This window comes from Enterobacter cloacae complex sp. HYC003_NIDB, assembly GCF_056673375.1.
The window spans coordinates 57,672-113,601 of sequence record NZ_CP114221.1 but is presented as its reverse complement, the minus strand read 5'-3'; the positions used below and the strand labels follow the sequence as shown (position 1 = coordinate 113,601).

At 50.9% G+C, this 55,930-nt stretch carries 64 protein-coding genes and 5 pseudogenes (2 of these 69 only partly in view); 20 read left to right on the top strand and 49 right to left on the bottom strand.

From position 1 onward, the window contains the following. Positions 1-329, bottom strand: partial view of a LysR family transcriptional regulator AmpR gene (gene ampR, locus O1722_RS24105; protein ID WP_004193231.1) — the 5' end (the start) only. The gene continues 547 nt to the left of window position 1, outside the view; 329 of the gene's 876 nt are visible here — the first part of the coding sequence; it begins with the start codon at positions 327-329; its stop codon lies off the left edge, out of view. Between the two features lie 110 nt (positions 330-439). Between ampR and O1722_RS24100 the strand changes: the two genes are divergently transcribed. The 3 genes and pseudogenes from O1722_RS24100 to O1722_RS24090 form a co-directional block, all read left to right on the top strand. After that, positions 440-1,579, top strand: a complete 1,140-nt coding sequence (locus O1722_RS24100) for an extended-spectrum class C beta-lactamase DHA-1 (protein ID WP_004236386.1) — start codon at positions 440-442, stop codon at positions 1,577-1,579. Between the two features lie 194 nt (positions 1,580-1,773). Further along, positions 1,774-2,595, top strand: a complete 822-nt coding sequence (locus tag O1722_RS24095; protein ID WP_013214003.1) for a hypothetical protein — start codon at positions 1,774-1,776, stop codon at positions 2,593-2,595. Continuing rightward, positions 2,553-2,741: pseudogene (locus O1722_RS24090) on the top strand (LacI family DNA-binding transcriptional regulator); the annotation flags it as partial. The gene O1722_RS24095 and the pseudogene O1722_RS24090, both read left to right, overlap by 43 nt. Positions 2,742-2,929: 188 nt before the next feature. Here the strand turns inward: O1722_RS24090 and pspD are convergent. From pspD to pspA, 4 genes are read right to left on the bottom strand one after another with little or no spacing between them, the layout of a single operon-like run. Next, the gene (gene pspD, locus O1722_RS24085) at positions 2,930-3,160 is read right to left on the bottom strand and encodes a phage shock protein PspD (protein ID WP_004193241.1); all 231 of its coding nucleotides are present in this window, start codon (positions 3,158-3,160) and stop codon (positions 2,930-2,932) included. Positions 3,161-3,168: 8 nt separating this feature from the next. Next, a complete protein-coding gene (gene pspC / locus O1722_RS24080) occupies positions 3,169-3,528 on the bottom strand; it encodes an envelope stress response membrane protein PspC (protein WP_004193243.1) in 360 nt (119 codons plus the stop codon). Continuing rightward, positions 3,528-3,752 carry an envelope stress response membrane protein PspB gene (gene pspB, locus O1722_RS24075; protein WP_004193245.1) on the bottom strand — a complete coding sequence of 75 codons (225 nt, stop codon included), beginning with the start codon at positions 3,750-3,752 and terminating at the stop codon, positions 3,528-3,530. Before pspB ends, pspC begins: the two co-directional genes overlap by 1 nt. A 54-nt stretch (positions 3,753-3,806) precedes the next feature. Beyond that, a complete protein-coding gene (gene pspA / locus O1722_RS24070) occupies positions 3,807-4,475 on the bottom strand; it encodes a phage shock protein PspA (RefSeq protein ID WP_003020532.1) in 669 nt (222 codons plus the stop codon). 155 nt (positions 4,476-4,630) lie between these two features. Between pspA and pspF the strand changes: the two genes are divergently transcribed. Continuing rightward, positions 4,631-5,620: a phage shock protein operon transcriptional activator gene (gene pspF, locus O1722_RS24065; protein ID WP_017900991.1), complete on the top strand. Its 990-nt coding sequence runs from the start codon at positions 4,631-4,633 to the stop codon at positions 5,618-5,620. An 82-nt stretch (positions 5,621-5,702) separates the two neighbouring features. Next, complete coding sequence (locus O1722_RS24060) at positions 5,703-6,347, top strand: quinolone resistance pentapeptide repeat protein QnrB4 (RefSeq protein WP_017900990.1); 645 nt, start codon at positions 5,703-5,705, stop codon at positions 6,345-6,347. A 95-nt stretch (positions 6,348-6,442) separates the two neighbouring features. Here the strand turns inward: O1722_RS24060 and O1722_RS24055 are convergent, their stop codons facing one another. The 4 genes from O1722_RS24055 to O1722_RS24040 all read right to left on the bottom strand — a co-directional run bounded on the left by O1722_RS24055 (position 6,443) and on the right by O1722_RS24040 (position 9,013). Continuing rightward, positions 6,443-7,351: an SDR family oxidoreductase gene (locus O1722_RS24055; protein ID WP_004193260.1), complete on the bottom strand. Its 909-nt coding sequence runs from the start codon at positions 7,349-7,351 to the stop codon at positions 6,443-6,445. A gap of 176 nt (positions 7,352-7,527) precedes the next feature. Then, positions 7,528-8,043, bottom strand: a complete 516-nt coding sequence (locus O1722_RS24050; RefSeq protein WP_017900989.1) for a 2-oxo-tetronate isomerase — start codon at positions 8,041-8,043, stop codon at positions 7,528-7,530. Between the two features lie 10 nt (positions 8,044-8,053). After that, the gene (locus O1722_RS24045) at positions 8,054-8,500 is read right to left on the bottom strand and encodes a DUF421 domain-containing protein (RefSeq protein ID WP_004193264.1); all 447 of its coding nucleotides are present in this window, start codon (positions 8,498-8,500) and stop codon (positions 8,054-8,056) included. 9 nt (positions 8,501-8,509) lie between these two features. Next, on the bottom strand, positions 8,510-9,013 hold the full coding sequence (locus O1722_RS24040; protein ID WP_004193267.1) for a hypothetical protein: 504 nt from the start codon (positions 9,011-9,013) through the stop codon (positions 8,510-8,512). Between the two features lie 131 nt (positions 9,014-9,144). Here O1722_RS24040 and O1722_RS24035 point away from each other — a divergent pair, with 131 nt between their 5' ends. The 4 genes and pseudogenes from O1722_RS24035 to O1722_RS24020 all read left to right on the top strand — a co-directional run. Further along, positions 9,145-9,537, top strand: a complete 393-nt coding sequence (locus O1722_RS24035; RefSeq protein WP_004193269.1) for a YdeI family stress tolerance OB fold protein — start codon at positions 9,145-9,147, stop codon at positions 9,535-9,537. 300 nt (positions 9,538-9,837) lie between these two features. Then, positions 9,838-11,481 (top strand): ABC transporter substrate-binding protein SapA, encoded by a 1,644-nt coding sequence (sapA, locus tag O1722_RS24030; RefSeq protein WP_004193272.1) that lies wholly within the window; start codon positions 9,838-9,840, stop codon positions 11,479-11,481. Next, positions 11,478-12,443 (top strand): peptide ABC transporter permease SapB, encoded by a 966-nt coding sequence (gene sapB / locus O1722_RS24025; protein WP_004193276.1) that lies wholly within the window; start codon positions 11,478-11,480, stop codon positions 12,441-12,443. Before sapA ends, sapB begins: the two co-directional genes overlap by 4 nt. Next, positions 12,430-12,888: pseudogene (locus O1722_RS24020) on the top strand (peptide ABC transporter permease); the annotation flags it as partial. The gene sapB and the pseudogene O1722_RS24020, both read left to right, overlap by 14 nt. A 230-nt stretch (positions 12,889-13,118) precedes the next feature. Here the strand turns inward: O1722_RS24020 and O1722_RS24015 are convergent. From O1722_RS24015 to aac(6')-IIc, 11 genes and pseudogenes are all read right to left on the bottom strand, one after another. Next, the gene (locus tag O1722_RS24015) at positions 13,119-14,660 is read right to left on the bottom strand and encodes an IS91-like element ISCR1 family transposase (protein ID WP_000050481.1); all 1,542 of its coding nucleotides are present in this window, start codon (positions 14,658-14,660) and stop codon (positions 13,119-13,121) included. Between the two features lie 404 nt (positions 14,661-15,064). Next, complete coding sequence (sul1, locus tag O1722_RS24010) at positions 15,065-15,904, bottom strand: sulfonamide-resistant dihydropteroate synthase Sul1 (RefSeq protein WP_000259031.1); 840 nt, start codon at positions 15,902-15,904, stop codon at positions 15,065-15,067. Further along, positions 15,898-16,245, bottom strand: a complete 348-nt coding sequence (locus O1722_RS24005) for a quaternary ammonium compound efflux SMR transporter QacE delta 1 (RefSeq protein ID WP_000679427.1) — start codon at positions 16,243-16,245, stop codon at positions 15,898-15,900. Before O1722_RS24005 ends, sul1 begins: the two co-directional genes overlap by 7 nt. Positions 16,246-16,427: 182 nt before the next feature. Beyond that, positions 16,428-17,468 (bottom strand): annotated as a pseudogene (gene ere(A) / locus O1722_RS24000) (EreA family erythromycin esterase); the annotation flags it as partial. A gap of 86 nt (positions 17,469-17,554) precedes the next feature. Then, on the bottom strand, positions 17,555-17,962 hold the full coding sequence (locus O1722_RS23995) for a YybH family protein (RefSeq protein WP_211989848.1): 408 nt from the start codon (positions 17,960-17,962) through the stop codon (positions 17,555-17,557). Between the two features lie 386 nt (positions 17,963-18,348). After that, positions 18,349-18,762, bottom strand: a complete 414-nt coding sequence (arr, locus tag O1722_RS23990; RefSeq protein WP_012695486.1) for an NAD(+)--rifampin ADP-ribosyltransferase — start codon at positions 18,760-18,762, stop codon at positions 18,349-18,351. Positions 18,763-18,889: 127 nt separating this feature from the next. Continuing rightward, positions 18,890-19,699: an aminoglycoside N-acetyltransferase AAC(3)-IIg gene (gene aac(3)-IIg / locus O1722_RS23985; RefSeq protein ID WP_012695485.1), complete on the bottom strand. Its 810-nt coding sequence runs from the start codon at positions 19,697-19,699 to the stop codon at positions 18,890-18,892. 241 nt (positions 19,700-19,940) lie between these two features. After that, positions 19,941-21,296 (bottom strand): IS1380-like element IS1247 family transposase, encoded by a 1,356-nt coding sequence (locus O1722_RS23980; RefSeq protein WP_006473457.1) that lies wholly within the window; start codon positions 21,294-21,296, stop codon positions 19,941-19,943. Positions 21,297-21,389: 93 nt separating this feature from the next. Beyond that, positions 21,390-21,578 (bottom strand): annotated as a pseudogene (locus tag O1722_RS23975) (EreA family erythromycin esterase); the annotation flags it as partial. Positions 21,579-21,661: 83 nt separating this feature from the next. After that, positions 21,662-21,787, bottom strand: a complete 126-nt coding sequence (locus O1722_RS23970; protein WP_022646489.1) for a hypothetical protein — start codon at positions 21,785-21,787, stop codon at positions 21,662-21,664. Next, positions 21,784-22,365 carry an aminoglycoside N-acetyltransferase AAC(6')-IIc gene (gene aac(6')-IIc, locus O1722_RS23965; RefSeq protein WP_012695484.1) on the bottom strand — a complete coding sequence of 194 codons (582 nt, stop codon included), beginning with the start codon at positions 22,363-22,365 and terminating at the stop codon, positions 21,784-21,786. The genes O1722_RS23970 and aac(6')-IIc overlap by 4 nt, the downstream gene beginning before the upstream one ends. 162 nt (positions 22,366-22,527) lie before the next feature. Between aac(6')-IIc and intI1 the strand changes: the two genes are divergently transcribed. Further along, positions 22,528-23,541: a class 1 integron integrase IntI1 gene (gene intI1 / locus O1722_RS23960; RefSeq protein ID WP_000845048.1), complete on the top strand. Its 1,014-nt coding sequence runs from the start codon at positions 22,528-22,530 to the stop codon at positions 23,539-23,541. Between the two features lie 646 nt (positions 23,542-24,187). Here intI1 and O1722_RS23955 read toward each other — a convergent pair. From O1722_RS23955 to O1722_RS23825, 27 genes are all read right to left on the bottom strand, one after another. After that, positions 24,188-24,328 (bottom strand): hypothetical protein, encoded by a 141-nt coding sequence (locus tag O1722_RS23955; protein ID WP_001044210.1) that lies wholly within the window; start codon positions 24,326-24,328, stop codon positions 24,188-24,190. Positions 24,329-24,333: 5 nt separating this feature from the next. Continuing rightward, positions 24,334-25,038: an IS6-like element IS26 family transposase gene (locus O1722_RS23950; RefSeq protein WP_001067855.1), complete on the bottom strand. Its 705-nt coding sequence runs from the start codon at positions 25,036-25,038 to the stop codon at positions 24,334-24,336. Positions 25,039-25,049: 11 nt separating this feature from the next. Beyond that, the gene (locus O1722_RS23945) at positions 25,050-25,499 is read right to left on the bottom strand and encodes an HNH endonuclease (RefSeq protein ID WP_000241453.1); all 450 of its coding nucleotides are present in this window, start codon (positions 25,497-25,499) and stop codon (positions 25,050-25,052) included. Between the two features lie 54 nt (positions 25,500-25,553). Continuing rightward, a complete protein-coding gene (locus O1722_RS23940) occupies positions 25,554-25,748 on the bottom strand; it encodes a hypothetical protein (protein ID WP_000159617.1) in 195 nt (64 codons plus the stop codon). Continuing rightward, positions 25,745-26,056 (bottom strand): hypothetical protein, encoded by a 312-nt coding sequence (locus O1722_RS23935; RefSeq protein WP_000172888.1) that lies wholly within the window; start codon positions 26,054-26,056, stop codon positions 25,745-25,747. The genes O1722_RS23940 and O1722_RS23935 overlap by 4 nt, the downstream gene beginning before the upstream one ends. Before the next feature lie 62 nt (positions 26,057-26,118). After that, the gene (locus O1722_RS23930) at positions 26,119-26,358 is read right to left on the bottom strand and encodes a hypothetical protein (RefSeq protein WP_001180999.1); all 240 of its coding nucleotides are present in this window, start codon (positions 26,356-26,358) and stop codon (positions 26,119-26,121) included. A gap of 249 nt (positions 26,359-26,607) precedes the next feature. Continuing rightward, the gene (locus O1722_RS23925) at positions 26,608-28,020 is read right to left on the bottom strand and encodes a hypothetical protein (RefSeq protein ID WP_022646499.1); all 1,413 of its coding nucleotides are present in this window, start codon (positions 28,018-28,020) and stop codon (positions 26,608-26,610) included. A 153-nt stretch (positions 28,021-28,173) separates the two neighbouring features. Then, entirely contained in the window at positions 28,174-28,503 is a 330-nt protein-coding gene (locus tag O1722_RS23920; RefSeq protein WP_000140246.1) for a hypothetical protein, read from the bottom strand. A 116-nt stretch (positions 28,504-28,619) separates the two neighbouring features. Beyond that, positions 28,620-29,588 carry an IS5-like element IS903B family transposase gene (locus O1722_RS23915; RefSeq protein ID WP_072223036.1) on the bottom strand — a complete coding sequence of 323 codons (969 nt, stop codon included), beginning with the start codon at positions 29,586-29,588 and terminating at the stop codon, positions 28,620-28,622. Between the two features lies 1 nt (position 29,589). After that, complete coding sequence (locus O1722_RS23910) at positions 29,590-29,790, bottom strand: hypothetical protein (protein ID WP_022646497.1); 201 nt, start codon at positions 29,788-29,790, stop codon at positions 29,590-29,592. Positions 29,791-29,840: 50 nt separating this feature from the next. Continuing rightward, positions 29,841-30,632, bottom strand: a complete 792-nt coding sequence (locus O1722_RS23905) for a hypothetical protein (protein WP_000774871.1) — start codon at positions 30,630-30,632, stop codon at positions 29,841-29,843. Between the two features lie 229 nt (positions 30,633-30,861). Next, positions 30,862-31,119 (bottom strand): hypothetical protein, encoded by a 258-nt coding sequence (locus O1722_RS23900; protein ID WP_001052325.1) that lies wholly within the window; start codon positions 31,117-31,119, stop codon positions 30,862-30,864. Positions 31,120-31,184: 65 nt separating this feature from the next. Then, on the bottom strand, positions 31,185-31,511 hold the full coding sequence (locus tag O1722_RS23895) for a hypothetical protein (protein ID WP_000556022.1): 327 nt from the start codon (positions 31,509-31,511) through the stop codon (positions 31,185-31,187). A gap of 242 nt (positions 31,512-31,753) precedes the next feature. Further along, the gene (locus O1722_RS23890; protein WP_000834113.1) at positions 31,754-32,074 is read right to left on the bottom strand and encodes a hypothetical protein; all 321 of its coding nucleotides are present in this window, start codon (positions 32,072-32,074) and stop codon (positions 31,754-31,756) included. Between the two features lie 294 nt (positions 32,075-32,368). Then, positions 32,369-33,619 (bottom strand): site-specific DNA-methyltransferase, encoded by a 1,251-nt coding sequence (locus O1722_RS23885; protein ID WP_000104393.1) that lies wholly within the window; start codon positions 33,617-33,619, stop codon positions 32,369-32,371. Between the two features lie 170 nt (positions 33,620-33,789). Then, a complete protein-coding gene (locus O1722_RS23880; protein WP_000833775.1) occupies positions 33,790-34,398 on the bottom strand; it encodes a polyamine aminopropyltransferase in 609 nt (202 codons plus the stop codon). 155 nt (positions 34,399-34,553) lie between these two features. Continuing rightward, positions 34,554-34,811, bottom strand: coding sequence for a hypothetical protein (locus O1722_RS23875; protein WP_001290639.1), 258 nt, complete (start codon positions 34,809-34,811; stop codon positions 34,554-34,556). 64 nt (positions 34,812-34,875) lie between these two features. Then, on the bottom strand, positions 34,876-35,304 hold the full coding sequence (locus tag O1722_RS23870) for a hypothetical protein (protein ID WP_000069824.1): 429 nt from the start codon (positions 35,302-35,304) through the stop codon (positions 34,876-34,878). A gap of 91 nt (positions 35,305-35,395) precedes the next feature. Next, complete coding sequence (locus O1722_RS23865; RefSeq protein ID WP_000645320.1) at positions 35,396-35,773, bottom strand: hypothetical protein; 378 nt, start codon at positions 35,771-35,773, stop codon at positions 35,396-35,398. Positions 35,774-36,178: 405 nt separating this feature from the next. Beyond that, positions 36,179-37,324: a hypothetical protein gene (locus tag O1722_RS23860; RefSeq protein WP_000339750.1), complete on the bottom strand. Its 1,146-nt coding sequence runs from the start codon at positions 37,322-37,324 to the stop codon at positions 36,179-36,181. Between the two features lie 44 nt (positions 37,325-37,368). After that, the gene (locus tag O1722_RS23855) at positions 37,369-37,665 is read right to left on the bottom strand and encodes a type II toxin-antitoxin system RelE/ParE family toxin (RefSeq protein ID WP_000581857.1); all 297 of its coding nucleotides are present in this window, start codon (positions 37,663-37,665) and stop codon (positions 37,369-37,371) included. Positions 37,666-37,714: 49 nt separating this feature from the next. Continuing rightward, positions 37,715-38,185, bottom strand: a complete 471-nt coding sequence (locus O1722_RS23850; protein ID WP_000170639.1) for a hypothetical protein — start codon at positions 38,183-38,185, stop codon at positions 37,715-37,717. 433 nt (positions 38,186-38,618) lie between these two features. Next, the gene (locus O1722_RS23845) at positions 38,619-41,009 is read right to left on the bottom strand and encodes an Ig-like domain-containing protein (RefSeq protein ID WP_000694552.1); all 2,391 of its coding nucleotides are present in this window, start codon (positions 41,007-41,009) and stop codon (positions 38,619-38,621) included. Between the two features lie 401 nt (positions 41,010-41,410). Beyond that, on the bottom strand, positions 41,411-41,662 hold the full coding sequence (locus tag O1722_RS23840; RefSeq protein ID WP_000115760.1) for a hypothetical protein: 252 nt from the start codon (positions 41,660-41,662) through the stop codon (positions 41,411-41,413). A 32-nt stretch (positions 41,663-41,694) separates the two neighbouring features. Next, positions 41,695-41,898, bottom strand: a complete 204-nt coding sequence (locus O1722_RS23835) for a hypothetical protein (RefSeq protein ID WP_012477421.1) — start codon at positions 41,896-41,898, stop codon at positions 41,695-41,697. A gap of 221 nt (positions 41,899-42,119) precedes the next feature. Then, positions 42,120-42,551 carry a hypothetical protein gene (locus O1722_RS23830; RefSeq protein ID WP_001251242.1) on the bottom strand — a complete coding sequence of 144 codons (432 nt, stop codon included), beginning with the start codon at positions 42,549-42,551 and terminating at the stop codon, positions 42,120-42,122. A 103-nt stretch (positions 42,552-42,654) separates the two neighbouring features. Beyond that, positions 42,655-43,170: a hypothetical protein gene (locus O1722_RS23825; RefSeq protein ID WP_012695482.1), complete on the bottom strand. Its 516-nt coding sequence runs from the start codon at positions 43,168-43,170 to the stop codon at positions 42,655-42,657. 331 nt (positions 43,171-43,501) lie between these two features. On the opposite strand from O1722_RS23825, the gene O1722_RS23820 reads away from it, so the two are divergent. The 10 genes and pseudogenes from O1722_RS23820 to O1722_RS23775 form a co-directional block, all read left to right on the top strand. After that, positions 43,502-44,266 (top strand): hypothetical protein, encoded by a 765-nt coding sequence (locus tag O1722_RS23820; protein WP_000277498.1) that lies wholly within the window; start codon positions 43,502-43,504, stop codon positions 44,264-44,266. Positions 44,267-44,346: 80 nt separating this feature from the next. Then, positions 44,347-45,108, top strand: coding sequence for a methyltransferase (locus O1722_RS23815; protein ID WP_001447802.1), 762 nt, complete (start codon positions 44,347-44,349; stop codon positions 45,106-45,108). 93 nt (positions 45,109-45,201) lie between these two features. Then, a complete protein-coding gene (locus O1722_RS23810) occupies positions 45,202-45,465 on the top strand; it encodes a hypothetical protein (RefSeq protein WP_000149862.1) in 264 nt (87 codons plus the stop codon). 43 nt (positions 45,466-45,508) lie between these two features. Continuing rightward, positions 45,509-46,096 carry a hypothetical protein gene (locus tag O1722_RS23805; protein WP_000491820.1) on the top strand — a complete coding sequence of 196 codons (588 nt, stop codon included), beginning with the start codon at positions 45,509-45,511 and terminating at the stop codon, positions 46,094-46,096. 464 nt (positions 46,097-46,560) lie between these two features. After that, on the top strand, positions 46,561-48,981 hold the full coding sequence (locus tag O1722_RS23800) for an Ig-like domain-containing protein (RefSeq protein WP_000681217.1): 2,421 nt from the start codon (positions 46,561-46,563) through the stop codon (positions 48,979-48,981). Between the two features lie 543 nt (positions 48,982-49,524). Beyond that, positions 49,525-50,229 carry an IS6-like element IS26 family transposase gene (locus tag O1722_RS23795; RefSeq protein WP_001067855.1) on the top strand — a complete coding sequence of 235 codons (705 nt, stop codon included), beginning with the start codon at positions 49,525-49,527 and terminating at the stop codon, positions 50,227-50,229. 5 nt (positions 50,230-50,234) lie between these two features. Continuing rightward, positions 50,235-50,375, top strand: coding sequence for a hypothetical protein (locus tag O1722_RS23790; RefSeq protein WP_001044210.1), 141 nt, complete (start codon positions 50,235-50,237; stop codon positions 50,373-50,375). 485 nt (positions 50,376-50,860) lie between these two features. Continuing rightward, positions 50,861-51,598, top strand: a complete 738-nt coding sequence (locus O1722_RS23785; protein ID WP_001446887.1) for a recombinase family protein — start codon at positions 50,861-50,863, stop codon at positions 51,596-51,598. Further along, positions 51,595-51,819, top strand: coding sequence for a hypothetical protein (locus tag O1722_RS23780; RefSeq protein ID WP_000743213.1), 225 nt, complete (start codon positions 51,595-51,597; stop codon positions 51,817-51,819). The genes O1722_RS23785 and O1722_RS23780 overlap by 4 nt, the downstream gene beginning before the upstream one ends. Positions 51,820-51,939: 120 nt before the next feature. Continuing rightward, positions 51,940-52,044: pseudogene (locus O1722_RS23775) on the top strand (Arm DNA-binding domain-containing protein); the annotation flags it as partial. A 253-nt stretch (positions 52,045-52,297) separates the two neighbouring features. Here the strand turns inward: O1722_RS23775 and O1722_RS23770 are convergent. Together O1722_RS23770 and O1722_RS23765 are read right to left on the bottom strand one after the other, a co-directional pair. After that, a complete protein-coding gene (locus tag O1722_RS23770) occupies positions 52,298-53,302 on the bottom strand; it encodes an IS110-like element IS5075 family transposase (protein ID WP_000427619.1) in 1,005 nt (334 codons plus the stop codon). Positions 53,303-53,380: 78 nt separating this feature from the next. Then, positions 53,381-55,930, bottom strand: the 3' portion of a protein-coding gene (locus O1722_RS23765; RefSeq protein WP_042863651.1) for a Tn3 family transposase. The gene runs 417 nt beyond the window's last position; only the last 2,550 of its 2,967 coding nucleotides appear in the window; its start codon lies off the right edge, out of view — the gene reads right to left on this strand; it ends in the stop codon at positions 53,381-53,383.

The following is a 55,930-nucleotide window of genomic DNA, read 5'->3' as shown; positions in this document are numbered from 1 at the left end:
AGCAGCCAGCCTGCGGCAAATGTTCCCACCGCACCGACTTTCACCCGCTCACGGAACTGCCCGTGAGAAAAACACTCCAGAGTATCCGCAATCCGGTCAAACGCCTCATTGAGCACCGGCAGTAATCCCTCACCTTCATGGGTCAGCACCAGCCCGCGCGAGACGCGGGTAAACAGCACACAGCCGAGTTGTTCTTCCAGCGCCCTGACCTGCTGGCTGACGGCGGCATGGGTGACATTCAGCTCAATCGCCGCGCGGGTAAAACTGAGATGACGGGCGGCGGCCTCAAAGGCGCGCAGCGGGTTAAGGGGGAGATAACGTCTGACCATAATCCACCTGTAAGTTTTTCTTTAGGCTCTTGTTATAAATAACCGTTTGTTCTGTCCGGTGAATCTGACGATACTTGCCGCCGTTACTCACACACGGAAGGTTAATTCTGATGAAAAAATCGTTATCTGCAACACTGATTTCCGCTCTGCTGGCGTTTTCCGCCCCGGGGTTTTCTGCCGCTGATAATGTCGCGGCGGTGGTGGACAGCACCATTAAACCGCTGATGGCACAGCAGGATATTCCCGGGATGGCGGTTGCCGTCTCCGTAAAGGGTAAGCCCTATTATTTCAATTATGGTTTTGCCGATATTCAGGCAAAACAGCCGGTCACTGAAAATACACTATTTGAGCTCGGATCTGTAAGTAAAACTTTCACAGGTGTGCTGGGTGCGGTTTCTGTGGCGAAAAAAGAGATGGCGCTGAATGATCCGGCGGCAAAATACCAGCCGGAGCTGGCTCTGCCGCAGTGGAAGGGGATCACATTGCTGGATCTGGCTACCTATACCGCAGGCGGACTGCCGTTACAGGTGCCGGATGCGGTAAAAAGCCGTGCGGATCTGCTGAATTTCTATCAGCAGTGGCAGCCGTCCCGGAAACCGGGCGATATGCGTCTGTATGCAAACAGCAGTATCGGCCTGTTTGGTGCTCTGACCGCAAACGCGGCGGGGATGCCGTATGAGCAGTTGCTGACTGCACGGATCCTGGCACCGCTGGGGTTATCTCACACCTTTATTACTGTGCCGGAAAGTGCGCAAAGCCAGTATGCGTACGGTTATAAAAACAAAAAACCGGTCCGCGTGTCGCCGGGACAGCTTGATGCGGAATCTTACGGCGTGAAATCCGCCTCAAAAGATATGCTGCGCTGGGCGGAAATGAATATGGAGCCGTCACGGGCCGGTAATGCGGATCTGGAAATGGCAATGTATCTCGCCCAGACCCGCTACTATAAAACCGCCGCGATTAACCAGGGGCTGGGCTGGGAAATGTATGACTGGCCGCAGCAGAAAGATATGATCATTAACGGTGTGACCAACGAGGTCGCATTGCAGCCGCATCCGGTAACAGACAACCAGGTTCAGCCGTATAACCGTGCTTCCTGGGTGCATAAAACGGGCGCAACAACTGGTTTCGGCGCCTATGTCGCCTTTATTCCGGAAAAACAGGTGGCGATTGTGATTCTGGCGAATAAAAACTACCCGAATACCGAAAGAGTCAAAGCTGCACAGGCTATTTTGAGTGCACTGGAATAATTTTTTTCCTGAACAGGCCCCTGCGGATACGCCGGGGCCGTAATTTAAGATTATTCCTTATGCAATAATTTGCTTTATGGGCTGTTTTATGGAGGATGAGAGTATCGGGCACTGACAGCTTCCGGCTGAACCGGATTTCACTGTGTGCTGCGGCAAACTGATGTCAGTCTCAACACACAGAGGAAAATGTTGTCATGGACGTTCTGCGTTTTATCCTCCGCTTACCTTTTATTTTGCTGCGTCTGGCGGCTCGCAGTCTTGTTTATCTCTTTACTCTGCTGGGTTTTCTGCTGCGCCCGTTCACCGGACGGATCCGCTGGGCGGTGCCGGGCTGGGTGACCTTTGCCGGTAATCAGCTTGCCCGGCTGGAGCGGGGGGGCAACCGCTATCCGAAAACCATATCTGCCTTATTATTACTGACTGCTGCGGTGGCAGCGGGCAGTTATTACACCTGGCACTGGTATCAGAACAAACCGAAGCCGGTGGATGTTGCGCCGCTGGTGGTGCAGGATATTTCCGCGTCTGTGCAGCGCCCTTCGGCGGTTAATTATAACCGTGATGATAATTCAGCGCAGATTGTGGTGGTGACATTCTCCCGCTCTGCCGCACCGGTAACGCTGATCGGTAAACCGGTCACCGCCGGTATTACCCTGACCCCCGCAATGGAAGGTGAGTGGCAGTGGCGTAATGACCGTAAGCTGGTATTCACGGCGAAAAAAACCTTCCCGATGGGGAAAACCTACACCGTCGATATGGATGCCAAAACACTGCTGGCTCCGCAGGTGGCGTTAACAGAGAAACAAAAAACCTTTACCACCCCTGAGTTTTATTATCGCGGCGGCCGGGCGGAGTTCTATCAGGATCCGCAAGATCCGATGAAAAAACACGCCATTATCGGCCTGACCTTCAATGCCCCCGCTGATGTCAAAAATCTGGAATCGCGTCTGTCTATGACCCGTGACGGCAAGCCGGTGCCGTATACCGTCACTGTAATGAACTGTTGTCATTTATGCTGACGCCCGTGCCGGGAGGCATTGATGTCCCAACCCAGCAGCTCGGCGAACAAAGCTGTAATTTATTATTTAGCCTGATTGCCGGTGAGAAAGGTTTACAAAATATCACCGTGGGTACACAAATATCGTTAGCCGACTCACTGGTATAAAAACTGGGGCATAACAATGCCCCAGTGCATTTTAGAATGCGTAATTCACACCGATACCTGCATAATGGAGTCTGTCGCTTTCACCTTCATTTCTATTGGTAGCGATCCCATGACACAAGAGACTACTCTGCCGCAAATTAACTGGGGGAATGTTGACTAAATGTTGCTTGCTTTTGTTGTTTCGGATATCAGGGTTGATTACCTGAATAGCGTTTCGACAATTTTGTCGCTGCCCGGCTCAACAAAGGTTCCAATACTAACGCCAGCAACATTTTTAGCGGACGTCGGGCCACGGACTTCACCGCCCACCCTGCTACCCCAGCCGGGCCATAGCGCAGCGCAGTCAGTAGCACCAGCTTACCTGCTATTTTAATGCCCGGCTTAACCCTTTGCCCGGCACGTTGCCAGCGATTATTCATTTCTAACCTCACAATTGGCGGAAGCGGCTGCGTAATGTAAAAGTATCAGACGTTACATAACGCTCCATCTCACGCAAACGCTTTTCACTTGCAGCCAGTTCACGATCGACAGCATCCAATAGCTCACCGCTTGATGGCTGCTGTTCTCCGGAAACCACGTTGTCTGGCATCGGATCCAACACAAACGTCAGTACGATGTAGGCGACAAAGGTGAAAAAGGCCAGACCAAAAAAGATGGACAGCACCACCAGGATCCGCACCAGTTTCACAGGAACATCGAGATAATGCGCAATACCCGCGCAAACCCCTTTCACCATGCCCTGCTGCGGTATACGCCACAGTTTTTTATTCAGATTAACGCCCCCCATTAGCGGTCCCTCCAGTTTGGATGTTCAGCATCAAGGATGTCTTCCAGCGCTTGAATGCGCTCACGCATCCGCTGTGCGTCCTGGTTAAGTTCTACCAGACGCTGTTGTTCACTTTGCGCCAGCTCGCCGCGACTGGAACGATTGCTGTAATGCAGCCAGAGCCAAATCGGTAAGACGAACAGCACAAAGATGGTTAACGGGATGGCCAGAAATAGCGCGCTCATGAGTACTCCTTACAGGTGATGAGCGGCGGCGCGTTCGGGCACCGCCAGATATTATTATTGCTTGTCTTGCTGCATTTTGGCTTTCAATTGCGCCAACTGCTCGCTGATTTCATCATCTGCTTTCAGGTCAGCAAATTGCTGATCCAAAGACTTCTGCTTACCGAAGTTATGGCTTTCAGCTTCAGCTTCCATTTGATCGATACGACGCTCAAAAGATTCAAAGCGAGCCATCGCTTCATCCAGTTTGCCGCTGTCCAGTTGACGACGAACATCACGGGAAGAACTCGCCGCCTGATGGCGCAACATCAATGCCTGCTGACGAGCACGGGTTTCACTGAGTTTGTTTTCCAGTTCACCGATCTCTTTTTTCATACGCGCCAGCGTATCGTCAACCAGCGTCACCTCATGCTCCAGGGAGGCAATCAGGTCAGTCAGTTTCTGCTTTTCGATTAACGCAGAACGCGCCAAATCTTCTTTTTCTTTACGCAGCGCCAGCTCTGCTTTTTCCTGCCACTCTGCCTGTTGGGCGCTGGCCTGTTCAATACGACGCGATAACTGTTTCTTTTCTGCCAGCGCGCGTGCGGAGTTGGAGCGCACCTCAACCAGCGTGTCTTCCATTTCCTGGATCATCAACCGCACCAGCTTCTGCGGATCTTCAGCCTTTTCCAGCAACGCATTAATGTTGGCGTTCACGATGTCGGCAAAACGAGAAAAAATACCCATAATGTAATCCTCACTTACTGTTCTGATATCGGGCAATGCCCTGCTGCTGTTCTAATGCACTTCGCATGCCAACTTTTTAATTCATTGAAATATTTGAAAATAACTAATTTTACCTGTCGGGATAAATAGGGTAAATTGGTGAATAACACTAACAAATGGTGAATTTCATCATGGCAGGATACAAAGATAATCTGCTGGGCGAAGCGAACAGCTTTATTGAAGTGCTGGAGCAGGTTTCTCGTCTCGCGCCGCTGGATAAACCTGTGCTGGTCATTGGGGAACGAGGAACAGGGAAAGAGCTTATCGCCAACCGCCTGCACTACCTCTCAACCCGTTGGCAAGGCCCGTTTATTTCACTTAACTGCGCCGCGCTCAACGAAAATTTACTTGATTCCGAACTCTTTGGGCACGAAGCGGGCGCCTTTACCGGCGCGCAGAAACGTCACCCAGGTCGGTTCGAGCGCGCCGATGGCGGCACACTGTTTCTTGATGAACTGGCAACCGCCCCGATGCTGGTACAGGAAAAACTGCTGCGCGTTATTGAGTACGGAGAGCTGGAACGCGTAGGCGGTAGCCAACCTCTGCAGGTCAATGTAAGACTGGTTTGCGCAACCAACGCCGACCTGCCACGCATGGTGAGTGAAGGCACGTTCCGCGCCGACCTGCTGGATCGTCTGGCCTTTGACGTGGTGCAACTTCCCCCGTTACGCGAACGTCAAAGCGATATCATGTTAATGGCTGAACATTTTGCCATTCAGATGTGCCGTGAGATCGGGTTACCGTTGTTTCCTGGGTTCACCGATGAGGCCAAAGAAACGCTCCTCCACTACCGTTGGCCGGGCAATATTCGTGAACTGAAAAACGTCGTGGAGCGTTCGGTATACCGACACGGGACCAGCGATTACCCACTGAATGAGATTGTGATTGACCCGTTCAGGCGTCACGCCGCACCGCCGCTGGCGCAAGAAACCAGACATACATCAGTAACCCTACCGCTGGATCTGCGTGAATTCCAACAGCAGCAGGAGAAGGAATTTTTGCAAACCAGCTTACAGCAGGCGAAATTTAATCAGAAAAAAGCCGCTGAATTATTAGGTCTGACCTACCATCAACTCCGCGCATTACTGAAGAAACACCAAATTTAGCGTGCAGGGGCAGACGTTGGACGCGAGAGTTAAAACAGTTTACCATGTTGCAATCACTGTATAAAAAAACAGGTTAATCATGATGACTCTGGCGTTAGTTGGCGAAAAAATTGACAGAAACAGGTTCACCGGTGAAAAAGTTGAAAATAGCACATTTTTCAACTGTGATTTTTCGGGTGCCGACCTTAGCGGCACTGAATTTATTGGCTGCCAGTTTTATGATCGAGAAAGTCAGAAAGGATGTAATTTTAGTCGCGCTAACCTGAAAGATGCCATTTTCAAAAGTTGTGATCTCTCCATGGCTGATTTCAGGAATATCAATGCGCTGGGAATCGAAATTCGCCACTGCCGGGCACAAGGGTCAGATTTTCGCGGCGCAAGTTTTATGAATATGATCACCACCCGCACCTGGTTTTGTAGCGCCTATATCACCAATACCAACTTAAGCTACGCCAACTTTTCAAAAGTCGTACTGGAAAAGTGCGAGCTGTGGGAAAACCGCTGGATGGGTACTCAGGTGCTGGGCGCAACGTTCAGTGGATCAGACCTCTCTGGCGGCGAGTTTTCATCCTTCGACTGGCGAGCAGCAAACGTTACGCACTGTGATTTGACCAATTCGGAACTGGGCGATTTAGATATCCGCGGGGTTGATTTGCAAGGCGTCAAACTGGACAGCTACCAGGCATCGTTGCTCCTGGAACGTCTTGGTATCGCTGTCATGGGTTAATGTTCAGGGAGCGGTATATGCCGCCCCCTGCCCTTATACAATATTGTCCGGGCTGGCTTTCCCCCTCAGACGTTTCGACTTCGGGGGCATAAACGTCAGAGGGTTCCGGTCCCCCCGTCAGAACACCATACCTGACCGGATGTATAGCTGTTCTCTTCAGCCGCTAAAGTGACATACAGCGGAGCAATTTCTACCGGTTGGCCAGGGCGACCAAGCGGCGCATTTGCACCAAATTTCTCAATTTTTTCCTGTGGTTGGCCGCCGCAGCACTGCAATACCGTCCAGTACGGCCCAGGCGCGACAGCATTTACACGGATCCCTTTAGGGGCCAGTTGCTTCGCCAGCGATTTAGTAAATGCCACTATCGCCGCCTTGGTCTGAGCATAATCAAGCAGGATCTCACTCGGCTCATAAGCCTGTACCGATGAGGTGTTAATAATCACGCTGTCTCGGGAGAAATGGGGAATAGCCGCCTTGGTGATCCAAAACATGGCGTAGACATTGGTCTTGAATGTCGCATCAAATTCTTCTGTGGTGAGGTCTTCGATCGATTCACAAAATTGCTGACGGCCTGCGTTATTCACCAGGATATCCAACCCTCCCAGCGCGTCTACCGCCTGTTTTACCAGATGGTTACAAAAAGTTTCGTCACGAATATCGCCGGGAATCGCCGCAACTTTTCTCCCAGCTTTTTTTATCAACTCAACAACCTCACGAGCATCGTCCTCTTCTTCAGGTAAATAATTAATCGCGACATCGGCGCCTTCGCGGGCATAGGCAATGGCAACAGCACGCCCAATACCTGAATCACCACCGGTAATTAATACCTTGCGACCATTTAACCTGCCGCTTCCCTGATAGCTTTGTTCGCCATGATCGGGGCGCGGTTGCATTTTTCCGGCGAGCCCCGGAAAAGGTTGTTTTTGATGTGGAAAAGGCGGCTGCGGAAAACGCTCTGAATTAGTTTTATTGGTGGTCTGTTTTCCTTTATTTAGGTCAGTCATTCAATCACCTCTCGTGAGTCATCATTCATCGCAAAGACTAATAAGCGTAGAACAAAATGAATGACATGGTCTTTATAATTTACCTACCACTTAATTTTCTCCTAATATTAACCTGGCTCTCACGACGATAACTTCACATAGCATTGAAATATTTCCTAGGATAAGTCCTGGTTTATTTATTTGTTCTTCCAGGCTGACACTTCTTCAATCAATACCGCCAGGCTAAAACGTACCGCCTTTTCAATGACGTCCTGGCAATCCCCGGAAAAACACTCACGTTTTGTTATTATCTGTCCGCGGAAATTCCACGCAAACCACACGGTTCCTGCGGGAGTACCATCCTCCCCACCCTCCGGCCCTGCATATCCGCTGATGGCTATACTGATATCGGTTTCGGCTTGCTGACGTATTCCTACAGACATCTCACTGACCGTTTGCTCACTAACGGCGCTATATTTCTTCAGCGTACTGGCCCGCACGTCGAGCATTTTCTGCTTGGCGCGATCGCTAAAGGTTATAACGCCGATATCATAAAATTCTGCGGTATCCGCCTGTGCGCAAAGCGCCGCGGCCAGCTTTCCTCCTGTACAGGATTCTGCGGTGGTCAACGTTAAATCGCTATCAATGAGCGTGTTTGCAAGCCGTTTTGTCAGTTCATTGACTGTTTTTGCGTCATTGTACTCCGTATTCATTACCGCCTCGCTAATTCTCTTCAGGAATGACAGAAATATGTCCGTTGCGTTCCAGAATGGCATACTTGATTTTACTTGATTCGGTAATCCCCTGATTTTGTCGCGCAGCGACTAATATATCTTCAAGAGAGACATCCACTTTCTTCATTTTATCTAATAAAGGGATCCCGTGATCAAGCAGGATAACCGGGGAACCATCCAGCACGGATTCGGCCCCACCCACCTTTTTTTTAATGAAACCGAACAGAATATCAATAGTAACCAGAGTGACAATCGTGATCATGGCGCCGGTTATCGAAAAATCATTACCCAACAAGGCTTGTTGAGTTGCTTCACTGATAATCAGTAATAAAATCAGATCGAAGCTGGTCATTTGTAATAATGCCCGGCGACCTGCTATTTTGAAAACCACCAGCAAAATAAGGTAAATGGCGGATGCCCGGAAGACCATCTCCATACTCACCTCCTAGGGATAAATAAATTGTCTGAAGCGGATTTCAGGTTCGCCATTTAGCTGGAGAAAACTCTTTACGCTTCCTGGCTTCACGGGCGTAACCCGCAGCCAGATAGTAAAGTTCTGCATTGCTTCAGAATCATTGTAGACGAGGTAAAGATCGTTCCCCTTGCTGTACATGCTGTCTGGCTGCGGCCAAATATTTTCCATTTCATAAAATTTGTTGAAATCGCCGCCAATGCGCAACGTCTTGTTCACAGAATCATACTTTTGTGCAGAGATTTTAAATTTAAATTCCGTTTGCAAGCGCCCAAACCTTTCGTACTGTAACCCTGTTGTCTTTAAGGTGTTTTTTCTCGTCACCTCACTTAAATATCCGCCGGAAAACGCTCCCACCGAAGCAAGAAAAACAATGCAGAGCAAACAGATAAAACCAATCTTGTGAAAGCCAGATTCAAAATTCAGAAAACGCAGGCTCTCTTTTACTCCTTGAAAATGGGTTTTCTCTCTGTTCATCTCCCCGCCTCGCTTATATAACACCAAGCCGTTGTTTTATTGAAAAATTACAATTTGAGACTTATCCCACTCGCCAGATTAATAAATAGCTACCAAACTTAATAAGTCAAATCAATTTCAATGGAGGCTCTATGAAAATATCGTTCGCCCCCTTACTGTTCTGTTTTTTATTGCCATCAGCGTTTGCCGATGATAATGGCGGATTGAAAAAAGATACCGCCCCGCCACCTGCCCATGCACTGGATGAAGGCTATCGCGGCACTGAAAATGCAAGAATCATGACCGTCGAACAAGCTAAAACCATGCATGACGGTGCGACCATCTCTTTACGAGGTAATCTCATTGAGGATCAGGGAGGAGATAAGTTTATCTTCCGTGACAAAACCGGCAGTATCAATACGCTAATCCCGCTTGCGGTCTTTGATGGCCGAACGATAAAACCCGATCAAATGATCAGCATTAACGGTAGCCTTGACGCTAAAATGCAACCGCCGGTGGTGCGCGTTAATAAAATCCAGAAGTAATACCTCAGCCGGGAAGAAATTCACTCTTCCCGCCTCCCACACAACAGATTCATTTTCCCCGTCAGACACCTCACATAATCTCTCTGGCAGCAAATCCAGCGTTTAAGCGAGTCAGAGGGGCCATGAAAATGCTAAGATAGCTACAAGAGTATATGCAAAGTGGATAGCGGGTATGAATTTTGACCAGTACGCGATGTCGAATTCGCGGTTATCAACCCCACTGCCCCAAAAACAAACGGTAATGGCAAATGTCATTAAGTATTAGTAAGATAGCTTCTTTATATATAACCCTTTAAAATTATGCGCCTGGTTTTATCATCTCTGATCGTGATGGCTGGATTTCTGAGTGGTCAGGCTGCAGCTGCGCCTGAGCAGGCCTCGTACGCTGATATTCGTGACAGTGGCTTTGTCTATTGCGTTAGCGGGCAGGTCAATACGTTCAATCCACAAAAAGCAAGCAGCGGTCTCATCGTAGACACATTAGCGGCCCAATTGTATGACCGACTGCTTGATGTCGATCCCTACACCTATCGCCTGGTGCCAGAACTGGCTGAAAGCTGGGAAGTATTAGATAACGGCGCAACCTACCGCTTCCATTTACGACGCGATGTTCCGTTTCAAAAGACTGCCTGGTTCACGCCCACCCGCAAACTAAATGCGGACGATGTGGTATTTACCTTCGAGCGCATCTTTGATCGCCAGCATCCGTGGCATAATGTCAATGGTAGCAGTTTTCCTTATTTTGATAGCCTGCAGTTCGCCGATAACGTCCAAAGCGTGCGTAAACTGGACAACAACACCGTTGAATTTCGCTTAAATCAACCCGACGCCTCCTTCTTGTGGCACCTTGCCACACATTATGCCTCTGTGATGTCGGCCGAATATGCCGCCAAATTAGCAAAACAGGATCGCCAGGAATTACTCGACAGACAACCCGTCGGCACAGGCCCGTACCAACTTTCAGAAAATCGTGCAGGCCAATATATTCGCCTACAACGGCATGAAAAATTCTGGCGTGGTACCCCCTTGATGCCGCAGGTCGTGGTGGATCTCGGCTCTGGCGGGACCGGACGCTTATCGAAATTACTGACCGGCGAGTGCGACGTCCTGGCATGGCCTGCCGCCAGCCAGCTCAGCATACTGCGTGATGACCCGCGGCTGCGCCTGACGCTGCGTCCGGGGATGAATATCGCCTATCTGGCGTTCAACACGGATAAACCGCCGTTGAACAACCCTGCCGTACGACATGCGCTAGCGCTGGCCATTAACAACCAACGGTTAATGCAATCTATTTACTACGGTACGGCGGAAACCGCGGCATCTATTTTGCCTCGCGCCTCGTGGGCTTATGACAACGAAGCTAAAATTACCGAGTACAACCCGGCAAAATCGCGCGAGCAGTTAAAAGCGCTGGGGCTGGAAAACCTGACGTTACAACTCTGGGTACCTACCAGCTCTCAGGCCTGGAACCCCAGTCCGCTGAAAACCGCAGAGCTGATTCAGGCTGATATGGCTCAGGTGGGTGTGAAAGTGAAGATCATCCCGGTAGAGGGCCGTTTTCAGGAGGCGCGATTAATGGATATGAACCATGATCTGACGTTGTCCGGTTGGGCAACTGACAGTAACGATCCTGACAGCTTTTTCCGACCGATGCTTAGCTGTGCCGCCATTAACTCGCAGACCAATTTTGCCCACTGGTGCAATCCCGAGTTTGACAGCATTTTGCGCAAAGCCCTCTCTTCGCAACAACTCTCCTCGCGAATTGATGCCTACGACGAAGCGCAAAATATTCTTGCGCGCGAGTTGCCGATCCTGCCTCTGGCCTCTTCGCTCCGTTTGCAGGCTTACCGCTATGACATCAAAGGGCTGGTGCTCAGTCCGTTCGGCAACGCTTCTTTTGCCGGGGTTTCCAGGGAAAAGGCTGACGAGGTGAAAAAACCATGATTATCTTCACCCTACGCCGATTTTTATTATTGCTGGTCACTTTGTTCTTCCTGACCTTTATTGGCTTCAGTCTGAGTTATTTCACCCCCCATGCGCCGTTACAGGGCGCATCGCTGTGGAACGCTTGGGTATTCTGGTTCAATGGCCTGATTCACTGGGATTTTGGTGTGTCCAGTATTAACGGCCAGTTGATCTCAGAACAACTGAAAGAGGTGTTCCCGGCAACAATGGAACTGTGCATTCTGGCATTTGGTTTTGCACTAATGGTCGGGATCCCCATCGGCATGTTGGCGGGCATAACGCGTAATAAATGGCAGGATCGTTGCATCAGCGCATTGGCTCTGATGGGCTTCTCTATTCCGGTTTTTTGGCTGGCGCTGCTGCTGACGTTGCTATTCTCACTAACCCTCGGCTGGTTACCCGTATCAGGGCGTTTTGATCTGCTTTATGAAGTAAAACCCGTAACCGGGTTTGCCATTATTGACGCCTGGATCTCCGACTCGCCCTGGCGCGATGAAATGCTGGTCAGTGCCATCCGCCATATGGTGCTTCCGGTGTTAACGCTCTCCGTGGCACCGACGACGGAAGTTATTCGTCTGATGCGTATCAGCACTATTGAGGTCTTTGATCAAAACTATGTCAAAGCGGCGGCGACTCGTGGTCTGTCACGGTTAACGATTTTACGCCGTCACGTACTGCACAACGCTCTCCCACCGGTTATCCCGCGCCTGGGGTTACAGTTTTCCACCATGCTGACGCTGGCGATGATCACCGAGATGGTCTTTAGCTGGCCAGGTCTTGGCCGTTGGCTGATTAACGCGATTCGCCAGCAGGATTACGCGGCGATTTCGGCGGGTGTGATGGTGATTGGCTCACTGGTTATCATTGTTAACGTGATCTCTGATATTTTGGGTGCTATGGCTAACCCTCTGAAACATAAGGAATGGTATGCCTTACGATAGCGTCTACAGCGAAAAGCGCCCGCCTGGTACGCTGCGCACCGCATGGCGCAATTTTTACGGCGATGCAACCGCAATGATCGGCCTGTATGGCTGTGCTGGACTGGCAATTCTGTGTATTTTTGGTGGTTGGTTCGCGCCTTATGGCATCGACCAGCAGTTTCTTGGCTACCAGCTTTTGCCGCCGTCATGGTCACGCTATGGCGAAGTCTCTTTCTTCCTCGGGACTGATGACCTGGGGCGTGATGTTTTAAGCCGCCTGCTTAGCGGTGCGGCCCCGACCGTGGGCGGTGCGTTTGTCGTCACCCTTGCCGCCACGTTGTGTGGCTTATTGCTTGGCGTGGTTGCCGGGGCAACACACGGTTTGCGCTCCGCGGTGCTGAATCACATTCTGGACACCCTGCTGTCGATCCCTTCACTGTTGCTGGCGATTATTGTGGTGGCTTGGGTATAGGAAGTATAAACCACCTTTTTGCTCCTCATCCGAAGTATCTTACCTGAAATTCCCTCACTCGTTTACCGCTCAAGCCCCAATTTTAACTGCCGGTCCAGCCTAAACCGCTCTAATAAGGTTCGATTTGGCGGTAAAATCTCTAGCCTGATAGCTCGAGAGATACAAACTGCCCCACCGCCCCGTTTAAAAGTTGGCAGTGTTGAGCAGTGTTGGATTTGGGGTCGTCAGTCAAAGAGACGACTCTGTGATGGATCGAACAGGCTGGGAGTCAGTGGCGGCGCTCGTTCTGGTGGCAGCTCACGCTGCTTGGCGGCATTCGCCTTGGCTGTTTTCTGTTTCAGATGCTTGAGAATCTGCTCAATGACCTTCGGATCTTCGATGCTGGCAATCACTTTGACGTGACCGCCGCAGTGTTCGCAGACTTCAATATCAATATTGAAGACTCGCTTGAGGCGTTGCATCCAGGTCATGGCGCGGTGGCGCTCTGCAGGACTCTTGTCACGCCAGTTAGTATCGAGACCTTCCGATTTGTCGGGCTTCTTGCCCCGCTTGGCGGGTGTTACTTGAACTCGGTGTTTGCTGTTCGGTGCAAAGACGCCGTGGAAGCGTGTGAGGTTGACTCGCGGCTTAGGTACCAACGCAGCGAGTTTGGCGATGAAGTCCAGCGGCTCGAAGATCACATGGGTGGTGCCATTGCGGTACGGAGTTTTGAGCTCGTAACGCACCTGCCCATTGGCGGTTAATGCCAGACGTTTTTCTGAAACCGCTGGCCGACTAATGTAGCGACACAAGCGCTCAAGCTTATCCCGCTGATGCGCTTCGGCCATCACACCGGCGTGTAGCGAGAAACCAGCATGGTTGGCTACTCGACTGCTTGAGTCGGCTTTATCCTCACGCCCTGGCAAGGTTTGCAGGGTGAAGACTTTGCGCCCTTGCTGGGGGCCGACGGCAATGCGATACGTAACCGAAGCACCATGTAATTGAGTCAGCGTATCGTCTTCGCCCTCTTCCAGTGTCAACCACGTATTCTCGGCATCACGCTCCAAAATCCCACGCTTTTCCATGCAGCGAGCGATGCGATGGCTGAGGGTGTGAGCGAGCGTATTCAGCTCATCGTAAGTGGGTGCCTTGACACGATGGAAGCGTTGCTTGCCATAGTCATCTTCGGCATAGACACCATCGAGAAACAGCATGTGGTAGTGGACATTGAGATTTAGCGCGGAGCCAAAGCGTTGGATAAGAGTCACTGAGCCAGTTTGTGCAGAGGCTTTGGTGTAACCGGCTTTTTTGATCAGATGAGTTGAGAGTGTACGATAGACGATACTCAAGACCTGGCCCATCAGCTGGGGATGGCGAGCCAGCAAAAAGCGTAGCTGGAAAGGAAAGCTGAGCACCCACTGGCGAATGGGCTCCTTGGGGAAGACTTCGTCTATCAGCAGCGCCGCACTCTCGGCCATCCGGCGGGCACCGCAGCTAGGGCAAAAGCCGCGTCGTTTACAGCTGAAGGCGACCAGACGCTCGTGATGACAATCCTCGCAGCGAACCCGCATGAAACCATACTCCAGACGGCCACATTGGAGGAGGTCGTTGAATTCTTGTTGGATGTAGCGAGGCAGGTGTTGACCTTGGGCTTCGAGTGAGGCTTTGAAGGCTGGGTAGTGCTGCTCAACCAGCTGGTAGAGCAGCGTCTGGTCGGGTTGGTGGCGTTCGTAACCGTTTGTTTGAGTGGGCGATTGACTCGCCGTGGCGTTCCTTGCCAGCGACATGGGTATCCTCCGCTGATACTGTGGTTATGTACAGTATCAGCGGCTTGCGTTCAGACGTCCAGTCTGGCCCTAGACATCGCTAAATGCTTAACCCGCAATAGCCCTCACGAGTTGTTATCAGCCACTACCGGTTGAGCGAGAAGGTTTTGGGTTCAGGGTGCTATTGCTCCACCAATCACAATACTGAAGCCCCAACTGTTATCAGTTGGGGCTTTTTCTTGTCTGTTTGCGGCGGTTGCGTTTTATCGGTAGTCGTCGAGCTCTGCACCATCCCACATAAGAGCTTAACGGTGCGATCTTCAACGCCATCACACAAAACTTTCTTTTTCACGCACAGTCAACTTATTGGATGTTTTATTAACAACCCAAAAGGAGATATTTAGCGGGCGGCCGGAAGGTGAATGCTAGGCATGATCTAACCCTCGGTCTCTGGCGTCGCGACTGCGAAATTTCGCGAGGGTTTCCGAGAAGGTGATTGCGCTTCGCAGATCTCCAGGCGCGTGGGTGCGGACGTAGTCAGCGCCATTGCCGATCGCGTGAAGTTCCGCCGCAAGGCTCGCTGGACCCAGATCCTTTACAGGAAGGCCAACGGTGGCGCCCAAGAAGGATTTCCGCGACACCGAGACCAATAGCGGAAGCCCCAACGCCGACTTCAGCTTTTGAAGGTTCGACAGCACGTGCAGCGATGTTTCCGGTGCGGGGCTCAAGAAAAATCCCATCCCCGGATCGAGGATGAGCCGGTCGGCAGCGACCCCGCTCCGTCGCAAGGCGGAAACCCGCGCCTCGAAGAACCGCACAATCTCGTCGAGCGCGTCTTCGGGTCGAAGGTGACCGGTGCGGGTGGCGATGCCATCCCGCTGCGCTGAGTGCATAACCACCAGCCTGCAGTCCGCCTCAGCAATATCGGGATAGAGCGCAGGGTCAGGAAATCCTTGGATATCGTTCAGGTAGCCCACGCCGCGCTTGAGCGCATAGCGCTGGGTTTCCGGTTGGAAGCTGTCGATTGAAACACGGTGCATCTGATCGGACAGGGCGTCTAAGAGCGGCGCAATACGTCTGATCTCATCGGCCGGCGATACAGGCCTCGCGTCCGGATGGCTGGCGGCCGGTCCGACATCCACGACGTCTGATCCGACTCGCAGCATTTCGATCGCCGCGGTGACAGCGCCGGCGGGGTCTAGCCGCCGGCTCTCATCGAAGAAGGAGTCCTCGGTGAGATTCAGAATGCCGAACACCGTCACCATGGCGTCGGCCTCCGCAGCGACTTCCACGATGGGGATCGGGCGAGCAAAAAGGCAGCAATTATGAGCCCCATACCTACAAAGCCCCACGCATCAAGCTTTTGCCCATGAAGCAACCAGGCAATGGCTGTAATTATGACGACGCCGAGTCCCGACCAGACTGCATAAGCAACACCGACAGGGATGGATTTCAGAACCAGAGAAAGAAAATAAAATGCGATGCCATAACCGATTATGACAACGGCGGAAGGGGCAAGCTTAGTAAAGCCCTCGCTAGATTTTAATGCGGATGTTGCGATTACTTCGCCAACTATTGCGATAACAAGAAAAAGCCAGCCTTTCATGATATATCTCCCAATTTGTGTAGGGCTTATTATGCACGCTTAAAAATAATAAAAGCAGACTTGACCTGATAGTTTGGCTGTGAGCAATTATGTGCTTAGTGCATCTAACGCGCTGATCACCGGCGGTTGAAAACCGTCCGGTGGATTGGCAGGTTATGCTCCTTCATTTCATTTCTGGTTTCCTATAGGGCAACCAGGCTGTCCTTGCCGGCGCTGGGAACGCAGACGATGGCATCAAATGCCTCGCTCAAATTCGTTTCTACAGAGGCGCTTTGGGACCGCATTCGCTTTGCTTCCATGGGGTCATCTGTCAATGTCAGGCATGAATCCTCCTTACCACAGGCATCGATGACATACTGTTCCACACTATCCTCACGGATTGCATCGGCAGGCGTGGTCACAACAGAGAATCCAAGAGGACTGTCGGGCGATGGGAAATGCATTTCCGGCACGGTGAGTCCAAGATGGGTGAATGCAATCGCACGGTAATCCCCCTCCTCCCTCTCTGCGAGATGCTGTCCCATGGGAACAGCCGTAAGCTCGCCTGAAAAGGAAACTGGAGTTTTTTGTAAATGATTGTTGTGCGCCAGCAGAATTATCCTTACATCCGGATTCGCTCGAACCATTCCATCCACCACGCCCGCCATATACGAGTCACGTACGGAAGTATCTCCCTCAAGAGAGGTACCATCGAAGAAAGCTTTCATTACACGCAAGGTTTCCAACGTATACTCTATCGACTCTATTCGATCAGAGGCTTTTCGGAAAAAATCGCTGTTGACGTGATTTTTCAGGACAGGGGCAAGCGACGCCAAACGGAGCTTCAATCTGGTTACCCCTGAGATAGCTTTCTCCTGCTGAGCCGTTTCCAACTCCCCCCATTTTGCCGATGAAATAACCGCCGACTGGCCATCAATGGACGTCAACAACTGAGTCAGCGCATCAACGTGGGGTTTCATGAGGTGGTCGATGACCTGGATAATTTCGGCCAATTGCGCTAGGTCGTCCCTTGGATTCAAGGTGTTGGGTAAATCGATTCCGACTAACTGCAGTTTTCTTCCTGATTCGCGTAGATATGATTTAACCCAAATCAGCACTGAGCCATACAAAGAAAAGGTCAGGGTATCCGAAAATCGCTCAAGTTCATGAGCACCGGCTGTTGAGTTGAGCCATTCAGATAGCCGGGATGCCTGAATCGCCCCACATTCCAAACCAATCGCATTAAGCATGCTTCCTCCACAATGGAGAGGCCCAGTTACAGGACGTTGCATAACTGCCAGCCGCGACCATTGAGGTCGCGGCATTTCTCTCATGACCGCTTTTGGCGCAATCCGATCGATCTACTCGGCAGCTGTCGGCCCTTGGGGTCTTGTTTAGGGAACTGGCTCAGATGTTCGTGAGTGATCTTCCAGACATTCGCTTCTCTACGAAGGATAGTTGTTCCTCGCCCACCGCCTTCCAGAGCGCTACCATTTAAAATTGCCCTCCACCGGAAGTGATAGGTGCATCCGGCACAATCTTTCGACTGGGCAACCCACTCCAGGTTTTCTAACCAATAATTTTCAAGAGGAAATTTTTTCCAGGTTTCCTCAAAGGCTTGCCGTATCTGCTTCAGTCCACAAAATGATCCGTCATTGAACCAGAATATCGCATTTGGTGAAATTAACGGCACCAACTGATCGAAGTCGTGCATATTAATCAGTTTGCTCGACTTCACGCGGGATCCAGAACCAGGCGACATAGAGGGCCCGTAGGAAGAGAATCGTCAGCGCCGTTCCCACGACGATGCCGCCCATCATTGCGTAGGCACGATTGCCAGCATGAACTGGCAAAGCGCCGAAGTGCTTGCCAGCCTGGACACGTTTAACCTGACCGAGAGGTACGGTTGCGATGCGGAGATCATATTTGTTAATTAACGCGCTTGCTTAATTAACAATGGCCACGGGATTCTACTCGGAATCCCTTCAAGGCGAGGGGCGAAAATCGGCCCCAGGCGGCGAGTGGGCTAAGCAATTTGTGGCATCCGCGACGCGAATAAAGACCAGTGCGGTCATCGGCTACAGTCGGTTCCATGCGCCATGATGGCACTGCCGGCAGGCGACGTTAATCGATGATCTCGGCACCTTCTGCGTTCAGACGCGCCAGGCCCTCCTTCATTTCCCGCAGCCGCTGGGCCGTGTGTGCTTGCCACTTCGTCACTTCAGCAATTACGCGCAATGGATCGCGGGAGCGATAAGACAGGGTCGGGTTACCCGGGAACTTCTTATCCGTCAGGTTCGGATCCTCCTCGATGGCGCCGGTCGGTTCGACGACATAAATTCGTTCCGTTCCGCTGCCACCCGCCAATTCGGCGCCCCAGATCGCCGCATCGAGCGTGCCTGTAAAATACACCCACGACAGGGATTTCGCGTCTGTGAAATTCGATCGATAACCGACGGCGATCAGATCACCGGGTGCAAGAGCGGCTTTGGTTCCATGGAAGAACGACTGGGCAAACATGGTTGCGGTAGCAGACATAGAGTCCCCCTTGATGTTAAGCGCTTCTGTTCACAGTGTCGCGGGGCCCGTATTTTCGGCGGGGCGCACCCTGGATACATAGTCGTTGATAGGGTGCGGGCGAGCATCCCGCATGCCATGCGTCGGATCAGGGCGAGCCAAAGTGCCGTTGAAGATAGTCGACACCGAACGAAACGATATCCCGCGCTTCGAACAAGTAGCAGTGCGCCTGACCGACCAAGCCCTCCCGATGGCGTCGCAGCTCCACATAGGCATTGGTAATTGTCTCGACGGCGTCCGGCTCTCCTTCGATAGCGAAACAATCGAGAATGCCGTTGGAGTCGAAATCCTCGGCGCGTTTCCATCTCACTCCGCCGTCCTCGCTGCGGATCGGCATTTCGTAGCTCACGCGTCGCTTGTTCGGGATGCGGGCAATGGCCTCGGCGTAGTGCAGGACGGTAACGGAATCGAGCGGGGCTCCGAGCAACAGAACCTTTCCGGCACGCTCGACGAAACGCTCCAGCGGCGATCCAGGTCCGAAAGCCTGCCCAAGTTCGTGAGGCCGCGTCAGAGTGCCGGCCAGAGGCCCTACCGCGACCATCGAGGCATCCGGGTGCGCGCTGCGCCGGGCGCCGGGTGTCTGGAGGAGGAACCGGTTGAGCAGGCCGAAGCCGCGATACGTGCCTGATATGGCTGGATCGAACGGCGGCCATCGGTGGCGCAGTTCCGCATCCATCCGTGCGCCATTGAGCGTTTCTTCGTAAGGCGACCGGTCCCACGAGGCGTATCCCATCAAGCTTCCAGTGGGGCCGACGGCATCGAGCAGGGCAGACACTATCGATGCTGCGCCTCCATCGACGGGGCCGATCGCCTTCAGCGATGCGTGAACCATGACGAGAGCGCCGGATTGGACACCCAGCCGTGAAAGGTCCGCCGCAATTGTTTCCCTTGTGTTCATTCCGCTGCCATCCTCTATATCCTGCATTCCCCAAGTGGCGTGTCGTTTGAGGTGAAGATAGCCTGTATCCGAGCGCTAGACAAGGATTTTCTGCCGCAAGCGGCACCTGCGGTCGCGCAGACTGCTGGATCTGGACGGATCAGACCGCGAAGCCGCTGTTTCCTTGCCCAGGGGCGGCGTTTTTCAGCGCAGCGGACAGATCTGTCCAGCCGCTTTCGTTCAGTTTGAGCGTGGATCGCGATCATGCGCATAGCGGTGGCGCTCGCAATCGGCGGATAGCGGCGAGGATGGCGCGTACCATCGTGCCGGTGACAGCGACCTCGGCCAGCTGGAAGGTGATGGTGCGGGCGTGACGGACCACACGTGCCCCGATCTTGATCAGCTTCAGTTGCAGGCTGGTCAACGACCAGTCGGCCATGGCCTCGGGCAGCTCGATGCAGCGCAAGAAGGTGGCCAGGTTGTACGCCAGGGCGTGCAGTTGCAGCCGCACCTCATTGTCGCGGAACTTCCGGCACGACAGCCGCGTCCAGCGAAAGGCGTATTTGCCCTCTTTGATGTGCTGCTCGGCGGTGCCGCGCTGGTTGTAGAACCGCACCACCCAGTCCGGCTCCATCGGCAGGTTGGTGACGATGAAGCCGACACGCGGGAACAGTTCGCCCGGATGCCATTCGATCTTGGCGATCACCCGGCGTTCCTTGTCCCAGGACGCCGCCTGATACTCGAATTCCTCGAAGAACCGCTTGACCTTGGTCAGTGACGGCCGCCCGACAGGGCGCGTTAGCCGATGCGCGATCTTGTCCTTGAGGACCGCGTTTGCGGGCAGCCGGATGGCGTAGAAGAACCGCGCTTCTTCCAATCGCTCATAGATCGCCGGGATCGCGTAGGCAGCATCGGCCCGGAAGAACCTGCCACCAAGGTCGCGCTCCGCGTAGCGCGCAATTACGGGGTCGAGAACATCACGCCAGCCATCGGCGCTGTGGACGTTGCCATGGCGCAGGGCGCAGCGTTCCAGCATCCCGAACTGGTTGAACAGAAAGTTGGGGTGATAGCAGCTACAGTCGAAATGGCCATTCCAGGCGGACCCTTCCTGGTCGCCATGGGTCGGGCTGACCGAGCTGTCCATGTCCAGAACGATGTACTTCAGCCCGTTACGGTCATGGAACCGGTCGATCCATTGCCCGTTCAGGTCGGCCAGCGCGGCACGGTTCCCGGCCAGAGCCAGCGTCTCGGTCTCGAACCGTCCCATCTGCGATGCCGAGGCCGCTTGTGCATCGACCGCTCTGCCGCCGACAACTTGGCGCATGACCGGATCGCAGGCGAGACGGTTGGCGTCGTTGACATCCTCGTATCCGGCCAGCCGCCCAAAGACTGATTGCCGGAACAGGCCGTCGAGCCGATGGACCGTGTTCTTGCCAGAGCGAGTATCGCGCAGCGCCGCTGACGCCAAATCGGACAACCCGAGCGCGTCATCAAGCTCGCGCATCACCAGAAGGCCGCCGTCGGAACTGAGCTGCGTGCCGCGAAATTCCAGCCGCACGCGAGGGTCGAAATCCACCCGATCTGCCCGTTGCAAGCCCGCACCCTCTGGGTGATCCATGAAACGCGCCCCTCGCAGCCTTCAACACCATGTTTTATATAGGAAATATAATGGTCAGGACAGCGAAATCAGCGCCTTACTTGGGAAATGTGGGTTAAAATCATGCCTCTCGACAAAATAGCGAATAAGACTAGCTCTAGCCAGTGAGAACTCCGCGACAAAGTGAGCACCCTCGCCAATGCCGACAATTCGGGCGCCCTCAACTACGGGATTAAGAATCTCAAACTCATTGAACTCCAGCTTTTGAGGCTGTAAAAGTGTTCTGGTCGTTCTCCATGTCATTTTTTTATCCTTTTGCGTTTATTGCTGAAATCGTCATACTTTCGCTTCGCCAATAACCAGGCTCACAGAGCATAACGCCCCAGTTAACCGACATCAACGTGCGCAGCACGTTGATGTCCGGTTGAACGCCCGGTTAGGCTGACGACAGATGCGAAGGCAGATGAGAACACGCCGAGATACCAGTTGGTAGAGATGGTGCAGCCATTCATGACCACTTCCCCTTGATTTTGAAGCTTTGAACAGTGCGCAGGCTTTCGAACGCCTGGCGTGTTTGGACCATGTACACCGCAGGGCCGTCAGGTGTGAGGATGTTTTTTTCTTGAACGAACCCGGCCTTCTCGTAGCAGCGAATGGCGCGATGGTTGCTAGGAGATGGATCGGTTTGGATTTTCGTTACGGCCGGGTCGCTAAACAGGAGTTCAACGAGCGAGCGTACGAGCTTTGTACCCAACCCCTTGTTTAACTGTGATGGATTAGCCAAAGACTGGTCAATCCCGCGGACCCCTGGATCAGTTTCGTCTTCCCACCATCCATCGCCACTTCCAAGTGCGATGTAGGATTGGGCGTAGCCGATGGGTTCGTCATCTAGCATTGCGATGTAAGGCACTACAGCTTGCTTTGCCAGAACTTCGGGCGAATAGTGTTCTAAGACTTCGTCAAGAGTTGGGCGTTCATCCTCGCCGCCCCACCACTCGACTATGTGGGGGCGGTTCAGCCAAGCATGGAGCATTGGCAGATCGTTCTCGGCCATGACTCGTAGAACTATTGCGGCATTGTTGGCGGACATGAGATGTTGATTCCGTGCGGGCCTAACTTTGTTTTAGGGCGACTGCCCTGCTGCGTAACATCGTTGCTGCTCCATAACATCAAACATCGACCCACGGCGTAACGCGCTTGCTGCTTGGATGCCCGAGGCATAGACTGTACAAAAAAACAGTCATAACAAGCCATGAAAACCGCCACTGCGCCGTTACCACCGCTGCGTTCGGTCAAGGTTCTGGACCAGTTGCGTGAGCGCATACGCTACTTGCATTACAGCTTACGAACCGAACAGGCTTATGTCCACTGGGTTCGTGCCTTCATCCGTTTCCACGGTGTGCGTCACCCGGCAACCTTGGGCAGCAGCGAAGTCGAGGCATTTCTGTCCTGGCTGGCGAACGAGCGCAAGGTTTCGGTCTCCACGCATCGTCAGGCATTGGCGGCCTTGCTGTTCTTCTACGGCAAGGTGCTGTGCACGGATCTGCCCTGGCTTCAGGAGATCGGAAGACCTCGGCCGTCGCGGCGCTTGCCGGTGGTGCTGACCCCGGATGAAGTGGTTCGCATCCTCGGTTTTCTGGAAGGCGAGCATCGTTTGTTCGCCCAGCTTCTGTATGGAACGGGCATGCGGATCAGTGAGGGTTTGCAACTGCGGGTCAAGGATCTGGATTTCGATCACGGCACGATCATCGTGCGGGAGGGCAAGGGCTCCAAGGATCGGGCCTTGATGTTACCCGAGAGCTTGGCACCCAGCCTGCGCGAGCAGCTGTCGCGTGCACGGGCATGGTGGCTGAAGGACCAGGCCGAGGGCCGCAGCGGCGTTGCGCTTCCCGACGCCCTTGAGCGGAAGTATCCGCGCGCCGGGCATTCCTGGCCGTGGTTCTGGGTTTTTGCGCAGCACACGCATTCGACCGATCCACGGAGCGGTGTCGTGCGTCGCCATCACATGTATGACCAGACCTTTCAGCGCGCCTTCAAACGTGCCGTAGAACAAGCAGGCATCACGAAGCCCGCCACACCGCACACCCTCCGCCACTCGTTCGCGACGGCCTTGCTCCGCAGCGGTTACGACATTCGAACCGTGCAGGATCTGCTCGGCCATTCCGACGTCTCTACGACGATGATTTACACGCATGTGCTGAAAGTTGGCGGTGCCGGAGTGCGCTCACCGCTTGATGCGCTGCCGCCCCTCACTAGTGAGAGGTAGGGCAGCGCAAGTCAATCCTGGCGGATTCACTACCCCTGCGCGAAGGCCATCGGTGCCGCATCGAACGGCCGGTTGCGGAAAGTCCTCCCTGCGTCCGCTGATGGCCGGCAGCAGCCCGTCGTTGCCTGATGGATCCAACCCCTCCGCTGCTATAGTGCAGTCGGCTTCTGACGTTCAGTGCAGCCGTCTTCTGAAAACGACAGCTACCCCCGGCCAAAAAGGCCGTCATGCGATTTATCTTGGCCGGGTCGTTATTGGCGGGTCTAAATGGCCGCTCCGTGGATCTCATCGCCAGAAATGGCGATGCGAGATCCAGGGCAGGGCGGCCGCCATCGTCAGACCTGGCGATGGTCGACGCCGGCGCGCATCGTCGGATGTGGCGATGCGAGCTCGAGGTCGGTGGCCACCGCCGGCGACCTGGTGCCATCGTCGGCAATGGCGATGCTGCAGCTCGACGTGCGCGGCCTGGTCGTCTCGGCATCGTCGGATGCGGCGATGCTCGAGCGAGGCGAAAAAAAACCGCCTCGGGGTGTCCGAGGCGGCAAGTCTGCATGCGGTTCAGGGAGGAAGAAACCGCGCCGGCGATCAGGGAGGAAAACCGCGCGGCCTGATGTGCAGCTCGGCCACTTTAGCCGGATTTTTCGACTTATCCGATGCGAGCGGCCCGCCGTGGGCGCTGCTCGATCTGCTGTTGCTTTTTCTCGACGTGCTTCTGCTCCTGGTGCTGCTGCTCGTCGCGCGGCACTGTTGCAAAGTTAGCGATGAGGCAGCCTTTTGTCTTATTCAAAGGCCTTACATTTCAAAAACTCTGCTTACCAGGCGCATTTCGCCCAGGGGATCACCATAATAAAATGCTGAGGCCTGGCCTTTGCGTAGTGCACGCATCACCTCAATACCTTTGATGGTGGCGTAAGCCGTCTTCATGGATTTAAATCCCAGCGTGGCGCCGATTATCCGTTTCAGTTTGCCATGATCGCATTCAATCACGTTGTTCCGGTACTTAATCTGTCGGTGTTCAACGTCAGACGGGCACCGGCCTTCGCGTTTGAGCAGAGCAAGCGCGCGACCATAGGCGGGCGCTTTATCCGTGTTGATGAATCGCGGGATCTGCCACTTCTTCACGTTGTTGAGGATTTTACCCAGAAACCGGTATGCAGCTTTGCTGTTACGACGGGAGGAGAGATAAAAATCGACAGTGCGGCCCCGGCTGTCGACGGCCCGGTACAGATACGCCCAGCGGCCATTGACCTTCACGTAGGTTTCATCCATGTGCCACGGGCAAAGATCGGAAGGGTTACGCCAGTACCAGCGCAGCCGTTTTTCCATTTCAGGCGCATAACGCTGAACCCAGCGGTAAATCGTGGAGTGATCGACATTCACTCCGCGTTCAGCCAGCATCTCCTGCAGCTCACGGTAACTGATGCCGTATTTGCAGTACCAGCGTACGGCCCACAGAATGATGTCACGCTGAAAATGCCGGCCTTTGAATGGGTTCATGTGCAGCTCCATCAGCAAAAGGGGATGATAAGTTTATCACCACCGACTATTTGCAACAGTGCCATTTCTTTTCTCATTCCTTCAACACTAAAAGCTCCTTTAAAAAGGTTGCAGGGGGCGCATGATGGAAATAAGTTTTCTATAGCATGCAGTTCAGGGTGCATAACCTTACCCGTACTTCGGGCAACATGAGTTACGCCGCTGCCGACAGGGGCTCTCACCAGTTCAAAGTCGCGTCGAACAGGCTCAACATGATCGGCATGCCACCCTTTTTCAGGAAGCTTGCAACCACAATAGGCACAACGCCCCCCAAATTTCATTCGCAGCTCAGCTCGCTGTATTTTAGAGATCTTATTTTTAGGTTTTGAGAACCTACCATCAGGTGATTCAGCTTTGGATAACTTTGCTGAGGGCTCAGGTAATTCAACTAAATTCCCGTTGATATTTATCACCTTGACCATATCATTTTCCGCCTTTACTAAGCTCACGGGCACAGGAACTGGCTTAAGTAACCGCTAAAGATAACAGCCACTGACTGCATCTACCCAGACCTTCTGTTTATACTCAATAGGCCACCCCTCTTTATCTGCCCGGATGACGCAATCATTTACCGTGGTGCGTGACCGGATACGAACATCAAGCGGAAGCGAATCGTTATCCACACGAGCCTGTGCCTCATTTAAAATGCGTAAAAACATCTCTTTGGTCATTCAGATACCCCCTCAACTTTGCGAATTTTGATCAGATGAGGGCGACTCAGTTTACAAAGTTGTTCTGTCGCTTCATCAATCGAATTGAACCGATGAGCCTCTTCGATATTTAAAGTCCAGTATTTCGCTTTCCCTTCTCCCAGATCGGACTCAAAATAATTTCGCTTTACATCCATTTTTTTAGGCCTGCCATTTATCTTGACGACATTATGTCTGTCATCAAAAAGAAATTCGTCCCCCTCAAAAGTGATTAATACAAATGGCCCCTCAGGCTTGGAAGTCCGGGAACTTTCCATTTTCAAAGTCATACTTCAGCCTCTCGATAGAACTCATGAAACGTCAAATTAAAATGGACTCACACCACACTGATTCAGTATTCCTCCTGAACCCCATTAGGCTCTGTTGTGATTTCATATTTAATTCCGCCAGGTGCTCCCACAGCGTCCGCGACCGACTCACACAGCAGCGAGAGATCGTTGAGGGTCATTGGGTGTTCAATGTCCAGCGTGAAGAGTTTCCCGGCTTGCTTGGCGGCTGTCTTGTCAGCATGTTCGGCATTAAAAAGGTATACGGTGTGTTTTTCCTGAGCGGGTGTATTTTGATTTTGCATTGATGATCCTTTTGTTTAGTTCCCCGATTCCGGGGGTGAGTGAATTAATTTAAATTTATATTCGTCTGGTTTAATTAGAACGTTTCCACGCTATGCGTAAACAGGTAATGCAAGGGCTGTATCAACAGGATTAAAGTTACTTTTCTGGATGCAGCAACGCTTGGACATGATGTCCACATTACATCACGATCAAAGCTAAGTTTTTTTTGTATAACCCCTCCATTTTCGTGTGTTTCGCGTTTCAGACGCTTATACGACCTGCTTGACCATCCTCATCAGAAGGCGGTTTAACAGTCCTTTCGCTGTCGGGCGATTGCTATCGACATAGTAAAAACCTGTTTTGGTCGTACCGTGAGCACTGCTCAGCACCCTCAGTTCCCAGATAACGTCACGGATAACGCCGCCATTTTCTGGCTTAAGGCATTCAGATAAATGGCGCATGAAACGAGCTCTTACGGCACGGTAATAGCGGAACTCCTCTGGCTGGTTAGTATTTTCTTTCACCCGGAGTCGCTGGTTACACAGAGTTAGAACTGCATCCATCATTCCCGCCTTCAGCTTCGCCTGGATCGCACCTTGTTGCTGTTCCCTCTCACCTTCGAGTAACGTTAAAATTCTTTCTCCGAGTGCCGTCTTGTTGTGTACGTGCAACTGAACACAGGCAGCTACGCATGCCCAGAATCTGAACTTTTTTATCTGTCCACGCAATTTCCGGGCTACAACCTGACGGTATGCAGAATCACTGAGTATTTTAAAACGCCGACTGGCAACCAGCTCTGGAAGCGACACTCTGTCGCCTATCCCCAGGCGGGAAAAGGTTTGTCCCCGCTGTGCGAGACGATGATAGACAGCGCCCTTGCCTTTTGAAATTCGGACCGCGCCATAACGAAGAAGATACTGAGCAGCAGTCGTTGGAGTAAACTCACCGTCAGCGATGCGCTGGCGTAACCCGTCGTATTCATGCCAGATAATCCAGGACGCCGTATCTTCTTCAACAGTCAGCTCATCCTCTTCCTCGAATGCCACGACGACAGAACTGCTCTCTCCGGTCTTTAGGCTACGTGAAGCCCTGGGGTCAGCCTGCCCGTCAAAATAGGTCATCAGCGGCAACGTATCAGTCAGTCCATCATAAGCTGTACCGAACCGGCCTCCGGGCAGTTTCATCCAGAGTGGAGCTGGCATTGGTGTACGGGGCACAGGCTGCATGTCAGGCTCATCCTCAAGAAGGTCCAGATCGGCCTCTTCCCAGACCCTGCGATAGATCTCAATTGCCCGAAACGGGCGAGGGTTGAAACAGTGCAACGACCAGAGGAAATCAACGTGGATCACGTTTGCTTCCTGTACAAGCCGAAATTGTGGCTCAGCCATACGACGGTTATAAGCCGTATCGTCAACCTCGCCGGAAAGTAGCTTTCTGCGATGCTCTGCCGCACGTCTTGCTTCAACATAATCAAGGCTGCAACAGGCATGAAAAAGACGTTCAGTCAGGGACGAAGAAAAGATATTGGGTTGAAGACGCACATATCCGCCTTCGAACACTTTACGACCGATATAATCCCGCAGGCTCCAGTCGTACTGGATCTTAGAAAGAAATCGCTGAAGACGACTCAGGCCAGCCTGATAACCGTATTTCTCCGGGTCAGTTCGAAGGAGCGTTTCCATTGAATGGTCAACCCCTACTGCTGTGCAAAATGAGCACCCTATAATTCTGATCATTTAGAAATTTTTTTGCGTTTAAAATCAATGAATTGAAAGATTTCATTTTTCTAAGTCTGATAAAACAGATGAAAACCCAACTGACTATACTCATAAAACTCAATCTTTGCGCTGCTGTACGATACCAGTAATTACAGGTGCCGAGTTTAACATCATGAAAAGTAGCCCAATAATGAATGACGCAACGCCAGCTGCGGTGCCTAACTTCTGACTGAACACCATTGAAACAAAGTACATATTTGGGATAAAAACGGACATAGCAATCACGAAAAGTAACTTATTCAGATAATTATTTATTCGGGTCTTAACCTCAACTCTATCATAAAAAGCCATCGAAACGTAAGCAGTTATCAGTGAATAAAAAGACCATGTCATATAGTTAACCGATTCATTAAATGCCTCTCGCAAAAGCAAAGCACTTTCTGTCATTCCCTACCTCATTAAATCAATAGAAAATAAATCTGAATAATTTATTTTTAAAAGAAAAGAGGCTTTGTTGAATAAATCAGATTTCGGGTAAGTCTCCCCCGTAGCGGGTTGTGTTTTCAGGCAATACGCACGCTTTCAGGCATACCTGCTTTCGTCATTTTGTTCAGCGCTCGTACCAGGGCCATAGCCTCCGCAACCTGACCATCGTAGTCACGCAGCGTCAGTGAACCCCCGAACAGCTGTTTTACCCGGTACATCGCCGTTTCCGCTATCGAGCGACGATTGTAATCTGTTGTCCATTTCCACCGCGCATTACTCCCGGTCAGCCGCTGATTCGCAACAGCACGGTTACGGTCTGCATATTCACCGGGCCAGTAACCCGCACCTTTTCGGGGCGGGATAAGCGCGCTGATTTTCTTACGCCGCAGTTCATCGTGACATAGCCGGGTATCGTAAGCGCCATCGGCGGCGGCTGACCTGATTTTCCGGTGGGTTTGCCGGATTAACCCGGGGAAGGCCTCTGAGTCCGTAACGTTGTTCAGCGACAGGTCAGCGCAGATGATTTCATGTGTTTTACTGTCAACGGCGAGATGCAGCTTACGCCAGATACGGCGGCGTTCCTGGCCATGCTTTTTGACTTTCCACTCGCCTTCACCGAAGACCTTCAGCCCGGTGGAATCAATTACCAGGTGTGCGATTTCACCCCGGGTGGGCGTTTTGAAACTGACATTAACCGACTTTGCCCGCCTGCTGACACAGCTGTAATCCGGGCAGCGTAGCGGAACGTTCATCAGAGAAAAAATGGAATCAATAAAGCCCTGCGCAGCGCGCAGGGTCAGCCTGAATACGCGTTTAATGACCAGCACAGTCGTGATGGCAAGGTCAGAATAGCGCTGAGGTCTTCCCCGTGATGAAGGCGTTGCCGACTCATACCAGGCCTGAATAGCTTCATCATCCAGCCAGAAAGTTATGGAGCCACGGTTGATGAGGGCTTTATTGTAGGTGGGCCAGTTGGTGATTTTGAACTTTTGCTTTGCCACGGAACGGTCTGCGTTGTCGGGAAGATGCGTGATCTGATCCTTCAACTCAGCAAAAGTTCGATTTATTCAACAAAGCCTCATAGAAGTAAAACTCAGTTAAATGAAGATCGTTTTCTTTCACGTATGCCGCCAATTTGCGGATACGCTGTTCAAGCATTGTATCTATCCGTAAGGAAACACTCTGCGGAACGTCACTTGCAAATTCATTGATACAATCAACGGTAGAAACTATGAATTTATTGGTCATGGCAGGCTCCAGGCCACCGGGGAAACCGGTGGCTACGGTAATTGGCAGGCTTAAGCGCCGCAAAGGGTGTCAAGGGAAGGGAGAAGCTTGCTCAGCTTGTCGTAATCGAGCGGAGACAGTTCTGTAACGAGTTCGACCGAAAGACTAGTGTTGTCTTCTTCACACAGAATATAGATTCCGTCTTCTGGCTCTTTTCCGGCACATGCCTTCAGTCGTTTGTTAACGACCTCCTGGGCTGAATCCGCTACGTCGCAGCTCAGGACATAGCTTGCCACATAGCTGCTCTCACCGTGGTAATGCGTCACTTTACACAGAGCATACTGGATACCGGCTTTGTGAGCCTCATTCATGAGACGAGAAAACTGACAGCCATCCTGGTAATAGTGGGTATCCTTTGTGACCAGAATAGTCATACCCCCAAATTCATCTGTCCGGCTTTTACTGCATGTAAATGCAGCAGTAATTGTTACCATTTCCGAGAGGTCGAATACCGACAGCACGGCAGTTGTGAGGCAAATTGCATGGTCAAGATCAATGGTCTCTCCATGAAAAACTGCCAGCCCACTGCTGGTAACTTCTGTTGCGAACAACAGTTCATAATTGCAGTCTGGGCAGGATGGTTGCCCAAAGCTCGGCTCAGAAGGGTCATACTCAGGGTGGTTCTCGATAATACTGAGGATCAGCTTCTCAGTCAGAGAACAATCTGTCAGTGGCTTATCAAGCAAACGCTCACCTTCTGCAATTTCTGCTTCGGTAACGAATGTGATTGCTTCTTGTGCCATTTTTGCCTGCTCCTGAGTGCAGGGAATAATAAACGACGCCTGAGTATAATTATCTGCCACAGTTGACTCCTTGATTATTTAATTAATGTATTTGATGAGAAGATCATAACAAATACACTAATACCAACTAATAACCTGAAGGCGTTTTTTTAGAAAAAATATTAAGAAGAAGAATATGAACACTACCTCATCTTAAATTAATATCATTCAGGATTAATATTCATTTTTGCAAATAAAAACCGCCAGACGGCGGCTTTTATAAAGAGGGAAATATCATTGGAAGTTGAAATTACTTCACGGCAGGCCGACAAATTACGCGACTGCTGTGAGCTGAAGCGAAACTTGTAGAGGAAACTATAATCACCTTTTCTAAGTCGTCGGCACTGTCAGCAATATGATGCCGGAAAGCCTCCTCTGCATCACCAGGGGAGTCGGCTTCGACCAGGTAGGCCTGATCATCATCATCAAACATAATGCGCCCGGAAATGAGATAAAGTCGGCTCAAATCTGGCGTTGCTGCGCTCGTGCTTCGTTCGTTCAGATTCATTTTTTCTCCGTCTGTTGCTCGTAAAAAGAATGACGCCGGTTTAAAAGGCGTCGCCAGGGTTCGGGCTAAAACGCAGGGTTGCCATCGAGGAAGCTCATTGGCTGGCCAATAGCGGATGCCACCCTGAGAATTTCACCTGGTGTGGCATAACGCAGCATTTCAGAGCGTCCAAATTTCTGATACTCATCTACTGACATCTTTCTCCACTCTGGGTGAGGATCTTTTCCGCACAGTGACCAGTTGCTTTCAGAGGAATCACGACGGAGAACGTACACATCAAGCGAGGCTGTAAGCCCACTTCCATATCCCCGCTGCGCTACAATACGAACCTGAGAACCATCGTCGCGTTGCAACGTCTGGGTTAATTTCGTGATAGGATCCTGAGAATGCATGCCATTTACCTCGTTTTCAAAAGATTTACCGTAAGTAAATGATACCGAATCGAGAATTCTGGCTAATAGGTCAGAAGAAAAAATAATGAATATTTTTGAAGTGTAGGATAATGATTAGAATAAAATGGCCTGAATAAATCGCTAGCGGTTAAATCCGCTTATTTCAGAGAAGCTCTGATTTAGTAGTTAGGGAAAACGATGCGGTGAAAAGTAACTTTTACACCGCAATTCAGAAAAAAGTTTCAATTAGTCACATTACGAATAACCCGGCTTACTTTCGCATGTGCGTTCCCCTGGATGTTAAAGTAAAGCCCCTCAGGCAGACTCGTCGCCCACTTAACTCCTCGCTCAGCCATACGCTTCGGTGTTTCCAGCCAACCACGAGGAATATTGCCCGTAACGTCACCGATAACCCGTGAAATGCATGCTGCTACCCGGATGCCGCCGGGAATATCGCATTCGGATTCAACAATATGCATAACCTCAAATAAAGCACCATGCCGCTGGACATGATCGCCAATGTGCAACTCGATAGGAGAAACCATTTCTGTATCTGACTTCATATCTGTCCACCTTTAATTTAGAAACCGTCTAAATTACCAATATAGTTAATGTACCGGATGTTAATTCAACAAGTTCTGTATCACAACCATCAGTTTTTTTTGTTGGGTCTATATCGGAGAAACAAGTGAATATTGAATACACTCGTTAATACAGACAACCGGAAATGAATGGCACCCTAATTATCTCTGCGGCGTATGCTAAGCCGTTAATATTGTCATTTTATGGTAGAAACAATGCAAAATGAATAAACCGCTTGTCGCTTCAAACCACTTTATCAAAACCGTTAACTTGCATTAAGCCCGATACAGTTCGGCGAGCTCGTCCAGCATGGGGTTACTCTTATATCCCGGTGCGGCCGTAAAAAGGTTTCGGGAAATCGCCAGCCATTCCATGATTTTGTCCGTCGCCAGCCAACGTCTGCCAAGTCGCTCGGCTGCGATGGGAACTTTATGCAGGCCAGCGAAGGGATCTACAACAAGATCTCCCGGCTCTGTCAAAAACTCAATCAGAAACGCTGCAAGCCTGGTAGGAGACGTTGCACCATGCAGCGGAAAACCTAGCTCGCGGGCAATGGAATGGCAAAATCTCGTATCAGCGCAGCTATTGCCGTAAAACAAAGTATTTTTGGGGATCGTTCCTTCTGTTTTATTTCCAAAGGATCCGCTTTTAAGCTGGTACGCCCCATCACCATAAAAGGTCGTGCGATTTTCACCGCCTGCTGCCTGCAATTTAAGATGCTGCTCTGAATGCGGTTGCAGTACACGTAAGTTGTTTGAACGAACCTTACTCGCATCATTGGTAAACCACAGCACAGGCTCATACGATGAGCAGAGCTGCACTCGTTGCTTACATGCCCAGTGCGTTGGCGATGGGGGCTTACTGCGATTCACCCACTGAAGCCTGTCCATGAGCTCAAGCCCCAGCTTGTCACATAATGCCAGTGTCAGACGCTCCAGATACAGAGAACGTGAAGGCCTGCCCCTATTAAAGCTATCTTGAGTGATATTCAATGCCACACTTGCGCCGGGTACAAGCTGTTTCACGATCGGTTCGAGGATACGCAGAAGCCAGTCAATATAAACCTGCTCGCCACGCCCCCCGCCATGCCCGTAGTCTCTTGAATTTCGAAGGAGGTAAGGCGGCGAGGTCAGGCAAAGATGAATTTGCTCTGTGATATTGCTGAAGAAGGCATAGGCGTTTCCAAAAACCGATGCCCCAAGAGAAGTTGAGAAACCGACAACACAGAGCTTTTCCCATGACTCGTGTAGGTTTGTTTTCGTCTTAGAGGAGTATCTCCAGACGCCCCGTTTTTCTGGAACGCGTTCGATGACTCCGGCCTGCCGAAGAGTCTGCTGAAACCAGCGTACTTTGTGTTTGACGCCGCTGGTTCTGGTTTTATCTGACCCAAATTCTTTCAGTTCGTGCAATTCGGCATCCGACATGCCAGTTTCACGCTGCACTTCGCGATAAAGCTCGTCGTTGCTCAACGGCAATTCGGAGGCTGCGTAGATCCGTGCAATTAAATCCGTAGAAATCGTGCTCATCAGCCATCCTTAATGGAGATGCAGTTTAAATATCGGCCTGATGGTTGGAAGGGGGATTACTAAATCAAACCGATCTGTTTATTTATAGGCTTTGTCAGGTCATGCAGCACAGCTGGGCATGCGCAAAGAGACCCAGTCTTCTTTAGCGGAGACACCTTCAAAAGTTGTACTCAATCAGCCCCAAGATTTTGAAACTCAATGTGCTTTTGCTCACACTCCTCCCTGCCCCACGAGCCCTGCCATTCACAGATGTCCCGGTACTTAATTTCCAGCTTATCCATCTGTGAGAGGTTAGCTGTTGCGAAGTCTGGCCATATGTCGTGCCAGCATGCGTTGTACGTGACGCCTGCTGGTGGGCAATACATCATTGCATCAGCATGGATAATTTCAACGCGAGGATCGTTTGCAAACGAGGCCGCAACGAGGTTAATAACGTCCTGTTCTTTTTCAATTACTGTTACATGGGTTACATCTTCTTTTTGAAGAATGGCGTGAAGCACCATCCCCAGACCAAGACCATTAATGAGCACGCGCCCGGTGGCTCGCTCTAAAAAATCCTGGCAGGTTCTGATCTCCATCGGGGTATTGGACATCACCACATCCCAGCCGTTGGACAAACGCCGATATCTACCGGGCGGGATAAACTCGTCTGTATTACCTGTATACTCGGCACGAAGGGCGAGGCTCATCGCCTTATCTGCGGTAATTTCGAATGTGTCCAGTTTCCAGGTTCCGGACGTGCCGTCTTTAACGGGTAAATCAGAAAAGCAGCTCTTCATCAAGGCAACCAAAATTCCAGTAATGTTGTTACGCTGAACCTATCACAAACCTGCTCTTAATACAGTTATCAGGAGTGACAGCGATCTTTGAGGAATCGTTTAAATCACGGGCATCCTGTAGCGGACGCCCGATATTTAATCAAATGTCGCAGGTGTTAAAGGAAGCGTTGCAAAGTTGCAACGTCTTCTGGAGCAACCTCCACGCAGCTCCTGACACTGTAGTGATTTTCGCCGTTGTAGTCGTAAACCCCACCGTCTTCAAAACTCAGCTGTTCAAGCTCGCCATGGCACTCTGAAATGAGTGCCGTCTGGCAAGCATTTTTCTCACAATCGCTGACGAGTAACCGAACATAGCTATTCTCATGGTCGCCGTTTCGGTTCTGGATTTTAACGATAAAGTGTTTTTCAGACATTTGTGCCTCCAGCACAGTTTGAGGTTAATTTAGCGTTGCCCCGGCTCACCGGGGCAAGAATAAATCAACCCTTAATGAAACTGTGCCCCCAGGTGTTAGGCTTAAATGCCTGCTCTTTGATATATGTTTTCATTACCTTGCAGGTTTTTTTCAGGGCTTTGGTATTGGCATCGGTTACTGAGATAAAATGGCGAGAATAACGGTTTTCCCGGTATTGCTTATCAGCGTTTGGGTCAATTGCTTCGCTTTGCAGGAGTCCTTCGTGCCTGCCAATTACTATTACGTAGTTCATTTCACCTGAAACACGATCCGTGAGTAATTGAATGGAAATATCAGTCGCTCGCGTGGCCTGGCTAGCAGAAATTTTTGCATGTAAGAAAGCTCCCTTTCGAAAGTTGGCCGGAGTCAAACCTGTAATATCCTCGGTGCTAAAATTAAGTGAAGATAGAGTTGAAAATAAATCACAGCTAATGACTTCAGTATTATTAGACATAACCCGGCTCCGCTCATATTCATGTTAAGGTAATTATATCAGGTTGATAGCATTACCTAATAACTTGGTGGCAAAAAGTTGTGGTTTTTGATTAACTAAAATTGATGTTCTCAATACTGCTCAAGAATTCTTTCTTTACACCCGGAGTAAAAGGTATACGTTCAATGTATTTATAAAGCGTCGCAAAGGTTTTGGTTTCAATGTTTCGTGAAATAACATCATCAATCGGGTCTTCGAACATATTAATAAAAACATCAATATGCTGCTCTCCGCTTTCTGAAGCTAAAGAGAGAATACAGACCACTTCAATGTAGCGGTTATCCTGCTCTGCAATGAACAACCAGTGCCCTTCGTTAAAGGCTGGTGCAGCACTGAAGCGTTTTACAACAATTTCTGAAAGAGCATATCCTGCCTGATCCAACAGATTAATAAAGTTGAGTTGAGTTGAAACCACGTCTAACGCTTTCATAAAACCTCCTTTTCATCTGTACTTATTATACTGTTACCCATCCCCCCAGCTAATAACCTCCCAGCAAACTTTCAAAAAAAATACCACCTTTAATTAGAATTGAACACATCCTTTTTAAATAACAAAAAGGATTATGAAACCCACAATGTTTGTGATGTGCCACCAAGGAAAAGTAACTTTTATGTGCTCATAAATCTTATTTCGTATTCACTTTCCTTTGTCTTTCGGTCGTAGATTATCAGGGGAAGCATAAGAAGAATATGTGAGGTTTAAGCAAATGCGGTGATCGGGCATTATAATTTGGTGAGGCTATTATAAGTGGATAAAGATAGTCGTAGGTATAGGATCAGGTTAAATTGCATTTTCCCGGTTGCCTTCCCTGGCCTACCGGTTTCAGCTCAGATACTAAGACCAGCGGTAATACTTAAAATATTCCTCATTTGCAGCTATAAACTCCCTCAAACCGTTCATTAATCCCTTCTCAAACGCTGTCACGATAAACCGGTAACCGTCCAGTGTTTCAATGTAGTAAATACCGCCTGGTGTAATTCCAACATGCAACACCTCGGCTGTCATCATAAACTGGCCTTCCGGAAAATCATGCGAAAGGTAAATGAAACCAGTAGTGGCCGATGCGGGTGTGGCATTCACTAAGACCCCGTTAAACTGCTGCCCGTGCCTCGCCGGTACAAGCTCACTTCCCCTGGTTGACTTATCAAGCAGCCTCTTAACATCTTTTTCTTCTTTTAACGAGGTATAGACCCGCACATCACTGTCATCACCTGGGCGAGAGCCGGTGCCAACATGAGCAAGACGACGGTAAGCACTGCGCATATTAACGTGGCAGGATGCCCCTGCTCTACCCTGAAGCCTTACGCCAAAGTCTTCGCAAAGTAACAAAATCTGACGTAGCTGGTTTTCATGCACGGACGCTGAGAGTGAAAGATTGAAACAGGAAAAGGTCAGTTCTAAAACCTTTTCGCGTTTGTCATTGAAATGAGCTTCCAGCCTGATGACTGGCTTTTCCGACATTGCAAAAGCTTTGTCCGTTACTCTGTACCGGCATTCATCTCCGAAACATTCTTTAACAACGCTGGCTATGACCGTGTCGTGTTCTCCATCTTCCGGAGCTGGCACAAAGATTTCAAATTGTGCCGGTGTATCCGGCTCAAGCAGAACGGGATAGAGACGCGGAGAATTAAGCAAAGCGCATTCAGAATTAATGAGCTTAACCCAGGCGCTTTTGTCGTCCGGATCCTTAAGCTGCTGTCCAAGGTTATCGCAAAAGTCAACTATCTGACGGGTATGCTCATCCGTGACTGCACAGATCAGGTTAAGACCATGCGTGGCCATACGCAGTTCCCGGGTTCGGGACTGGGAATTGATCGACCAGGGGTTAAGTGAAAGCGAAATAGGGCTTATGGAAGGGACGACCGTCTCATTCTGCAAATCTGTAAGCTGGCAGTTCGCAGTAGGCTTCGGGGAAAGGGTACTAAATATGTAACTTGCCTGTTGTTTAGTACTGGCCTGGATATAAAACATCGCGTCCATGCTTGTATCCCGGGATGAAATTGAAAATAGCTTCATTTTTAACCTTAATGGATGAGCGATTTATAGTCATGTGCAGACAAATGAACATTATGTGCGCCATCATTCCATTCAAAGAATAATCGATACTTAGAGTTTACTCGAATGGAGGAATAACGGTTTGACGTCATTCTTAAGCGTTCATAACGCAAGCTGTTGGATAATAACTCCCGCTCACTCTGGACATTATCCAGCGTTTCAAGTCGACACAGAATCGCGTTAATAATTTCAGAAGGAATACCTGCCGTTGTTTTTCCATTACGGAAGAACTTTTCAAGCCGTCTGTCTTTAAATGAATGGATCATAGTTCCTCCGTAATAATTGACCTTAAAATTAAATTAAAAGGGCTTTGAATTAATGAATACCTAAAATGCGGGCGGCAACTGCCAGCTGCTTATCACTTAACTGACGCTGGTGGGTTAAAGAAGACTTAAGGCTTTCCAGAAAATTATTACTACTGGATTGTTGGGTGATTGCATCAACCATTTTTTGATGAGACCTGCACCATGCTGTGAACGCAGAACTGTGGGCGCTTTCAGTCCTTAAACGCTCGTCTTGCAGGGATGCTGACACTTTGCGGGCAGCTTGCGCATTAATGCGGTACAGCGCATTCAGCGTGTAAGCAGTACGGGTCGTTTCGAGGCTGTAACCCGTGGCTTTACAAGCCATACAGCGACTTCTATAAAAATGCTTACGCTCTCCCCGCCCATTGCATTTATCGCAAACAATACGAAAAGTATATTCCGCAGTACCTTTTACAGAATCAACACAGCGGATTTTTGCGCTGGAGATTTCAATTCCACTGCGATCATAATATTTGGTCATAATGTGATTCCTCCGGTTAGTTCTGGAGTAATCATGACAGAATGAATCTACTGGCTAATAACCTGAGAGTAAATATTTTAAAAAAACATTGAGAGAGGGGCTGCAAATTTATACACGAAGGATTCAAATATAATTTGTTTAAAAAATTAAGAGCATTCTGAAGTAAAATTGCATCAAAAAGCATTCATGGATAAATCATGTACTGGTGCCAGCGATTTAAACGAGGACATTGTTCCGGTGTAATTACACAGTTTAGCATCATAGATTATAACCAAAAGGAAGGAGTCCTTCCCGTCTCGGGAATATTACTTTCCCGTTTGCAGTTTAAGAGACACTTAATGAGAAAGTAATAATTAAGTCATGCTCAACTCTACATTTTACATTGAGGATGGCGTAACAGGGTACGGCATACTACCGTACCCTTGTGTAGGGTTTATGTTTGAGGGAATTCTATAGTAAATGTGGCCGTGCCAGATTGACCACTTACAGCGGGAGTAACGGGATATGTGCGCTCTTCACCATTACCAAGATCCAGTGACAGCGATTTAGTTTCACCAGGCTGGACCGTAACTCCGGCAACCGTAACGCCGAACTGGGCGTTTTTCTGAACAGTCAGGGTTCCGTTTAACTGTCCGGTAATGATAGAACCGTCCTGACGACGCAACACACTGGTTCGGATGATGGCCAGCGGCGTGTTGTCCGTTGCTTTCAGTGCTACGGCTGTGGCCAGCGTCTTGAGATTATCCAGCATAATCAGGTTAGCTGGCTGGTAGGTAAAATTAAGCGTTTTAGTGGTCCGGTTACCTGATTCGTCAATAGCCAGAGCCTCCAGATGATACATCTGTCCCGATTCGTCAGTATTGGGGAAGATTCTGGGGTATTCAGGAATAAAGACATCCTTGGATAGCGGCGTGAATGCAAGGGTGACCTTTTCAGAGTTAGGTCCACCAGCGAGCTGAAGCGATATCAGGGAAGCATCCCCAGAGGCATCAGTAACGCTTATGCGTAGGTTCTCAAGCCCTTTAACCAGTTTTCCTTCTGCGTCTGCGCCATTAAAGCTGAACGCAATAACCGGAAGCGTTGAGTCAATTTTCAGCGGTGCATTAAGCGTTTTGGTTCCTGTGTTTCCAACAAGATCCGTGGCAGACACGCTAACAACCGTATAATCCCCGTCCGGTAGACCAGCGTATGAGAAAGTGGCGTTTTTGGTTTTATAATCGCTTTCACTGACAGTCACAGGCTTCAGGGTGAAAGTTTCCCCCCGGGCATTTTTAAGGGTGGCTTCGAAAACTTTGGTATCCCAGTAGCTGATGTTCCAGGCGTTGACGCGATCATTATCGGTGGCCGTCATAGTGATTGTCTTGGAGGCCTTGTTTACCTGAGCGACATTAACCACCGGTGGGTTGTTATCCCAGATAACCGTAAAATTACCAGCAAGCGCATCGAATATGCTGTCACCATCTTTTCCCGAGTAAAGATGCAGATACTCAAATCCTTTGTCACTGGTGTAGTTGAAGTTAACCGTCATCTCGCATGAACTTTGTCCGACAGGAATAGTGCAGAACCAGGCTGCATTTTTTACCGTTCTGAACTTTTGCACGTATGGTCGGGGTTCTGCGGTTACCTTTATGCGGCTAATGGTGGCGGTTTTAACGCTGATTGAGGCCTGAGTTAACCACTCACTGGTATCACTCCGGTACATCTCTTTAGCCACTATCTTCGGGGCTATTTCCATCGCCGGGGCTGGAGTGAAGTTGAGGGAGTTATGATGAATTCGTCTTACTCCTCCCGCCAGAGTCTGAAATTCATGATAAGTATCCCCCACATTTGGATATATGTATTTGAAAGTATAGATATTATAAGTGCTATCGGACGTCTGGAAATTCGAGTCCGCCCAGCCATATTTGGAACCGTTAACAGCAGTAAAGTCACTTTTCTTCCTTAATACCCGTACGGAAATAGGGTTCTGGAAGACGGTCATGCCAGACTGATAGGAGACCCATGATCCGGTAGTGGCGTCCTGCACCTGGATGATATCGTCAGGCTTAACCCGATCAATTACGCTTCGGCGGCTTAGTTCGCTCCTGTTTCCCGCTTTGTCATAAAGGTAGATCCCCACTTTATATTCAGAGCGGTTTTCCGGTGCCAGGGCATTGCTGCTTGCGTCGGCGACTTGAACGGTTACGCTACCTTCCACTGTATTAATTTCCGCTGGCTTTTTACGCTCCACTCCAGCGGCATCGGTTATGAAATATTCAGCATTAGCAAGCCCGGAACCTTTATCACTCAGTCCATTAAAGACCAGTGCCTGGACGCTGGCGTACTGCATACCGGCTGGTACTGAAGTGAAGATCGCTTCGCTGCCAAAGTTCCACCCATTTCTCGTATAACTTATGGTACCCGTTGCCGGAGGCGTTCGGTCAATTGCAAGCGGGTAATCCTGCCGGGAGACCTCCTTCCCTTGCAAGTCGGTAATCACCTCTCTGAGGGTGAAGCTATCTTCTCCCATCGCTGGTACGGTCAGAGTCTTGCCGTAATAATCAAAGCCTGTCGAAGATGTGGTACGGTCATCAACGGTAACCAGGCTGCTTTTCGTGCTCCAGATGAGGCTCCCGTCACTTTTCAGCAGACTGAGCGTAATATAACGGTCCAGACCGGAAATAACGGCAACGTCAAAGCTCGTTACCGGATTAATCCATACGGATGCAGGCGATACGGTCTTTTTAACGTTCAGGGTATCTTTAAAGCTGAATTCTGCGATTTCAGCGGAAGCTCCTGCGCTGAAACCTGCAAATGCAATAAGCAGGGCTAGTTTGATTTTCATGGGTTGTCTCCTGATCAGGTTCCCCATGATACTTTTTCAGTGTTCGTGATCTTTTCGGGAAAATAGCTATTTTTGATGTTTTTCTTTTCTGCCCGGCGGGACTTTTTTGTTTACGTGAATGCAACAAAACCAGAAAAGTTACTTTTTGATAGGGTAAAATTAGGTTTCCCTAATTTCCAGAAGCAAGCGAAAGCAGAACTAGCTTAATAGCCATTAAGAACGCCATACCTATTGATAAATAACGCTCCTTACATTTAATGATTTGAGCATTTAAAAATGAATTAGCGAAAGAATTTTGGTTTGCTTTTTATTGCATGAGTAAAACAGTATTAATAATCCGGAGCCATTAGAACGTACTCTAAAGACTCCGGTATACAGATATCTTGCCAGTAAAAATGGCCTTACTCCTCATCATCCCCCAGCGCTTTTTTGATGGCGCGGCGGCGGGCTGCATCACCTACACGATATCCGACTGAATATACGTCATTCAACCGGCGCAGAATAAGATTTATTTCCTCATCCTGAATGTAGGCAGGTAAACACAGAACCACGTCGCCATCTTCATCATAGACTCGAACAACTTCCTTCTGCCCATCTCGCTCGCGAATAATCTGGACATGCTGAACCCTGGTGTATTCTGGGTTTACGCTCATTTTAAGTATCTCTCTGTAATTGTTGTTACCAGTTAGCTATAAGCCGGATAATTCTGGTATTCAGTGTTCTGCACAGCAATCGCCTGCTCGTGGATCATTGACACTGCCAGGCGGGCTTTAACTCGCTTGCTGGTGAGAAAACGCTTCACTTCTTTAAGTTCGCTGCCAGCCGACAGCATATTGAAGACATGCTGTTTGAGACTGTTGTTATTTTTGGCCACTTGTTTCTCCATCATCTTTGTACATGGTTATTTCAGGCTGGCCTGCCAGATCACACACGTTATCCATATGCTTTTGGACCCAGTCTGTTAGACCCAGACCTTCGGCCTTTGCCTGATTGACGTAACGCAGTTTACGTTCAGGGGTAACCCGCATCTGTAGTTGTGCCGTCGCTGGAACCGCCTCTTTCAGGGCGTTAAGGCCCCTCTGATCACGGGCCTGAATTGATGGTTTACCGCTAGGCATCTGATGTATCGCTCTCCCGGCGAGCGGTGGACAGCTCTATTTCTTTTGCGATAGCTTTATCTATGGCATCCAGCTGCATGGCAAACTTGATTTCAAGCGAACAGCGTAATGCCTTCAGGGCGCGTTCTTTGGTGCTGTATTGTGGTATGCCGTTCTGGCTACCATTCATGCCTCGCATGCGGCGGGAGGTTGCATCGACAACCTCTCCCTCTTCCCGTGTGCCGTGAACCGTAGTTCCGCTCCATGTCGGATAAACAGTGCCAGTGGCGGTGTTGAAGCTCCAGCCGTTTTGGTATTCCCCCGAGACCTCTGGTACGGGCATATCGCGTTCAACGCCATAGTCAGACCAGCGTAAAGCGCGGTTTATTCTGGCCTGTGCCACCAGCTCATCATACGCGGCTTGTTCTTTTTTATTCATCGCCATTTAGGGCAATCTCCTTAGAGGGGAATTAGGTGTTATATCGGTACGTAAGTGCTTTTCAGGCCTAATCTCTGACAAGGCCTGATGTGCCAGACTGCCGTTGCATTCACCGTTTTATGGCGGTTGACAGAGCCTCATTAAGAGCCGCAATTAGCTCAGGCGAAGTCGGCTCCAGATTTTTGGAAGCGTTCAGCAGCTCCTGAAGTGAAGAGATTTCCTTTGGCTCCACCTGGTTTGTTTCAGGTGCCGTTTTTTGCACTTCATCCAGTGTACGCTGTGCACCGTTATCCAGCACCAGCACCCCCCCGGCACGAATTTCTGAAATGGTGCGCAACGTATACATCAATTTATCCCAGACACGGCTACCAACCTCGAACCCGGAATCAGCTACTTTTTCTTCATTATGCTTTTGAAAAATTTCTTCTAACCAAGTGGTGAAGCGCTTTCCAAAAGTATTGGCGGCTAAAGAAGTGCAGGAATAAACCTGTTCAACCTGTTTTGTTCCATTTTTATCAGTGAATGTAATGAGACCGATTCGGCCACTGTTAACAGTGTAAAAGCGAGGTTGAAAGCCAGCTTTGAGAAGGTTTTCAATAGCTGAAAAAAAATCTTTTTTGAGCATCGGTTTCAAAATGGTTTTCCTTTTATGCCCGGTGCCGCCGGGGCGGTGGCGTTAAATATACGCCATGTAAGTAAATTAATTTATACCCATTTGATTGTCAATACAAACAAAAAAACAAACCATGTTTATTATTTTATCAACGATGCTATTTTAAAGTCCGTCTAAAATAAAAAACCAAAAAGTTAAATTTGAAGCCGTCCTTCCTAAATTCATTTCTTGCGCATATTAGCACCCTGCTTTAAGTAAATAATTTTTGAAAAAGTTGTCTGGAGGTTATTAGCTCGTGCATCTGGATTGGTAATATAAAGCCAACACAGAAAAGGAAAACAAAATGTATAAATTAGTATCTCCTCGTGAACTGACTGAGATTATTACCGGTTTACTGCTTAAACCTGAACTCCTTGGTGAGCTGGACTCACCAGAAAAGCATCGGATGTTTATGGCAGATTTAGGCCGCGTGGTGGCCGAACATTGTGGAGGTCTGGTAAACAGCGTCGTCTTGCCAGGAACAGAAGTTACAGTGTCGGATGGGTTACCGCTTAATGGCCAGCCGGTACGTTATCTCGGAATCAAAGAGAACATCCCTCACCTCCTTGTAGAGCCTGATGCTTCCTTACCTTCGCTCGCTAAAAACGTCTGGATGTATGCAGATCCTGAAGGCTGGAAAGAACATTTTGGAGCTGAGGAAGACTGCCTTACTCCTGAAATGATGCAGCTGTTCCGTAAAGGTATCCAGGCTCTTCAGAAAGAGCATGACACCCCTGAAATTAGCCTCACACTTCAGGACTGGCGCCTGGAGGAGGAAACACTGCCAGAAGAGGACAGTCAGGCCTATCAGGTCAGCGTTACCGGCCAACATAACATCCACTGTGAAGTTGTTAACAAGGAAGGTAACCCCTGTTTTGGTGTCATGTTCGAAATCGATCAGGGTGTGCCTGCCTTACACATCAACACCGGCGGGGATATGTTGCTCCACATTCATTGCGCCCATAACGGACTCGTTCTGACCCCTGATGCAAGCGGTCAGCGATTTGATAAGGCTCCCGTTGACCGCTTCTCTTATAACAGCCCATCCCTGCTGTTGTCTGCCGACTAACCAAGGCCAAATCTGAATTGTCCCGTTTAAGTAACCAACCCGCTGCCGCCAGGCGGGTAAATCCTCTTAATGGAGTTTTAATGCAAATCTCAACTGAAGTTCTGAACGTCTTATCTCGCTGCCGTGCTGAAGGGAACTTTCTTTTCCTGGCCGACCAGCTCGACCGCAGCATTTATGTTAAGACAAACAAAGTGCTCGAAGCCGCCGGTGGCAAATGGAACCGAAAAGAGCAGGCACATATTTTTACGGCGGATGCAGCTGAGCGTATCGAGCAAATCATTCTGACAGGTTCGGTTGACATCCCACGAGATCTGTTCAATTTCTTCCCTACACCTGAGAATTTAGTCACAGATATGGTTCTACGCGCTGAACCAGCTGCCGGGGAGCGTGTACTGGAGCCAGAGTTTGGTGATGGCCGCATTCTGAAAGCCTTAAAACTGGCGGCTCCGGATGCATTGATTACCGGGATCGAATTGAACGATGAGCGATTCCTTGCAGTGAAGAACGATAGTGTCCTTAGCACAGGAGTCGAGCTGGTGCATACCGACTTTCTTGGGTACCAGCCCGATGAAACTTTTGATGTTATCGTTATGAATCCACCATTCCTTAAACGCTCTGACGTTAAACATGTCATGCATGCCATCGCAATGCTCGCTAAGCGAGGTCGCTTACAGGCCATTCTGTCAGCTGGGGTATTGTTCCGGGAAGACACACTGACAAAAGCGCTCAGGGAGCGAGTCAAACAACTTGGCGGACAAATTTCGCCTCTTCCGGATGATACATTTAGGGAGTCCGGAACAAAGGTCAAAACAGCCCGCCTTGAAATTGATCTTCGCCGCTAACTGACAAGCAACCGGAAAGAAATCTTAATACGAGTAGCCGGTTAAAGTTACCTGACCGGCTTAACTGACTAAATCAATAAAGAGTGAACAGAAATGACGCATACTGCCGTTTCTCAGGCTAATAGTGCTTTGCAGCTACCCACGGTGGAGCATGTCTACGCTCTTCTGAAAGCAAATTGTAAACCTGACCGCTTTGACGGGCGTGACGGACCCGTGTGGGGCCAGGAATACTCGTGGAATCTGGCAAAAGATCGCTTACAGGATCTGGAGAAATACGGTAAGGCATATGTCTCCCGTCATGAAGACCGTATGGGGGAAGGATTTAGTTTTGGTCCTGACCTGTTAATTATTCGCTAACGCTCCTAATGCCTGATGATATGGTAAGCACAACTGGAAAAATATGTTTTCAAAGCCTATGACCACTTTCACACCAGAACGTATTGAACAAATTTTGGAATTTGCCGAGGGTAGTAACCCAAGCGAAGCAATGAGTCTCAGAGCTGACGAAGTTGCTGTACTGGCACGTATTGGAAAGGCAGTTATGTCGATTGCGCCTGTTTATCAGTGCGAGTTTTGCCACCATGACGCAACCGGGCAACTTCAGTGGCACTGGGAAGATGTGAACAAAGCTTTTTATGATAAATACGATCCAGACAGACGCGGAAGACGTCGAATCCTCTATACCGCCCCGCCGATGCCTTTAGTTTCGGCTGACCTGCTTAACATGGCTTCATCTGCTATTGAAGACTTGCTCACTAACAAAGACAGAAGTGGTGCGGGAATGTGGAATGACATTCCAGAACAGCTACGACGCGCAGCAGAACTGGTAATGGATAATAGCCGGGCCGCTGAAACAGAAGCGATGCTGATGCGTCTTTATGTAGAATGTGACACAGGTGAGCGCAGGGGCAACGGCACTCAATCTGGCGTAGCAATGCCTTCTTGGCAAACCGTTGAAGAGGCACGTGTGTTGCTAGGGGTGAAATGATGCAGTTCTCGCCAGGGCAGTTTGTAATTCACAACAAGAAGCGCCTTGCGGAACGAAGGTAGACGTACTGACTGAGGTTCACTCCCCTCTCGACTGGTGGCGTAATGCCGCCAGGTTTTGATTCATATATGCCGTCCGTTAACGCATTTATATCTGACATACCTAATTTATCCTGATTCTTTTTTACATAAAGTAAAAGCATCACTTAATGCGATATGTGGATGCCGATAGTTTCAGGCTAATGTTATAAGTTTTGCAATCGTTGCCAGTTTGGACACCACAGAAATGTCAGATGTAATTCCAAAAAGAAAGATTTCCGTCCTGAACGCACAATAAGGTTTGTCGAAAGGCAAATTATAGATTTGTAATTTCGAGCACCATATGGAGAAGTTTTTTATACTTTTACGAACATAGTGACCTTTAGGAAAAGCTTAAAATAACACCAAACCTAAAGGGGAATAAGAATGAAACATCTCGCTTTTATTACTGCTGTAGCCGGACTCGGTATGTCTGTTCAGGCCCCAGCTCAGATATATGAATCGGCCTTTAAAGACACGAACGGTATTGAGATCCACGCCCCGTCTTCTCGTCTTATGCTTAATCCGGCATCACCGGTAACTTTGACACTTATTTCAGGTCTTGATCGTTTCGTTAATGTCAAAGTCACGAAAGACACTGGAACTGTCATTCTTAATACTACGACTACACGGACGGGTGTATCAGACCGACTAACAGCTGCTGACGGTAGTGAGTTCTACGGCAAAAAAGTAACTTTGCCTGCTTTGGGTGAAGGCAAATTTGTCGTTCAGATAAACGTGTTAGATCTCAATCAGAAGCCTGTAGCGACCTATAACTATAACTGGCTAATTGATGTCACCCCTCCAGCGGCAAATGCTCTTACCGCTAATACTGGTTCTGGCTCTACCGCTGGTGACGTGTGGAAGCTTGGATTAGAGGCAACGGGGCAGTATGACTTCACCTCTTCGGGCGTAAGTGATGCAAATGGTATTGATAAGGGCCTAATATATATTTACAGGCAGGACGGTAGCCTCTACAGCACTACACAGATGCAGTATGACGTATCCGGCCAAAAGATGTACCACACTTACTCTAAGAATTCAGTTAAGGGAACCGGAATACCAGACAGCAACCTGGATGAAGACTTTACTGCAAAAGTTGTTATCTTCGATAACGCAGGTAATAGCCGAACGCTGCCAACTCAAAAATTTCGCTACGACAACACGCTGGGTGAGATGACACTGTGGGCCGTTCATGATCCAAATACGTCTTCCAGCGTCGTACCCGGGGTTTCTAATTATCCGGCTTACAAAGCCGGTATGGTCGTTAACGAAAACCCTATTCGATTAGTCTACCGGATCCCAAAATCTAACTACCGTGCTTATTCAGAAGGTGGGCTTCAGTTCATCAATCAATATTCCGCCCCCAAAGAGATAGCTGTAGACAGCACTTATGCTTATGTTGAAATGACTCTTCCCTATGGCTCAATTAATGGGGATATGGCTCGTATGGCGAACTTTGGCCAGTGGGGAGGGTATTATCCGTCATACAGCCTCGTTCTAAACCCATCTGCAAACCAAACGCCTGCATTTGCGGGTACCTGGGTAGATTTCCTCGATGACAAGGGGAACTGGGTTAAGTGGAAGGATTTTGAGAGTGTGGCTTCATCACGACTGCCAATTAAAATTTCCCGACTTCGTTTTAACGTTGAAGCCCGGCCCTTTGCACAAGAGATCGGCGGTAAGGCGACCTGCACCATTCCGGCAGGAAAAACCTCGTGTGAAGCGCCTGAGACGTTTGATATGGCCTTGGGTACCCAGGGCTACAATAGGATCCTTTACTTCGTTCGCAGCATCAGCAATCCCATTTTGCGGTCTGAGCAATGGATTATGACACGCTGGAACAATAAACAACTGCCGGTAATAAACTCGATATCATATGACGAGACTAACAAGCAGCTGGATGTACTGGCGTCACTTGAAGGCGATGGTAACTGGTTCGACTCGGTCTCATTGAGGGAATTTTATCTTTCCGATAAGAACACCGGTACCCGGATGTCACCCACAGGCGTAATCAAATCTCGTATCTCAGGTAACTACACGATTGCTTATGATTTATCCCGTCAGTCTGAAGGAAAATACAACGTTGAGGTCAACATCAGGGACTTCTTCCAGAACCAGACCAATAAAACTTTCGGAGAAATTGCTCTGGATAACACTCCTCCGACAGTGGCCATAACATTCGACGGAAAGCCGGTAAAAGACGATACGGTAGTGTACGGCCTGGAGAACCTCAGGATCGCTCTGGCAGATAATCTGACAACCCCGAGGATAACCCGTCTTCAGCTCGTAGGTGGCCCCACAGCTGATAACGTTGAGCTTACGTGGTCACCGGCAGGCAAAGATACATACATGCCTGAGTATCCGAGGCTGTTCCCAAATTTCGAACCATCTGAAAATTATTCAATTAGCGTAACAGTTGCCGATAGTCAGTCGAATACCAAAACCTATACTCAGAAGTTCAGTTATCTACCGAATAACCTTGTGCAGTTACATAATCTACGCACATTATCGGTCAGTTCGCCTCTCAAAACGACAGATGGCGTACCCCTTGCGTACCTGTCCACTAACGTTCTGCGTAAGACAAATGGAGAAATTGCTAAAGGGGTCCAGAACGCAACGCTGACTGTGCGGAAGGATGCAGCCTTCGGTATTAAATTTAACGGGGCACAGGCGGCTCCAGGTGAGTCAGTTGAGGTGCAAATAGATATGGGCCAGGGGGATAATCTTCTGTTACCCGTTTATCCTTCCGAAAATGGGAAAGTTGGCACCTCAGAATTCATGATTCAGATCGACGAGTTGAAGTAACTACCCGGAGCCGACAGTAAAACTGACGGCTTCAATTTTACTGCCCTCCTTGACTCCGATCAGCCAGTACGTCTTCAGAGATTCGCAAGGAAGAACCGAAAGAAAAGTTACTTTAATCGTACGTTTCCAGCGATGCTTTTAAAAGACAATGCACACTCGTTGATTACGACAATGGGAGTGAGTGTCGAAACCCTTGAGTAAGGATACCCGGTAAATATACAGCCCCGGGGATCCTCTTCCTTCAACCGGGGATGACAACGGTAGTGAGTCCGGCAACTCACTCCCGTTGTCACTTCTCTGACATATCGTCATACGAGCTTACTCAAGTGCATCCACAAAGATGGGATCGTTTTGAATCTAAACTGGTACTGGTTAGCCAGTCACTTGCATCTATTCCCCCGTCGATACTTAAGTGACAATTGTAGTGATCTGCAATACTGGTGTCTCAGAAACACTGACGACGGTAGAGACTCAATACCCGGCACTGTTGCAAATAGTCGGTGGTGATAAACTTATCATCCCCTTTTGCTGATGGAGCTGCACATGAACCCATTCAAAGGCCGGCATTTTCAGCGTGACATCATTCTGTGGGCCGTACGCTGGTACTGCAAATACGGCATCAGTTACCGTGAGCTGCAGGAGATGCTGGCTGAACGCGGAGTGAATGTCGATCACTCCACGATTTACCGCTGGGTTCAGCGTTATGCGCCTGAAATGGAAAAACGGCTGCGCTGGTACTGGCGTAACCCTTCCGATCTTTGCCCGTGGCACATGGATGAAACCTACGTGAAGGTCAATGGCCGCTGGGCGTATCTGTACCGGGCCGTCGACAGCCGGGGCCGCACTGTCGATTTTTATCTCTCCTCCCGTCGTAACAGCAAAGCTGCATACCGGTTTCTGGGTAAAATCCTCAACAACGTGAAGAAGTGGCAGATCCCGCGATTCATCAACACGGATAAAGCGCCCGCCTATGGTCGCGCGCTTGCTCTGCTCAAACGCGAAGGCCGGTGCCCGTCTGACGTTGAACACCGACAGATTAAGTACCGGAACAACGTGATTGAATGCGATCATGGCAAACTGAAACGGATAATCGGCGCCACGCTGGGATTTAAATCCATGAAGACGGCTTACGCCACCATCAAAGGTATTGAGGTGATGCGTGCACTACGCAAAGGCCAGGCCTCAGCATTTTATTATGGTGATCCCCTGGGCGAAATGCGCCTGGTAAGCAGAGTTTTTGAAATGTAAGGCCTTTGAATAAGACAAAAGGCTGCCTCATCGCTAACTTTGCAACAGTGCCGCGCGACGAGCAGCAGCACCAGGAGCAGAAGCACGTCGAGAAAAAGCAACAGCAGATCGAGCAGCGCCCACGGCGGGCCGCTCGCATCGGATAAGTCGAAAAATCCGGCTAAAGTGGCCGAGCTGCACATCAGGCCGCGCGGTTTTCCTCCCTGATCGCCGGCGCGGTTTCTTCCTCCCTGAACCGCATGCAGACTTGCCGCCTCGGACACCCCGAGGCGGTTTTTTTTCGCCTCGCTCGAGCATCGCCGCATCCGACGATGCCGAGACGACCAGGCCGCGCACGTCGAGCTGCAGCATCGCCATTGCCGACGATGGCACCAGGTCGCCGGCGGTGGCCACCGACCTCGAGCTCGCATCGCCACATCCGACGATGCGCGCCGGCGTCGACCATCGCCAGGTCTGACGATGGCGGCCGCCCTGCCCTGGATCTCGCATCGCCATTTCTGGCGATGAGATCCACGGAGCGGCCATTTAGACCCGCCAATAACGACCCGGCCAAGATAAATCGCATGACGGCCTTTTTGGCCGGGGGTAGCATGACCGGACACTTTGCGTATGCCCAAAGGAGCCCGCAAGTATGCGCAGGACGAAGCCAGTAGCCGCGCCGATGGTGGCGCGGGTCTATCTGCGCGTCAGCACCGACGCGCAGGACTTGGAACGCCAAGAGGCGATCACTACGGCCGCGAAGGCCGCCGGCTACTACGTCGCCGGCATCTACCGTGAGAAGGCATCCGGCGCACGCGCCGACCGGCCTGAGCTGCTGCGCATGATCGGCGACCTACAGCCCGGCGAGGTGGTCATTGCCGAGAAGATCGACCGCATCAGCCGCCTACCTTTGCCCGAGGCCGAGCGCCTGGTGGCCTCGATACAGGCCAAAGGCGCAAGCCTGGCCGTCCCTGGCGTGGTCGATCTATCCGACCTGGCGGCCGAGGCCCAGGGCGTCGCCAAGATCGTGCTGGAAGCCGTGCAGATCATGCTTTTTCGCCTGGCCTTGCAGATGGCCCGCGACGACTACGAGGACAGGCGCGAACGCCAGCGCCAAGGCATTGAGTTGGCCCGCCAGGCCGGGCGGTACAAGGGCCGCCGTGCTGATCCGAAGCGCCGCGCCCAAGTTGTCGCGCTGCGCAAGTCCGGCTACAGCATCAACAAGACCGCCGAGCTGGCCGGGTACAGTGCGGCCCAGGTGAAACGGATATGGGCCGAGGTCAGCCAGGCCGAAGCGAAGCAGCACGGCGCGTTCGTGGAGGACGCATTGACGGAAGCCGATGCCCTGGCCGCTGTCGGCCAGGATGAGCGCCAGGAGGAAAGGGCATGAAGAAGCCGAACCAAGACGACGAGCCGTTTTTCATCACCGAGGAGATTGCGGCCGAAATGATCGCCGGCGGCTATGAGTTCGAGCTGCCGCCCATTCCTTGCACCATCCGCCTACGCGACGTGCTGGAGCGCATGACCGATGCTGAGCTAGCATTGCAGCCGGGCGAGATCGCCGACCAGGAGCGTGAACGCTGCCGGCGCAAGCCGTGTTCAACCTCATGATCTGGTCATGGTATTTTTCATGGCACTGAGCCTGATAGTTCTTGCAAATTGTTGTCACTAAAGGGTTTGTGTGCTTGTTTACAATCGAGTGGGTATCGGAGACGAAGAAGGACAAGGTACATGCTGACCGATACCAAGCTGCGCAATCTCAAGCCCAGGGACAAACTCTACAAAGTGAATGACCGGGAAGGTCTCTATGTGGGGGTCGCCTCAGAAAACGGAATCTATGGTCACTCCCGTTTTTGCAACACCGATTTTGACGACAAGTTGGCTTGCTTGAATCTATCCGGCGTCTGAATGGGATTTTATTCCCGCGCCTCGATGAGTTCCGCGCCTGATGAACCTCCAGAAAATATACGGCTTCAATGAGCCTTTCCGTTTTACAGGTTCCTCAACAGGCCGGTGGGCCGTTAGTATCATCAATATCAGTATTCGCAAAACCAGATGAATGATTGTTTAAACTGGTGTATTTCTGCCTTTATGCTTCGTAAGTTTGCTGTCGCGCCGTCAGTGCCCAGGCTATTCTGGCCAGCTTGTTTGCCAGAGCACAGGTGACGACAAAGTTGCTTTTCCGACACAACAACTCCCTGACCCAGTCGGCCAACTTGCCAGACTGGTGTTCCAGTTTTTGTATGAATACCCTGGCACACTGAACCAACAAAGTTCGGATCTTTTTGTTGCCCCGCTTGCTAATCCCTAACAATGTCGTCCGACCTCCCGTGCTGTACTGTCGGGGTACCAGCCCTGTTGCCGCCGCAAAGTCACGGCTGCTGGCGTACTGCTTCCCGTCGCCAATCTCAGTTGAAATAGTACTGGCAGTCAGCGTTCCAACGCAGGGAATACTCAGCAAGCGCTGTCCAACCTCATCTTCGTCCAACTTTCGTTTCAACTGAGATTCCAGATCTTTAATCTGCTCAACAAGATAGTGATAATGCTGTTGTAATTTCAGCAGTAACTGGCTGAGATAAAGAGGCAAACTACTGTCCTCAAGAAGGGTACTCAGTCGACTAATAACGGCAGCACCTCGCGGAACGCTGATACCAAATTCCAGCAGAAAAGCATGCATCTGATTAGTTGTTTTCACCTTATCCTGAACCAGGGATTCACGGACACGATGCAGAGCTCGCATTGCCTGCTGAGATTCGGTTCTGGGCTGCACGAAACGCATAGATGGACGTGATGCTGCTTCACAGATAGCTTCAGCATCAACGAAGTCATTTTTGTTGCTTTTAACGAATGGGCGGACAAATTGCGGTGATATCAGCTTTGGAAAATGCCCTAACTCTTCCAGCTTGCGTGCCATAAAGTGAGAACCGCCACAGGCTTCCATCGCGATGGTTGTTGCCGGGCATGTCGCCAGAAATTCGATTAGCTTTGGTCGGGTGAATTTTTTACGGTAAACGGCCTTCCCACGATGATCCTGACAATGAATATGGAAAGAGTTCTTACCCAGATCGATACCAATAAGCGCAATGTTTTCCATGATGGTTCTCCGAATGAAAGCCTGTCCTCAGCATAGTACTGGGAAGGAGGGAGTGACCATCTCATTAAATAAAGCACGCTAAGCCGGTTGCAGCGGTCGTAGCGGCCTGAACTTGCCCGCGCCGATCTTGGCGCTGCTGCGCCAGAGGTAATCGCCGGTGAGGTTGATGTGCTCCCAACCGAGCGGCGACAGGTACTGCAACAGCGCGTCATCAATGGCATGGCCGTTGCCACGCAGCGCGTGCGCAGCCCGTTCCAGATAGACCGTGTTCCACAACACGACGGCAGCCGTTACCAGATTGAGGCCGCTAGCCCGGTAGCGCTGCTGCTCGAAACTGCGGTCGCGGATTTCACCCAGGCGGTTGAAAAACACTGCCCTGGCCAGCGCATTGCGCGCCTCGCCCTTGTTCAGGCCGGCATGCACGCGGCGGCGCAGTTCCACGCTTTGCAGCCAGTCCAGGATGAACAGCGTGCGCTCGATGCGGCCCAGCTCGCGGAGCGCCACGGCCAGGCCGTTCTGGCGTGGGTAGCTGCCGAGCTTTCGGAGCATCAGGGAGGCCGTCACCGTGCCCTGCTTGATCGAGGTGGCCAGCCGCAGGATTTCGTCCCAATGGGCGCGGACGTGCTTGATGTTGAGCGTGCCGCCGATCATGGGTTTCAGCGCGTCATAGGCGGCGTCGCCCTTCGGGATGTAGAGCTTGGTGTCGCCCAGGTCGCGGATGCGCGGCGCGAAGCGGAAGCCCAGGAGGTGCATCAGGGCGAAGACGTGATCGGTGAAGCCCGCCGTGTCGGTGTAATGCTCCTCGATCCGCAAGTCGGACTCGTGGTACAGCAGGCCGTCGAGCACGTAGGTCGAATCGCGCACGCCGACGTTCACGACCTTGGTGTGAAATGGCGCGTACTGGTCAGAAATGTGGGTGTAGAACGTCCGCCCTGGGCTGCTCCCGTATTTCGGGTTGATGTGGCCGGTGCTCTCGGCCTTGCTGCCGGTGCGGAAGTTCTGGCCGTCCGACGATGAGGTGGTGCCGTCGCCCCAGTGCTCGGCGAAGGGATGGCGGAACTGTGCGTTGACCAGATCGGCCAGCGCCGCCCCGTAGGTTTCGTCGCGGATGTGCCAGGCTTGCAGCCAAGCCAGCTTGGCGTAGGTCGTGCCGGGGCAAGACTCCGCCATCTTGGTCAGGCCCAGGTTGATCGCGTCGGCGAGGATCGTGGTCAGCAACAGGTTCTTGTCTTTGGCCGGGTCGCCCGATTTCAGATGCGCGAAATGCCGAGTGAAGCCCGTCCATTCGTCCACCTCCAGCAGCAGTTCGGTGATCTTGACGTGCGGCAGGATCATTGCCGTCTGGTCGATCAGCGCTTGGGCGGTGTCGGGTACCGCCGCGTCGAGCGGCGTGATCTTCAAGCCTGACTCGGTGATGATGGCGTCCGGCAGCTCGTTGGCCGTCGCCATACGGTTGACGGTGGCAAGCTGTGTTTCCAGCAGCGTCAGCCGGTCGTTCAGGTACCGGTTGCAGTCGGTGGCCACGGCCAGCGGCAATTCGCTGGCCTGCTTGAGGCTGGCGAATTTCGCGGGCGGCACCAGGTAGTCCTCGAAGTCCTTGAACTGGCGCGACCCCTGCACCCAGATGTCGCCGGAACGCAACGCGTTCTTCATCTCCGACAGCGCGCACAGTTCGTAGTAGCGCCGGTCGATGCCGGTGTCGGTCATGACCAGCTTCTGCCAGCGCGGCTTGATGAACTCGGTCGGCGCGTCGGCGGGCACCTTGCGGGCGTTGTCGCTGTTCATGCCGCGCAGCACCTCGATGGCGTCGAGCACGTCCTTCGCGGCGGGAGCGGCCCGCAGCTTGAGCACGGCAAGGAATTCCGGCGCGTAGCGGCGCAGCGTGGCGTAGCTTTCGCCGATGCGGTGCAGGAAATCGAAGTCCTCGGGCTGCGCAAGCTTCTGCGCTTCGGTGACGCTCTCGGCGAAGGCATCCCAGGACATGACGGCCTCGATGGCGGCGAACGGATCGCGGCCCGCCTGCTTGGCCTCGATCAGCGCCTGGCCGATGCGGCCGAACAGCCGCACCTTGGCGTTGATCGCCTTGCCGGACGCCTGGAATTGCTGCTGATGCTTGTTCTTGGCGGCGTTGAACAGCTTGCCCAGGATGCGGTCGTGCAGGTCGATGATTTCGTCGGTGACGGTGGCCATGCCCTCGATGGCAAGCGCCACCAGGGTGGCATAGCGTCGCTGCGCCTCGAACTTGGCCAGGTCGGCGGGCGTCATCTGGCCACCCTCACGGGCGATCTTGAGCAGGCGGTTCTGGTGCACCGACCGCTCGATGCCAGAAGGCAGGTCGAGCGCCTGCCACGCTTTGAGGCGTTCGATGTGTTCCAGCATGTGCCGCGAATTCGGTTTGACGGGCGATTGGCGCAGCCAGGCCAGCCAGGTCGTTTTGCCGTTGTCCCGACGCTTGAGCAGATCGTCGAGGCGGCGGCGATGCGCGTCCGACAGCGGTTCGGCCAAGGCATCGTAGATGCGCCGGTTGGCGCGGGTGATTGCTTCGGCGCTCGCCCGCTCGACGGCGTTGAGGGCAGGCAGAATGACCGACTGCTGCCGCAGGTGCTCGATCAAGGTGCTGGCCAGCAC

Coding starts and splice junctions, on each gene's coding strand:
- O1722_RS24100 (WP_004236386.1), top strand. CDS start 440: ATGAAAAAATCGTTATCTGCAACACTGATTTCCGCTCTGCTGGCGTTT.
- O1722_RS24095 (WP_013214003.1), top strand. CDS start 1,774: ATGGACGTTCTGCGTTTTATCCTCCGCTTACCTTTTATTTTGCTGCGT.
- pspD (WP_004193241.1), bottom strand. CDS start 3,160: ATGAATAATCGCTGGCAACGTGCCGGGCAAAGGGTTAAGCCGGGCATT.
- pspC (WP_004193243.1), bottom strand. CDS start 3,528: ATGGGGGGCGTTAATCTGAATAAAAAACTGTGGCGTATACCGCAGCAG.
- pspB (WP_004193245.1), bottom strand. CDS start 3,752: ATGAGCGCGCTATTTCTGGCCATCCCGTTAACCATCTTTGTGCTGTTC.
- pspA (WP_003020532.1), bottom strand. CDS start 4,475: ATGGGTATTTTTTCTCGTTTTGCCGACATCGTGAACGCCAACATTAAT.
- pspF (WP_017900991.1), top strand. CDS start 4,631: ATGGTGAATTTCATCATGGCAGGATACAAAGATAATCTGCTGGGCGAA.
- O1722_RS24060 (WP_017900990.1), top strand. CDS start 5,703: ATGACTCTGGCGTTAGTTGGCGAAAAAATTGACAGAAACAGGTTCACC.
- O1722_RS24055 (WP_004193260.1), bottom strand. CDS start 7,351: ATGACTGACCTAAATAAAGGAAAACAGACCACCAATAAAACTAATTCA.
- O1722_RS24050 (WP_017900989.1), bottom strand. CDS start 8,043: ATGAATACGGAGTACAATGACGCAAAAACAGTCAATGAACTGACAAAA.
- O1722_RS24045 (WP_004193264.1), bottom strand. CDS start 8,500: ATGGAGATGGTCTTCCGGGCATCCGCCATTTACCTTATTTTGCTGGTG.
- O1722_RS24040 (WP_004193267.1), bottom strand. CDS start 9,013: ATGAACAGAGAGAAAACCCATTTTCAAGGAGTAAAAGAGAGCCTGCGT.
- O1722_RS24035 (WP_004193269.1), top strand. CDS start 9,145: ATGAAAATATCGTTCGCCCCCTTACTGTTCTGTTTTTTATTGCCATCA.
- sapA (WP_004193272.1), top strand. CDS start 9,838: ATGCGCCTGGTTTTATCATCTCTGATCGTGATGGCTGGATTTCTGAGT.
- sapB (WP_004193276.1), top strand. CDS start 11,478: ATGATTATCTTCACCCTACGCCGATTTTTATTATTGCTGGTCACTTTG.
- O1722_RS24015 (WP_000050481.1), bottom strand. CDS start 14,660: ATGTCGCTGGCAAGGAACGCCACGGCGAGTCAATCGCCCACTCAAACA.
- sul1 (WP_000259031.1), bottom strand. CDS start 15,904: ATGGTGACGGTGTTCGGCATTCTGAATCTCACCGAGGACTCCTTCTTC.
- O1722_RS24005 (WP_000679427.1), bottom strand. CDS start 16,245: ATGAAAGGCTGGCTTTTTCTTGTTATCGCAATAGTTGGCGAAGTAATC.
- arr (WP_012695486.1), bottom strand. CDS start 18,762: ATGTCTGCTACCGCAACCATGTTTGCCCAGTCGTTCTTCCATGGAACC.
- O1722_RS23980 (WP_006473457.1), bottom strand. CDS start 21,296: ATGGATCACCCAGAGGGTGCGGGCTTGCAACGGGCAGATCGGGTGGAT.
- O1722_RS23970 (WP_022646489.1), bottom strand. CDS start 21,787: ATGAATGGCTGCACCATCTCTACCAACTGGTATCTCGGCGTGTTCTCA.
- intI1 (WP_000845048.1), top strand. CDS start 22,528: ATGAAAACCGCCACTGCGCCGTTACCACCGCTGCGTTCGGTCAAGGTT.
- O1722_RS23950 (WP_001067855.1), bottom strand. CDS start 25,038: ATGAACCCATTCAAAGGCCGGCATTTTCAGCGTGACATCATTCTGTGG.
- O1722_RS23945 (WP_000241453.1), bottom strand. CDS start 25,499: ATGGTCAAGGTGATAAATATCAACGGGAATTTAGTTGAATTACCTGAG.
- O1722_RS23940 (WP_000159617.1), bottom strand. CDS start 25,748: ATGACCAAAGAGATGTTTTTACGCATTTTAAATGAGGCACAGGCTCGT.
- O1722_RS23935 (WP_000172888.1), bottom strand. CDS start 26,056: ATGACTTTGAAAATGGAAAGTTCCCGGACTTCCAAGCCTGAGGGGCCA.
- O1722_RS23930 (WP_001180999.1), bottom strand. CDS start 26,358: ATGCAAAATCAAAATACACCCGCTCAGGAAAAACACACCGTATACCTT.
- O1722_RS23925 (WP_022646499.1), bottom strand. CDS start 28,020: ATGGAAACGCTCCTTCGAACTGACCCGGAGAAATACGGTTATCAGGCT.
- O1722_RS23920 (WP_000140246.1), bottom strand. CDS start 28,503: ATGACAGAAAGTGCTTTGCTTTTGCGAGAGGCATTTAATGAATCGGTT.
- O1722_RS23910 (WP_022646497.1), bottom strand. CDS start 29,790: ATGACCAATAAATTCATAGTTTCTACCGTTGATTGTATCAATGAATTT.
- O1722_RS23900 (WP_001052325.1), bottom strand. CDS start 31,119: ATGAATCTGAACGAACGAAGCACGAGCGCAGCAACGCCAGATTTGAGC.
- O1722_RS23895 (WP_000556022.1), bottom strand. CDS start 31,511: ATGCATTCTCAGGATCCTATCACGAAATTAACCCAGACGTTGCAACGC.
- O1722_RS23890 (WP_000834113.1), bottom strand. CDS start 32,074: ATGAAGTCAGATACAGAAATGGTTTCTCCTATCGAGTTGCACATTGGC.
- O1722_RS23885 (WP_000104393.1), bottom strand. CDS start 33,619: ATGAGCACGATTTCTACGGATTTAATTGCACGGATCTACGCAGCCTCC.
- O1722_RS23880 (WP_000833775.1), bottom strand. CDS start 34,398: ATGAAGAGCTGCTTTTCTGATTTACCCGTTAAAGACGGCACGTCCGGA.
- O1722_RS23875 (WP_001290639.1), bottom strand. CDS start 34,811: ATGTCTGAAAAACACTTTATCGTTAAAATCCAGAACCGAAACGGCGAC.
- O1722_RS23870 (WP_000069824.1), bottom strand. CDS start 35,304: ATGTCTAATAATACTGAAGTCATTAGCTGTGATTTATTTTCAACTCTA.
- O1722_RS23865 (WP_000645320.1), bottom strand. CDS start 35,773: ATGAAAGCGTTAGACGTGGTTTCAACTCAACTCAACTTTATTAATCTG.
- O1722_RS23860 (WP_000339750.1), bottom strand. CDS start 37,324: ATGGACGCGATGTTTTATATCCAGGCCAGTACTAAACAACAGGCAAGT.
- O1722_RS23855 (WP_000581857.1), bottom strand. CDS start 37,665: ATGATCCATTCATTTAAAGACAGACGGCTTGAAAAGTTCTTCCGTAAT.
- O1722_RS23850 (WP_000170639.1), bottom strand. CDS start 38,185: ATGACCAAATATTATGATCGCAGTGGAATTGAAATCTCCAGCGCAAAA.
- O1722_RS23845 (WP_000694552.1), bottom strand. CDS start 41,009: ATGAAAATCAAACTAGCCCTGCTTATTGCATTTGCAGGTTTCAGCGCA.
- O1722_RS23840 (WP_000115760.1), bottom strand. CDS start 41,662: ATGAGCGTAAACCCAGAATACACCAGGGTTCAGCATGTCCAGATTATT.
- O1722_RS23835 (WP_012477421.1), bottom strand. CDS start 41,898: ATGATGGAGAAACAAGTGGCCAAAAATAACAACAGTCTCAAACAGCAT.
- O1722_RS23830 (WP_001251242.1), bottom strand. CDS start 42,551: ATGGCGATGAATAAAAAAGAACAAGCCGCGTATGATGAGCTGGTGGCA.
- O1722_RS23825 (WP_012695482.1), bottom strand. CDS start 43,170: ATGCTCAAAAAAGATTTTTTTTCAGCTATTGAAAACCTTCTCAAAGCT.
- O1722_RS23820 (WP_000277498.1), top strand. CDS start 43,502: ATGTATAAATTAGTATCTCCTCGTGAACTGACTGAGATTATTACCGGT.
- O1722_RS23815 (WP_001447802.1), top strand. CDS start 44,347: ATGCAAATCTCAACTGAAGTTCTGAACGTCTTATCTCGCTGCCGTGCT.
- O1722_RS23810 (WP_000149862.1), top strand. CDS start 45,202: ATGACGCATACTGCCGTTTCTCAGGCTAATAGTGCTTTGCAGCTACCC.
- O1722_RS23805 (WP_000491820.1), top strand. CDS start 45,509: ATGTTTTCAAAGCCTATGACCACTTTCACACCAGAACGTATTGAACAA.
- O1722_RS23800 (WP_000681217.1), top strand. CDS start 46,561: ATGAAACATCTCGCTTTTATTACTGCTGTAGCCGGACTCGGTATGTCT.
- O1722_RS23795 (WP_001067855.1), top strand. CDS start 49,525: ATGAACCCATTCAAAGGCCGGCATTTTCAGCGTGACATCATTCTGTGG.
- O1722_RS23785 (WP_001446887.1), top strand. CDS start 50,861: ATGCGCAGGACGAAGCCAGTAGCCGCGCCGATGGTGGCGCGGGTCTAT.
- O1722_RS23780 (WP_000743213.1), top strand. CDS start 51,595: ATGAAGAAGCCGAACCAAGACGACGAGCCGTTTTTCATCACCGAGGAG.
- O1722_RS23770 (WP_000427619.1), bottom strand. CDS start 53,302: ATGGAAAACATTGCGCTTATTGGTATCGATCTGGGTAAGAACTCTTTC.